This window comes from Streptococcus parasanguinis, assembly GCF_016648925.1.
Classification (GTDB): domain Bacteria; phylum Bacillota; class Bacilli; order Lactobacillales; family Streptococcaceae; genus Streptococcus.
Genome location: NZ_JACLQX010000001.1, coordinates 78,257 through 135,927 on the forward strand (window position 1 = coordinate 78,257; position 57,671 = coordinate 135,927).

Genomic DNA, 57,671 nt, shown 5'->3' on the forward strand with positions numbered 1-57,671 from the left:
CAAATCTGTCTTTACCCAATCCGTAAACGTATCATGGAGTAATTTTTGTGTACTTATTTCAGTTTCAGATCCCTTCATCAAAACTGTCACGTCATGGATCTGGGCGCGCGCATCATCTGAAGCAGTATAGGGGACTGCTTTTTGTTTTTCACCTTGACCATTGTTAGTAAGAACGAAGACCTGCTCCTCATTGTCATTTACATTATCATAGATGTGAGCGGTATGGCCTATATAATATTTTCCATTTTCAATAGTTTGCTTTTTCCCAATTTCTGATGGAACATATTCTAATAAAGCCACCTCCTTATGTAGATAATCTGAATCTATTGAATTATTGTCCATAATTTTTCCCTTCTAAAAGTTCGTCCAACTCTGTAGGTGTACTGGATGCCGCAACATGATATAATCCTGATTCCTTTTCTATTACTACCATATCAACAATCAACTTATCATCATTATTAATAACAATCTCAATATTAATCCCTTCCATTGGATTATATTTCAATTTATCTTTTAAAATCCTATAAGTCTTTATTTTCCCATTTGGAGTCAGTGCTTCCGGGTCCAGGTTTTTTAGATATTCTTCAATCGCTACTTTCATCTTCTTACTCTCTGCGATTTGAATCATTTCTTGTTTCTTGGCAGATTGTCCATTAAAAAAGCTACAGCCTCCTAAGCTCAGGCTAAATACTACCATTATCAACACAATTAATTTACTTTTTTTCATCTTCTTCCCATTTCTTTCTCTAGTTTTCTTAAAATTTATTATACAAAATTCCATCAACGTCTGAAATGTTACTTTTGTTAAAAAATGTTGCTAAATCGTTACAAGCACTAGCTATTGATGTAACATACCAACTTTGATTCAGAAATGTTTCTATTTTCCTATATTAGGGGTATTTACCTGAATGAGTTTATTTCCCAGTCTTTTCTGCTTTACTTAACAGATCACTTAATTTTGCTGAAATACCATAACTACCTGCTTCGAACTGTCCTGAATCTTCCATTTGAACAGTCGTATCGATCGTTAACTTTTTATCGCCATTGATAACGAGAGATACATTCATGCCTCCCATTGGATTGTATTCCAATTCACCTTTTATCAGGGTATAGGAGTGAATGACTCCTTCTGAAGAGAAAGCTTTAGGATCGATACTGATTAACAAGTGTTTTATCGCTCGCTCCATTTTCGTGCTTTCTGCAATCTGAATCATTTCCCTTCTCTCAGCAGCTTTATCCGTAAAAAGACTGCAACCTCCTAGAAACAAAGTCAGTAAGAATAGTAGTACAAATCCTTGTTTTTTATCAGTCATATTTCCCTCTCACTTATATTATTCGTAATGATTTTTAAAAAATGACCCAATTTTTAAGAATTTTTTCCAGATTCTAAAAAACACACCCTTACTGGGTGTGTCTCCTGTTAAATCATATATTCGACGCTATAAGTGGCATCGGATAAAATCCGTGAAAGGAATTGTTTGGTTCGCTCTTCCTTTGGACTGTTGAAGAATTCATGCGGTTCATTTTCTTCGATGATGTGTCCGCCATCCATAAAGATAACGTGGTTGGCTACATCACGCGCAAAGCCCATCTCATGGGTTACGACAACCATGGTCACTCCTTCTTGGGCCAATTGCTTCATGACATCTAAGACGTCACCGACCAACTCTGGGTCTAACGCTGAAGTCGGTTCATCCAGCAAGATCACGTCTGGTTTCACTGCGATGGCACGCGCGATTCCGATTCGTTGCTGCTGGCCCCCTGACAATTGAGAAGGATAGTAATCCTTGTAAGCGAGGAGACCAACTTTTTCAAGGGCTGATTCTGCCCGTTGGATGGCTTCTTCTTTTGGAATCTTCCGAGCTACAACCAGTCCTTCTAGGATATTTTCAAGCGCTGTTTTATTGGCAAAGAGATTGTAATGCTGGAAGACAAAGGCTGTCTTTTGCCGGATTTCTAGAATCTCTTTTTTGCTGAGTTTTGAGAGGTCATATTCTTTTCCACCTAAGGTTAGGTGGCCTGTATCTGCCTTTTCCAAGTGGTTGAGGCAGCGAAGGAAGGTTGTTTTTCCTGATCCAGACGGCCCCAAAATAACGACGACATCCCCTTGGTTGACCTTGAGATTAACATCTACCAGGACCTGGTGGTCCTTAAATTTTTTCGATACGTGTTCTACTTCTAACATCTTCTTATTTCTCCTTCTTCTATGCGAGTGTCAGGCGTTTTTCTAAGCGATTGAATCCCCACTGAATCACCCCACAAATGACAATATAAAGAATAAAAATCACTAGATAGGATTCAAAATATTGATAGCCATAAGAGGCTTCGACCTTGGCAATGGCGGTGATATCCTTGATCGTCATGACAAAGACAAGGGAGGTTCCTTTGACCAAGTTGATAACCAAGTTACACAAATTGGGCAGGGCTGAACGCAAGGCTTGTGGAAAAACAATGCGGATATAGGCTTGGCGATTGGTCAAACCAATGGCTTGCGCTGCTTCTAGCTGGCCCTTATCCACCGTCAGAATGGCTGACCGGAGAATTTCAGCAAGACTCCCTGTTGTCATCAAGCTAAAGATGATAAAGGCATAGTAAATGGGATTGATCTCAAAGACATTAAAGTGACTACCAATACTCTTAAAAAAGCTATTTAAGAGGCTGGGAAAGAGACTATAAAAGAAGAGAATCAAGAGAATCGGAGGTGTCGCGCGGATAAAGGCTAAGTAAATCACTGAGAAACTGCGAACACCTTTGACCTTATAAATCTGACCGAGTGCCAAAAAGAGGGCTGGAAGAAAACTCAAGAGAATCGATACGACCATGATCAGAAGGGTCACTGGAACACCACCCAAGGTGGCTAGAAATGCTTTACTAATAAAATTGAAATCCATAAGCTACCTTTCTGTTACACTGAGTCGTTTCTCAAGGAGTTGAGCGGAGAAGGAGATCACAAGGGCAATTCCCCAGTAGATCACTGCTACAGCTGTATACGTTTCGAGGGAATAATTCCCAAGATTGCGGCTGATCAAGTTGTTGCCTGCTCCCATGATATCGATAAAGCCAATGGTATAAGCCAAAGCGGCATCGCGCATAAGGTTCAAGATGGCAGTCGTCATATTTGGAAGAGCTACGCGAAAGGCTTGGGGAAGGACAATCCGCCAAATGGTTTGAGCTGGCGTCAAGCCGATACTCAAGCCTGCTTCCATCTGTCCTTTTGGAATGGCCAAATAGGCTGCCTTGAAGACCTCAGAGATCATAGCGGCAAAGAGAAGAAACATGGCAACAAGGACAAAGACAAACTTGGACCAGTGGTCAATGTCAATGCCCAACCACCAGTTCAAAAATTGGGGGAGTCCATAAAAGACCAAAAAGAGCAAGACAATCGGAGGGGTACAACGCAAAGTAAAGACATAACCTTTTGCAAGACCTGCTCCTACCTTATCTTCTGATACTTGTGCCCAGGTCAAAACCAAGCCAAATGCAGAACCGAAAACCGTCGTTAAAACCATCAAAGCTAGGGTCGCTGGTAGAGCTTGGACCAAGGTTGGAAGAAATGACCAAACCTTGGAAATGTCGTATGAGACCATGTTTCTTTTCCTTTCTGTATCCGTATAGAAATAAGGAAGCTGGGGCTATGCGCACCCAGTTCCATCTTATTTCTCTTTATCTACATAACTGAAGACATCTTCACCGAAATATTTTTTCGACAATTTAGCAAGTGTGCCATCTTTTTCCAATTCTTTGATAGCCTTGCTGTATGCTTCCGCAAATTTTTCGTTTTTCTTATCCTTATGGATCAATGGGTAAGTTGGAATTCCTTTGTAGGCAAACCAGCTAAGTTTGTCCGCGTATTGGTGGTAAGAACCATCTTTATCTGTGACAGCTTTTTCAAAGGAAAGTTTGATGTCAAAGAAGGCATCGTAACGTCCTTCAAGAACCCAAGCATAGGCATCTGCGACTTTGAAAGATTCCGCAGCTGTTAATTCGATTTGTTGGTCCTTATGCTTTTCATTGTATTCTTTAATAACATTCCACTGCGCATTTTGTGGTGAAATTGGAACCAATTTTCCTTTTTCTTTAGCAAAGTCATCGATGTTCTTGTATTTATTCGCATCTTCTTTCCGTACGGTAAATCCGATGATACTTGCTCCAATTGGTTCTTTTGGAATGATAAATTTCTTAGCACGTTCTTCGGTATACCAAGCTCCTTTGGTTCCGATATCGTATTTACCAGATTCTAGACCGATTAAGAGATCGTCATCACTTGTTCCAGTGTACTCAAACTTGTAGTCTGGTAGTTTTTCGTCAATGGCTTTGAGAACGGCTACTTCATAGCCATCTGATTCTCCTTTTTCATCAACGAAATCATACGGTACATAGTTTTGAGTGTGGGCTACTTTCAAGGTTGTTACCTTGTTCGTTCCTGTTGAGCCTTTGCTGTCGTTTGCATGGTTTAAGCTCCGTCCAAGAATGGTTGCACCTGCAATGGCAAGTACTGCTACTCCACCGATAATCCATGTTTTTTTACTCATACTCTGTTCTCCCTTTTCTATTTTCCTTATTCTGCTGCAGCTTCACGAACCCATTCGATTCGTTCTTCATCAATGTCACTTGGAATCGTACAATCGGCACCGATGACCAAACCTGTGGTTCCGGTTTCTGCGATGATGCGTTTGGTTTCTGCTTGGATCGCAGCCTTATCTCCTGTGTAAAGAAGACCATTTTTACCATTTTCAAAGCCACCAAGAACCGTGCGTCCACCGAAGATTTCGCATCCTTCTGCTAGGCTGATTCCTTCTGGTCCGACTGCCCAGTTAATGACTTGGGCTGGGTAGTCTGTGAAGAGATGGATATCATTGCGAGCTCCTTCGTAGCCACAGATATGAAGAATATTTACGCCACCGGCTTCATTGGCCGCCTCTAAGACATGGAGTTCACTCGGTGCAATAATGTTTTTATAGACTTCTTGTGTAACCCGCGCATCTTGGATACTTTGAACACTGAGGTAGATCCCGTCTGCTCCTGCTTCTTTAATAATTCGTTGGCTCAAACTTGCAATATCTTGGCCAATTGTATCCAATACTTTTTTAAGAGTTGCTGCATCTTGATCGATAAAGTTGGCGATCAAGTCATCTCCTCCTGAAACTTCTCCGACCAACCATTTGAAGTAGGTCACTGGAGCAAAGATATTGTAGATAGCCACAATGTCTTCTTCAAAACCGGCACGGATTTTTTTAACGAGCTCTACTTGCTCTGTGATCCATGGATGATCTGCTCCGAGTGGTTCAATCCCTGCTAAGTCAGAGATATTTTCAAGGCCTTTGTGAATGGCTGGATTTGGATAAGCAAAGTAACCATCACTCATGAGTTTGACAAAGTCTGGTTTGACCTTGTGAAGGAAGTTTTTATGGCCATTCAGGTTTTTTTCAATAATTTCCGGATTTGAAAATCCTTTCAACCATTCTTCTTCTGTTGTAAAATGATGCCAAAATCCAACTGGCACACGGTCAACCGCTTCTCCTTTAAAAGCTTTTAACACTAATTCTCTTTTTGATGACATGTTCTTACCTCGTTCTATTCTTTTCTTGTTTGTTATCTTATCACTTCGATAATTGTTTGACTAATATATATTTTTTATCAAGCTCTTCATCTTTTTTTATCACTGATCTTCAAGGAGTAGAATTCCTGCTAGGTCAGATGGGCGGATGAGGGAGAAACTATGAGCTGGAATCTTCTCCAGTCTTGCCATATCTGGATCTTTTTTTGCTTTCCCCTGACTGCTTGCTAGAGCTACTTTACTGAGCCCTAGAAGCAAAAACAAAACGGTTACCAGGATACACCATACATTGATCTTTTTCATCTCCCTCTCCTTTCTTCTTACAATACAGCCGCCTGACGCACCCAGTCTAAGCGTTCCAATTGGAAATCATCTGGCACGGTACAGTCTGCTCCAAGGATCAAACCACGGCTTCCAGCTTCAGCCACCAAGCGACGCGTTTCTTGCTCAATAGCTTCTCGTTCCCCTTGGTAGAGCAAACCTTTCTTGCCGTTGACAAAACCACCCAAAACGGCACGATCGCCGAAAAGTTTACGACCTGCGGCTAGGCTAAGGCCTTCATGATGGGTCGCCCAGTTAATGACTTGAGCTGGATAATCCTTGAAGAGCTCCACTTCATTGCTGGCCCCTTCAAAACCACAGATATGAAGGATATTGATGCCTCCAGCTTCATTGGCTGCTGCTAGGACAGCGATATTGCTCGGTTCAATGATCTTGCGGTATTCTTCATCTGTCACACGCTCATCTTGGACCTGCTGGGTTGAGAAGTAAATCCCTTCAATACCTGCTTCTTGGATCAAGCGGCGACTTAAAGTAGCGATGTCTCCTGCAATCACATCAAGGACATGAGCTAAAGTTTCTGGATCCTCCTTGATAAAGTCTGCAATCACTTGGTCTCCACGGGATTGGTCCGTACGGAACCAGCGTTTCAAATAAGAAATGGGCGAGAAGATATTGTAGAAAGAAGCAATCTCTTCATGGAAATGGGAACGAATCTCCTTGACCACTTCGATTTGTTTTTCAATCCAAGGATGATGCTCTCCAATCGGTTGAATATCCTTCAATTCTCGGATCGATTTGATCTCTCTCGAATAAAGAGCACTCGGATAGCGGAAGAAGCCATCGCTCATGATCTTGACAAAATCAGGTGAAATTTCTTCAACATAGTGTTGGTGTCCCTTAATACTTTTTTCTACTACAGCTGGATTGTCTAGCCCCAATTCTTTTTCTTCTTGGGTCACATAATGGAGCCAAAATCCTACAGGGATTCGCTCTACTGCTTCGCCTCGAATGGCACGAAGAACCAATTCTTTTTTACTCATACTGTACATCCTCCTCATCTTTTCTCCAAAAGAAAGATTGACTGCTTCCCTTCTGGAATTTGTAACCATGATATCACCTCGAAAAGTAGCTGACTAATATATTTTCCCTATCAAAGCCTTAAAATTTCTTTATTAAAAAAGGTATCAAAAAAGCGCAAGTCCTTGAAAATAGGGACTTGCGGGTATCTTTCTCTATTCTTTCATTTTAGAAGAAAAGGACCGCTTTGATCTTTTCTTGATCCGGTTATAACAGAAAACTATATCCCTTCTTTTAAAGGAAAAAATGGCATATGTTAAAGCAAAGAAACCTTTCATAACAGCATTTTTTCTCCTTTGTTCTTTTCACCGATTCCTAGACACCTTCTCCTCTTTCTTGTCAGGCAAGATTGAAAGGAGTATAATTTTTATAGAATAATTTTAAGGAGTGTACGGTTTATGAAAACAACAAAAACCACCTTTACCATCGTTTCTGCTCTTGCTTCTGTCATTTTACTGACGAGTTGTGGAAGCAACACCACTAAAACGCAAGAGACAAAAGCAAGCAGCACTAAAAATCAGGTGACGATGACCTATGATCAGCAGCGCTCACAAGAAAATACCATGTCTGTTCTCTGGTACCAAAAGGCAGCAGAAACCAAGGCTTTGTATTTACAAGGCTACAATGTCGCTACTGACCGTTTGAAAGAGATCCTTCAAACGCCTTCTGATAAACCTTATTCCATCGTCTTGGATTTGGACGAAACTGTTTTAGACAACAGCCCTTACCAAGTTCAAAACGTCAAAGATGGTACGGCCTTCAATCCTAAAGATTGGGATGTTTGGGTGAAAAAAGCAGCCGCAAAAGCGGTGCCAGGTGCTAAAGATTTCCTTCAATATGCGGATCAAAATGGGGTTCAAATCTACTACATTTCTGACCGTACAACCTCTCAAGTAGATGATACCATCAAGAATCTTGAAAAAGAAGGCATTCCTGTTCAAGGACGTGACCACCTCATGTTCTTAGAAGATGGTGTCAAATCAAAAGAAGGTCGTCGCCAATCTGTGCAAGAAAAGACCAATCTTGTCTTGCTCTTCGGGGACAATCTGGTTGACTTTGCAGACTTCTCTAAGACCTCTGAAGCTGATCGCGACAAGAAATTGGACGAATTGCAAAAAGAATTTGGTGAAAAATTCATCATCTTCCCAAATCCAATGTATGGATCATGGGAATCTGCTGTCTACCAAGGTAAAAAACTAGATGCCAAGGGACAAACAGAAGAACGCCTCAAAGCCTTGCAAGGTTTTGAAAAATAAAGCAAACATCCTCGCTAGGAAAAACCTAACGAGGATGTTTTTTTCTATATTAACAAATTTATTCAACTGTTACAGACTTAGCAAGGTTCCGTGGTTTGTCGATATCGAGTCCACGATGAAGGGTTGCAAAGTAGGCAATCAATTGAGTTGGCACCACCATTGAGATTGGAGAGAGGTAAGGGTGAACCGCTGTCAAGACCAAATCATCTGTCTCTTTCGCGACATTTTCTTCTGCAATGGTTAAAACATGAGCCCCACGTGCTGCTACTTCTTGGATGTTCCCACGTGTGTGGCTGGCTAGGACTGGGTCAGACAAGAGGGCAATGACCGGTGTACCCTCTTCGATCAAAGCAATGGTACCATGTTTCAACTCACCCGCTGCGAAGCCTTCACATTGGATGTAAGAAATTTCTTTTAGTTTCAGACTAGCTTCCATGGCAACATAGTAATCTTGGCCACGGCCGATATAGAAAGCATTGCGGGTTGTTTCCAACAAGCCACGGACTTTTTCATCGATCACTTCTTTTTCTGAAAGGGTTGATTCGATCGATTGGGCAACGATAGACAATTCGTGCACCAAATCAAAGGCTTTGGCCTTTTCATTGCCATTGGCTTCCCCAACAGCTTTTGCAAGAAAGGCAAGGGCTGCGATTTGAGCCGTATAAGCCTTGGTGGAAGCGACCGCAATTTCAGGACCCGCATGGAGCAACATAGTCATGTCTGCTTCACGTGAAAGAGTAGATCCTGGAACATTGGTTACTGTCAAGCTTGGAATGCCCATTTCATTTGCTTTGACCAATACCTGGCGACTATCCGCTGTTTCACCAGATTGGCTGATAAAGATGAAGAGTGGTTTCTTGCTGAGAAGTGGCATACCGTAGCCCCACTCAGAGGAAATACCGAGTTCTACTGGAGTATCCGTCAACTCTTCTAACATTTTTTTAGACGCAAATCCAGCATGGTAAGAGGTACCAGCCGCAAGGATATAGATACGGTCTGCTTCTTGAACCGCTTTGATGATAGCTGGCTCTACCACTACTTGACCTGCCTCATCTGTGTAAGCTTGGATGAGTTTACGCATTACAGTTGGTTGCTCATCGATTTCCTTGAGCATGTAGTATGGATAAGTTCCCTTACCGATATCTGATAAGTCAAGTTCAGCCGTGTAGCTAGCGCGCTCACGACGATTTCCATCGTAGTCTTGGACTTCAACGCTGTCTGCTTTGACGATGACCAACTCTTTGTCATGGATTTCCATATATTGGTTGGTCTCACGAATCATGGCCATGGCATCTGAGCAGACCATATTGTAACCATCCCCAAGACCAATCAAGAGTGGTGATTTATTTTTTGCCACATAGATGGTGCTTGGATCTTCTGCGTCCATCAAAGCAAAGGCATAGGCCCCACGGATGATGTGGAGGGCTTTTTTGAAGGCTTCAAGCGTAGACAAGCCATCTTCTTCAGCGAATTTTCCGATCAAGTGGGCGGCGATTTCTGTATCTGTTTGCCCCTTGAAATGGTGACCGGCTAGGTATTCTTCCTTGATTTCAAGGTAGTTTTCAATGACACCATTGTGTACCAAAACAAAGCGACCTGTCTCCGAACGGTGTGGGTGGGCATTATCCTCAGTTGGTTTTCCGTGAGTTGCCCAACGAGTATGTCCGATCCCAGCTGTTCCTTCAACACCTTCTGCCTTAGACGACAATTCTGCAATGCGGCCAACTGCCTTTACCAATTGGCTCTTGCCTTCACTAGCCAGAAAAACACCCGCAGAGTCATAACCTCGGTATTCGAGCTTTTCAAGTCCTTGAATCAAAATATCAGTAGCATTTGTATTTCCTACAACACCAACGATTCCGCACATAGTCTTTACGATATAGCCTTGCTATACTTTCCCCTTTACTTAGTCAAACGACCCATGGTCGATTTCTCAGTTACTTTGAAATTGGTCTAGTCTAATTTACCAAAAAAGTAACCAGCGGAGTCAGTATACAATGCTTCTTCCAGTTTGTCAACTAGGAAATATAAGAAAATTGGTCTAGTTAAGAAAGGGTTAAGAAAAGAGGCTGGGACAAAAGTCCTAGCCTCTCAATTGACTTTGGATTATCGAGCAAGACGCAGTGGTTGAGTGGACTCTACTACGCTGATTTCATCAGCTTTTACAGCCCTACTCAACTGTGCGGAGGTGGGACGACGAAATCGAATTCTAACGAATGACCGATTTCTGTCCCACTCTCTGTTTTTCTATTCTTCAAATCCATTCTGCTGGCTCAATTCACGGAACCAATGGCCGGATTTTTTGAGGGTGCGTTTTTGACTTTCGAGATCCAACTCAACTAAACCATAGCGGTTCTTGTAGCCATTGAGCCAAGACCAGCAGTCAATAAAGGTCCAGATCAAATAGCCTTTACAATTGGCACCATCTTGAATAGCCCGATGGAGCTCACGAAGATGGTCTTTGACAAAGTCAATCCGGTAGTCGTCTTGGATCACGCCATCCTTGCGGAATTTTTCCTCTCCTTCAACCCCCATTCCATTTTCTGTCAGGATCCACTCGATATTGCCATAGTTTTCCTTGATATTTTGGGCAATGTCATACAAACCTTGCTCATAGATTTCCCAACCTCGGTGGGGATTGATCTTGCGTCCTGGCATGACATAGGGTTCATAAAATTGTTCAAAGAGTAAGGGAGATGCTGGATTTGGAGCATAACGAGGAGCTGCTACACGGAGTGGCTGGTAATAGTTAACCCCTAGGTAATCCACCGTATTTTCCTCGATCAAGCGCAATTCAAAGGGATCATAATCCGGTAAGAGATCACGCTCCCGTAGGATCTCCACTAATTCTTCAGGATAATGACCAAGAACAGATGGATCTAAAAAAGATTTGGCTTGAAAGAGCTCGGCAATACGCGCAGCTTTCACATCTTCTGGATGCTGGCTCCGAGGATAGGCTGGTGTCAAATTGAGCACAATCCCGATACGGTAATTAGGATTCACCTCATGACAGGCCTTGACCGCTAGTGAGCTTGCTAACTGGGTGTGGTAGGCTACTTTTACAGCTGCTGCTGCGTCTACCTTATGAGGAAAATGGGCATCATAAAAATAACCAAATTCTACAGGGACAATAGGTTCATTAAAGGTGATCCACTGATCGACCAGATCTCCATAGGTCTTGAAACAAAAACGCGCATATTCCTGGTAAGCATAGGCGGTTTCTTTATTTTCCCAACCATCCCCTTGCTCTTGAAGAGCCATCGGTAAATCAAAATGATAGAGGTTGACCAAGAGGTGAATCCCTTTTTCTTTAATCTTTTCAAAGACACGGCGGTAGAAATCAACACCTGCTTGATTGATTTCCCCTCGTCCTTCTGGGAAAATACGTGACCACTGGATAGAGGTTCGAAAGGCAGTGTGGCCGGTTTCTAACAAGAGGTCCAGATCTTCTTCCCAGTGTTCATAAAAAGTCGATGTTTTCTCTGGTCCTTGCCCTTGATAAAAGCGGTTGGGCTCGATCCTATACCAGTAATCCCAGAGATTGTCTCCCTTTCCATCCTGGGCTAGACGCCCTTCTGTTTGAGGGCCCGAGGTCGAACTCCCCCATAAAAAATCCTTTGGAAATTGATACATGTCCTAATCCTCCTCATTCTACTAGCTCTATTGTAGCGCATCCTCCTCCAAAACCTAGTCACAATTTACAGTCTTTCTTACGCAGATTAAAGAAAAAGCCCCTTAGGAAAAATTCCTAAGGAAGCTGGTCCTCTTTACAATTGAGTCACGACATATTCAAAGAGCTTGCGATCTGCTGGGCTCTTGTCAAAACGCAATTCCGGATGCCACTGAACGCCGAGGAAACGACTCTCATCTGTGGATTGAACGGCTTCTATGATGTCATCTTTAGGATCCCGCGCGATCACTTCTAAACCATCTGCCAAGTCTTTAATACTTTGATGATGGAAAGAATTGATGCGACTGGTCTTACCATAGATCTCTTGCAGGATCGTCTGATCCTTGGTCACCAACTCTTGGCTGGTGTACTGACCTGGATTGTCCTGCCAGTGGTGTTCAATGTCTTGATACAGAGTTCCCCCTAGAGCGACATTATAGAGCTGGGTCCCACGGCAGACGGTAAAGATCGCTTTTTTAGCCGCACGCGCTTCTTCAATCAAAGCCAACTCAAAGAGATCGCGTTTCAAGAGGTAGTCATCACTGTCGATGGTGATTTCTTCTCCGTAAAACTTGGGCAAGACATTTTGTCCACCGGTAATGATGAGCTTATCAATCATCGATATGTAGTCTTTGGCCAAGGCTGCATCTCCAATCGGCAAGATCAAGGGAATCCCTCCTGCTTCTTTGACCGCTTCGACAAAACCAGTCGCCGCATAACTCATGTTCGCGTCTGGATCATCCGGGAAGGGTCTTTCATTTCCTGTAATTCCAATCACTGGTCTTATTTTCATACTTGTTTCCATATACTTTCATTCGTTTTCAAGGCTTATTGTAACACAATTTTAAGCTAGACTCAATGGAGAGTTTTTGAAGAGAAGGTCTCTCCCTCTATAACAAAAGCTTGCTGAAAGGGGTTAAAATTGCTTTCTATCAAAAAATCCTCAAGTGCGAAGACTTGAGAATTGTTTGTTAATTTTTAATAAACCCTTCTTTTACCAAAAAGTCACGCGCCACTTGAGCAGCAGACTTGCCTTCTACTCCGACTTGGTAGTTCATCTGGCTCATTTGCTCTGCTGTGATTTTACCAGCTAACTGATTGAGAACAGCTTCCAATTCAGGGTGTTTCTTAAGAAGAGCTTCTTTCATGAGGGGAGCCCCTTGATAAGGTGGGAAGAGTTGCTTGTCATCTTCAAGGACCACCAGGTCATAACGAGCCAGCTCGGCATCTGTTGAGTAGGCATCCGTTATTTGAATATCCCCAGACTGGATCGCCTGGTAGCGAAGGGCTGGCTCCATGGTGGAGACTTGTAAGTTGAGACCATAGATCTTCTGCAAGCCTTTGTTTCCGTCCTCTCGGTCGTTAAACTCAAGCGTAAAGCCTGCCCTGAGTTGTCCTTCCACCTTTTTCAAATCTGAAATAGTCTTGAGTCCATACTCTTGGGCAATCTTTTTAGGGACTGCAACAGCATAGGTATTTTGATAAGCCATAGGTTTGAGCAAGGCCAGGTCGTCTTGTCGTTTGATCCCATCTCGGGCAGCTTTGTAGACTGTTTCTGGATCATGGTCGACTTGCGGGGCCGGCTTGAGGAGACTTTCGGTCACGGTCCCTGTAAACTCTGGATAGATAGCAATATCCCCTTTTTTCAGAGCTTCATAGAGGAAAGTGGTCTTGCCAAAATTTGGTTTAACAGTCACTGTCATATCTGTGTTTTCTTCGATCATAATCTTGTACATATTGGCTAGAATTTCCGGTTCAGGACCCAACTTCCCAGCAATGACCAGGTTTTCTTTTTCCGGTTTGGGAAGAAGACTTGGTGTATAGCTAGCTCCCAATCCCAGGATCATGACCGCAAAGGCCGCAAAGATGGTCCGCAACTTGGCCTTTTCCATCCATTTGAGAAGAATGTTAAAGGCGATGGCTAAGAAGGCAGAAGATAGGGCACCGATCAAAATCAGACTGGCATTATTGCGGTCAATCCCTAGGAGGATAAAGGAACCGAGTCCCCCAGCTCCAATCAAGGCAGCTAGGGTAGCTGTCCCAATAATCATCACGGCTGCCGTGCGAATCCCAGACATAATGACGGGCATGGCCAAGGGAATCTCGAACTTCTTGAGTCGCTCCCACTTGGTCATCCCAAAGGCGATTCCTGCTTCTTCAAGGCTTGGATCAATCCCCTGTAAACCGGTGATGGTATTTTGAAGGATGGGGAAAATGGCATAGATGACAAGAGCTGTTAAGGCCGGAAGCGTTCCGATTCCCATGATGGGTATGAAGAGGCCGAGAAGGGCCATGGAAGGAATGGTCTGGAAGATCCCAGCTAGCTGTAAAACCCAGTTGCTTGTTCTTTTGTGGATACTCAAATAAATAGCTAGAGGAACAGCCAGAAAAATCGCAAGGAGCAAGGTCAGTAATGACAGTTGCAAATGTTGCCCCAGTGCAGCGAGCCAGTCCCCAAAGCGTTCTTGAAAGGTTGCAAGTAGTTTAGACATGGTGAGCACCTCCAAATAGATCTGCAACAAAGTCGTTGGCTGGCTGGTCTAAAATGGACTCAGAATCCGCCACTTGTACAATCTCTCCTTCTTGCAGTACTGCAATCCGGTCGCCTAATTTCAAAGCCTCGTCTGTGTCATGGGTCACAAAAATAGTGATCATGCCGAATTCTTTATGCAATTCTTTTGTAAGAGCCTGCAACTGCTTGCGAGAGATGGCATCCAAGGCTGAAAAAGGTTCGTCCATCAATAGAATCTTTGGTTCCCCAATGATAGCCCGCACAATACCAATCCGCTGTTGCTCACCACCAGATAACTCGCTTGGTAAACGATGAGCATAATCTGCAGCAGGTAGCCCCACCTTGGCCAAGAGTTCTTCTGTTTTAGAAGCAATTTGTTCTTTAGTCCAGCCCTTCATCTCAGGAATGAGAGCGATATTTTCCGCAACTGTCAAATTAGGAAATAGAGCAATGGCTTGAAGCACATAACCAGTAGACAGACGTAATTCACGTTCATCATAGTCCTTGATGCGTTTTCCATCCATATAGATATTGCCATCAGTTGGCTCCAAAAGACGGTTAATCATCTTGATCATGGTGGTCTTTCCAGATCCTGAAGGACCTACTAGCACCATAAATTCTCCATTTTCAATACGGAGATTGACATCTTTTAAAATGTCCTTATCCGTGTAGCGCAAGGCTACATGTTTATATTCAATCATATTCTTCCTCAATAAGTTTTCTGTCTCTAAGAGTATCCAATAGGCTACTTGCCGGATGCCCTAGGACTTTTTCGATATCTGTTGAAACCCCAGCTTGTTCCCCAGCTTTAATCGCTGTATAAGTGCTGACCCAGGCATCGTACTCCCAAGTTTGTGCTGGCCATTTTTTCCGTGACTCATAAGCTTCTTCTACTGTTTCATCCACATACGCGATGGCGTCACCAGTCTCTTTTGAGAGAAGCGCTACGATTTCTTCCATGGAAAGATCCTCTGGCCCTGTCAGATTCAAGGTTTGATTTTCCCACTCCTTAGGATTTAAAAGAATTTCTGCTGCAACCCTAGATGTGTCCTTACGGGCAACAGCTGACACAAGACCATTGCCTGCCGGACCACGAATCTCTCCATTTTCAAGCGCCATATCAATCAGGAAGTCCAAGTAAAAATTATCTCTCAAAAAAGTGTAGGTGAACCCTAACTCCTTGATATAGGCTTCCGTCTGGGCATGATCTCGAGACAAGGTGAAAGTTGCCTTCTCATCTGCCCCATAAAAGGAGGTATAGACGATATGCTCTACCCCTGCTAGCTTTGCAGCATCTAAAAAGTCCTTGTGTTCCTTGACACGCTCTGGATTTTCCCGAGCAGAAACCATCAACAAGATATCAATACCCTTTAAGGCCTCAACCACCTCTGGTGTATTGGCATACACTATTTTACGAATTTCCGCTGACGCATAGATTTTTGCACGCTCTGGGCTTCGTGCTAGATGAACTGGAGCGATTCCTTTCTTATCTACAAGATTAGCCACATAAGAACCTAATTTCCCTGTTACCCCTGTAATACCAATCATAACTGTTACTTCCTTTCCCTAGATGTCATTCTCTTTAGCTTTTAGATTTGTGATAATCCGCTCTTGATAGGCCTCAAATTCTCGGATTTCTTGATCCGAAAATCCTTGATAGAAAATCTCTCCCAGTTCTTTGCTGACACGGTCTCCGATTTCCTTTTGTGCCCAACCGAGGTCTGTCAAAGAAATATATTTTTTCCTTTTATCCTGCGTACAAGGTTGAATCGTAACCAAGCCTTGTTCTTCCAATTTTTTAACCATGCTGGTCAAGGTGTTATTAGCTAATCCAGTCGCAAGAGCGATATCGGTCGCAGTAGCGCACCCCAACTCTTGCTTCCACAAAATCGTTAAAATTTTCCCCTGTTCACTTCGGTATTGGGCATCTGGTTCCTTGCTCAGCAGTTTTTGAAAGATACGCCCATTTAACAAGCGTATTTGTAAAGCTTGGTAGCCCCCTTGCATCTTGTCCATTTCGTCTCCTTTTTATTTCTATATCGAAATATCACAGCCATTGTATCACTGTTCGTTACATCTGTCAACTGCTTCGATATGGAACCAATAATTTTATCTAAATTCACCTTAAAAAGCCTTTCTATCCCTTCAAACTAGTTTTTTCTCCCTCTTTCTAGCAAGTGTAACAAATGTTGGACTCGTTTTGCAACGACACCTGATTTTATAATGTGGTAATCTGTTAACGAAATTAAATCATACTAATGGAGAATTTGTTATGCATATACCAGATAATTACCTTAGTCCTGCAAGTTGTGCAGTTTTAGCGGTTGCTGCTGCTCCTGTTATTGTCTTGTCTGTCAAAAAAGTCAAGGTCCAATTAAAAGAAAACAAAGAGCTAGCTCCGATGCTTGGGATCGCTGCTTCTTTGTCCTTCTTATTGATGATGTTTAATGTTCCTGTTCCTGGTGGAACGACCGCTCACGCTGTCGGAGGAACCCTTCTTGCCATTCTCATAGGTCCCTATGCGGCTTCTCTAGCGCTGACGGTCGCCTTACTCCTACAGGCCTTCTTATTTGGAGATGGAGGCATTCTCGCTCTTGGGGCCAATATTTTCAACATGGCCATTGTGATGCCTTTTGTTGGCTATGCTATTTATAACTTGTTCCGCAAGCACCATCAGGAAACGCTTGGCGTTATTATCGGTTCTTTCCTTTCGATCAATGCTGCTGCCTTCTTAGCTGGTGTTGAATTGGGCTTGCAACCCCTCATCGCGTCAGAAGCTGGTCAGCCACTCTATAATCCTTATGGATTGAGTATCACGGTGCCTGCTATGTTGGGTGCTCACCTCCTTGTCGCAGGTTGGGTCGAAGTCTTCTTCACCGTTGTGATTTACCGTTTTGTCAAACAAGTCGCTCCTACAGAGTTGTACACACCAAGTACAGTCAATACAACTTCATTTGTTAAAAAAATTCGCTGGGTACTCCTTGCTTTGATCATCCTCAGCCCACTTGGACTTCTCGCAGATGGGACAGCCTTTGGTGAATGGTCTACTGAAGAATTGGGTAGCCTGCTTCATGGCAAAGTCCCAACAGGGATCAAAAATGGATTCTCTTTTGAAGCCTTGTTCAATGATTACACCATTCCTGGAACAAAAATTGCGATTGGCTATATTCTATCAGCCATTACAGCTGTTCTCATTTTCTATATCATCAGTAAAATCATTCGATCAATGAACGGAGAAAAGACTTCTCATGCGTAAACTCCCTGACTGGCTTCATCAAGAGCAAGCGATTCTTGAAGCATCCAAAAGCCATCACTATTTACAAATGAATCTTCAAACATTGCGCCACTTTCTTGGCAAAATGAAACAAACGACGCCCGCATTCAAGGCCAAAACTTCGTCTTGGATGCGGCTCGTTTCCTTCTTAATTTTAGCCATTCTCATTACGACTGCCCACCATCCCATCCAACTGTGGTTGATCGGCATCCTTTTGTTAATGCACATTGCCATGCTTCCTGGAGAGGTCCTACTCCACCTCTTTAAGGTCCTGTTCAAGGTGCTGTTGATTTCCACAATTGTGATTTTGCCTAGCATCTTATTTCAAGGATTTCAAAATGGAGGGCTTTTTTTGCTACGTGCAGGGATGATTGTCCTCAATATTTCTCTCTTTTTAGCCACTACCACAAGCATCCAACTGGTTGAGGCCCTAAGGCAGCTACATGTCCCCAAGACCTTTGTCCAGACCATTGATATTACGCTGAAATATAGTTATATTTTGGGAAAACACCTTCACCAACAAATTGAGTGCGTCCAACTCCGGACCGTTGGTCAAAAAGTGAACCTCCATCTCTTTGGCTCTCTTCTGGGTCTCTTGTATCTATCAACGAAGAACCATACCAAAGAGGTCTACGAGGCCATGTTACTGAGAGGATATGGTATGGATACAAAGCGCAAAGAAGCCTTCCACTGGAAGAAGGAAGACGTCTTTTTCCTATTGGAATTGGCGGTTCTCACGACCTTCACGACCTTACTTGGCTAGAAAGGAAGCCCTATGATTACCATTCAGGATGGAAATTACCACTATACCGAAGAAACTGGTGTCCACGATATTCAACTCCAGATTCAAAAAGGGGAAACCGTGGGCTTGATGGGCCCAAACGGAGCTGGAAAATCGACCCTCTTTAAAATTCTGGTTGGGCTCTTGCCCCTCTCGTCTGGTCAGTACCACTTCAAGGATTGGACCATTGACAAAGACTTCTTGAAAGATCCCCATCGTGCTGGGCAACTCTTCCAGCAGGTTGGACTCATTTTTCAAAACAGCGATACCCAATTGTTCAATACAAGCGTCTATGATGAACTGGCTTTTGGCCCACGTCAATTAGGCTTAGACGAGTCCGAAGTCGAACAACGCGTTAAGGATACGCTCGGTCTTCTAGAGATTGAACACCTAAGAGATCGCATTCCCTACCATCTTTCTGGTGGCGAAAAGAAGCTAGTCGCTATCGCCAGTGTACTCACCATGAATCCTAGTCTCTTGCTCTTTGACGAGCCCTTTAACGGCCTCTCCCCCAAATACCAGAAGCTGATTGTCGCCTTGTTGCAAGAACTCAAAACAGCAGGAAAAACGATTGTTATTTCCTCCCACCATTTCGAGCAAATCGCTCCGATTGTGGAACGGGTTCTGCTCTTTTCTGAAGAGCACACTATTACAGGAAGCTACAATCGAGCTGATTGGGAAAATCATCCAGATATTCAACAATCGTTTTCAACATGTTAAAAAGCCTCGGTAAGGTTCTTCCTACCGAAGCTTTTTTGATGAGAGAGATAAGGGTTAATGTCCTTTACGCTTCTCCCTTCGTTTTTGCTGTTTGCGTTCAAATTTCTCTTGTTTGAGCAATTGCTTTTGGACACTAGATTGATGTTTTGAAATCTTTTTCCTTTCCTCATACTGCAACTGCAATAGTTCTTTCGACTTGGAAGAAATTTTCTTCTTTACTTGTTTCTTCACAGCTCGCTGTAATCGTTTAGGATTCTTGATTTTTACATGTTGCTTAACTGTAGCTTCTGGACTAAAAGATAAATGAGTAAACTGAGTCTGTAAGATCTCTAAAATTTCATCATCTTTTGGCTCCTGACCAAATGTCACACGACAAACTTGATAAGTTTCTCGATACACTTGTTCGAACAAACCATGCCAAAATCCATCTTCAAAATAAACTGTCAATCCAATTGAAATTGTTTCCACGACAGCACCTCCTTAAATCTATCCCTAAGAATGGACAACCAAGGAGGAAGGTTACTGATAGGCTTGCCTACGTCTGGACTACCAACCAGAACTGTGTTTTTATCTTAGTTGGGACTATTATAGCATATTTATAATCTTATGTTATTGCTTCTTCAAATGCCTATCAAAAAAATGAATCGTAGCCAACCAAGAATCCTCACTCTCTTTCATCAATAAACGCCAATCTTTTCGATAGCGATGATTGGGTTGATAAGCCACTGTCAACATGTGACCTATTTCATGGTATTTTTTAAATGTAATGTGGTGGCCTTTATAATGTGAGACAATATTGGCTATTGCTGACGAGGCATCCCATATTTCATCAACAGTACTTCCGAGCAATAAGATTGGCGAAGAGAGTCTACTAATGTCTATCCTAGCAGAGCGATCTTTAGGGATAGGTTTTCTAAAAAGTTTGCTAAACAGATAATCTCTCAGTCGAAACTTTTGATAGGTAAGTTCCTTTTGCAAATACGTCCAAGAAGAAGTATGGGAGTTCCATTTCCCTTTTATCCCTTCATACACCACATCAGAGGGTGAATTTAGTACCAAACATTGAACGTCATTAAAAATGTTCTCCTCAGCTAAAACTAACTCTGCTCCCTTAGAACGTCCATAGATTCCAATTCTTTCACTATCTACTTGATGATGCTGACGTAGATAATCCTTTGCTTCCACAAGGCACTCTAAAGGAATACGTTCCAAATGTTTTGGCAACCCCTCTAAACCAAAGTAGGCAACTGCTAGGCAAATATAACCTCTAGAAGATAGAAGCTGAGCTATATTCTGTGCCTTTTCAATCCTTCCTTCACTACCGCTCACAATAATCAATGCTGGTGCTTTTATTGCCTTTTGATCATAAAAGAGTCTCCCTTGAAAATGTTTCCCGTAAATATCTTGATGACTAATTTGCAAACTCATGTAATGTCTTGTGAAAGTTCTCTCTGCGACGACAGTATTACCTTGTATAATTTTGATTTCCACAAAAAAGTGATCTAATAAGGGAATTTTAGAAAGAGAGTTTGGAAGTTTCTTTTTCCTATTGGTCAAGGGCTTAGCATTAAAGAATAACCCCATTGTTGCAATATCTTCATAAGAGCCAGAACAAGATGGAGTTTGTGAAATATCAATAATACCATTCTTATCTGATACAAAAGTCGCTGTTGATTTCCATAAAACATTATGAGCTAAAAGCATAGGAGCATTGATACAATAATAATCAGTTAGGTACATCTCGACTCGATATGTTTCTCTTGGTTTTAAGCCATTGATGACAATATTAAAAGATTCGTCTGCTAACTCAGACTCTGAGATCAGTTCAATTTGTATATTCATATCTTCCTCTTTTTTGTTAATGTGATTAACAATGTAGTTTTAAAATTACCGTGATTTTTACCACGGTAATTCTCGCCATACCTGTTCAACATCATCCATCAGTTTCATAACCATTTGAAGGTCCTCATCACTATAGTTTCTTAAAACTGAAAAAATGGCTTTTTCAATATGTTCTTGCTGCTCTTTATGGATGTTAAAAACTTCAACCCCTTTTTTGGATAATATCAGATATTTATTTTTTTCATTATCCTGTACAAATTCAAAAGTAACGAGGTCTTTCTTGGTTAAACGTCTAACACTCTGAGTAATAGCGCTCCTTGATACTTCAAGTAACTCAGATAATTTCACTAGATTCACAGGCTGATTCCGACCTATTAGATCAATCAAATGGACTTCATTAATAGTGATTGATTTATCAATACTATTCCTATGCTGATCCTTTTTCAACCGTTCAAAGTCTAAAATAAAGCTGTTAAAACGATTATTAAACTTATGCAGTTCTTTCTTATTCATAGCTTCCTTCTTTTTGTTAATGATATTAACAAAATATCGTTTTCTTGTCAAGAAGAGTCAAAAATCCTCCAGAACTTAGCTCTGAAGGACTTTTAAATTTATTTCGTTACGATATTTACAAGCTTGGTTGGCTCAAACAGTTTGGGAAACTGTTTGAGGTTGGAAATCAGCAAATAAATTGGTTATTTTACAACAATATTAACCAATTTATTTGGTACCGCAATCACTTTCACAATTTCTTTGCCATCAATCTCTGCTTTGACTTTGTCGTCAGCCAGAGCGACTTCTTGCAATTCTTCGCGAGAAAGGTCTTTTGCGACCATGAGTTTAGCACGGACTTTACCTTTGATTTGAACAACGATTTCGATTTCGTCTTCAACCAATTTGCTTTCGTCCCATGTTGGCCAAGCTACGTAAGAGATTGACTCACCTGTTGCTGCCACTGTTTGCCAGAGTTCTTCTGCCAAGTGAGGGGCAAATGGAGCAATCAATTGGATAAAGCCTTTGGCGTAATCCGCATAGAGTTTATCTTCCTTGTTAGCCGCGTTGACAAAGACCATGAGCTGGGCAATGGCTGTGTTGAATTTCATGGACTCGATTTGCTCTGTGACAGCTTTAACGGTTTCGTTATAAACCTTGTCAAGAGCACCATTGTTTTCTGCAACGATTTCTTTACTTGTGATCAAACGGTAAACACGGTCAAGGAATTTACGGCTTCCTTCCAATCCTTCTTCAGACCAAGCGATAGAAGCATCGAGTGGCCCCATGAACATTTCATAGACACGAAGGGTATCAGCACCGTATTGTTCCACCACATCGTCTGGGTTGACCACGTTCTTGAGGGATTTAGACATCTTAGCTGGTGCTTGCTCCAATTCTTCTCCTGTTTCCACATGGAAGAAGGAACCATCACGTTTTTCAACCTTGTCAGTCGCTACAAGAGCCCCACGGTGGTCACGGTAGCTGGTTCCCAAGATCATTCCTTGGTTAAAGAGTTTTTGGAACGGTTCTTTGGTTGGAACAACACCGATATCATAGAGGAATTTATGCCAGAAACGAGCGTAAAGCAAGTGAAGCACGGCGTGTTCTGCACCACCCACGTAGATATCTACTGGTAGCCATTGTTTGAGGAGGTCCTCATCAGCCAATTTCTCTGTGTTGTGTGGATCGATATAGCGGAGGTAGTACCAACTTGAACCGGCCCATTGTGGCATCGTATTGGTTTCACGACGACCTTTGACGCCATCTTCACGAGTCACTTCCAGCCAGTCGGTCAAGTTAGCTAGTGGGCTTTCCCCAGTACCTGAAGGGCGGATGTCCTTAGTTACTGGCAAGACAAGTGGGAGGTCACTTTCTGGAACAGCTGTTGAAGTGCCGTCTTCCCAATGAATGATTGGGATTGGTTCACCCCAGTAACGTTGACGGCTAAAGAGCCAGTCACGGAGACGGTAGGTAACTTTCTCTTGACCATAGCCTTTTTCTTCCAACCAAGCCACGATTTTAGCAATCGCTTCTTCTTTATTGAGGCCGTTCAAGAAATCTGAGTTGACGTGAAGTCCATCTTCTGTGTAAGCAGCTTCAGCTACATTTCCACCTTCCAGCACTTCTACGATTGGAAGGCCAAACTGTTTGGCAAATTCCCAGTCACGTTGGTCATGGGCAGGCACAGCCATAACAGCACCTGTTCCGTAACTAGAAAGAACATAGTCGGCAATCCAGATTGAAATTTCTTTGCCGTTTACAGGGTTGATAGCATAAGCACCAGTCCAAACTCCTGTTTTTTCCTTAGCAAGGTCTGTACGAGCCAAGTCTGACTTGAGGCTGGCTTGGTGTTTGTAGTCCGCTACAGCCTCAGCTTGTTCAGGTGTCGTGATGGCATCTACTAGTTCATGCTCAGGCGCCAAAACAGTGAAGGTCGCTCCGAAAAGGGTATCCGGACGTGTCGTAAAGACGGTGAATTCCTTGTCAGTTCCTTTCACCTTGAAAGTGACATTGGCACCAGTTGATTTACCAATCCAGTTGCGTTGCATGTCCTTGATAGACTCTGGCCAATCTAGATCATCCAAATCGTTGAGCAAGCGCTCTGCATAGGCCGTGATTTTAAGCATCCATTGGCGCATTGGTTTGCGAACAACTGGATAGCCCCCACGCTCAGATGTTCCATCTGGAAGAACTTCTTCGTTGGCGATAGCTGTACCCAATTCTTCCACCCAGTTTACTGGCACTTCCGCTTCATAAGCTAAGCCTTTTTCGTAAAGCTTAGTGAAAATCCATTGCGTCCACTTGTAGTAGTTCGGATCTGTCGTATTGACTTCACGGTCCCAGTCGTAAGAGAAGCCAAGCGCATTGATTTGGCGTTTGAAGTTGGCAATGTTTTCTGCTGTGAATTCCGCTGGGTCATTCCCTGTATCCATAGCGTATTGCTCTGCAGGCAAACCAAAGGCATCCCATCCCATTGGGTGAAGGACATTGTAGCCTTGCGCACGTTTGAAACGGCTAAGGATATCTGTTGCTGTGTAGCCTTCTGGATGTCCTACGTGTAGACCCGCTCCGGATGGGTAAGGGAACATGTCCAATGCATAAAACTTCGGTTTTGAAGCATCTGTTCCTGTCTTAAAAGTGTGATGGTCAGCCCAGTATTTTTGCCACTTAGGCTCGATTTCTTTATGATCGTAAAAACTCATAGCGTCTCTCCAATTTTCGTGATGCTCCTATTATACCATTTTTAGGGGATTTTTAAAGGATCAGATAAAGAAAAAGACAGGTCCCATACGGGACCTGTCCATCCTGTTTTCGCTAAGAAAAGTCTATTTCACATGCTTTTCAAGTTCTTTTTGCGCTTTTTTATTGGATTCTTCTTTTTCTTTCTTCCATTGTTCACGCGCTTTGTCGTAGTCTTTCGCCGCTACGACCTTGTCTTGAACTTCTAAATACTTATAGTTAAAGGTTTGACCCTTGTGGCCGGTCCAAGCAAAGGCTGCAGAGTATGGTACAGTCTTACGAACGACTGGAGAAGCTCCATCCGAATGAATCGGAATCAAGAGGGCACTATCGGTCAACCAAGCTTGAGCCGCAGCATATTTTTCATAACGCTTGTTGACATCTGTGTTTTCTTTTTGAGCGTCTTCAATTAATTGATTGTACTCATCAAAGCCAGCTGCTTTTGCCGCCGCATTATCCGTACCAGCATCGAATCCAAAGTAAGAATTGGCATTTTCACCAGATTTACCACTGGTGATGTCGATGTAAGAAGATGGGTCCGTATAGTCTGGTCCCCAGCCCAAGTTATTGTTTAGATCCCAGTCTTGTTGGGAAGCATTTTCAGCAAAGTAAGTCACTCGTTGAAGATCATCCTCAGAAACCATATTCAGATCGATGACAATATTTTCTGCTCCCAATGTAGATTCAATCGACTGTTTGAAGGATTGGGCTTGTTTGATTCCTTCCGTATAAGTCGAAGAAGTTGGAAGGTCTAAATGAATTGGGAATTCAACTCCTTGAGCCTGCAAGTCTGCCTTAGCTTTGGCAAACTCTTCTTTGGCCTTGCTTGGATTGTAGAGGGTGTCTTTTCCATCTGCGACAGAGACCCCTTTCCATTCATCCCCATAAGCTTCTAAGTCTTTTTCTACTGCATCACCAAATTGTTTGCCATCGATTTGGACAAAGTTTGGTGGCGTAAAGGTATTACGGATCACCTTATTGGCACCCGCTTCCCCGTTAGTTTGCGCTACATAAGCCTTGCGGTTGAAGGCAAACATAATGGCTTGACGGAAGTCCTTGTTCAAGATTGCTTTCTTGGTAGAGGCCTTTTGAGCATCCGTGGTCTTCTTTGTGATTTCATAGGCCTGACGGTCAATGTTGAAGGAAAGGTTATAGGTTGAGGAACCTTGGTCAGTATAGACGATGTCGTCCTTATGCTTCTTCTCTACACTCTTATAGTTGGAACCATTTGGGAAAACACGGGCAACTGTATAGTCACCGTTATCAAATCCACGGATCAGAGACTCGGAGTCTTGACCATCATAATAGGTCAGTTTGACTTTACTGATCTTGACATTTTCCGCATCCCAGTAGGTTGGATTTTTTTCTAATATCGCAGAAGATTTCGAAGTAATGGATTTGATCAAATAAGGTCCGCAGTAAAGGATACTAGACGGAGAAGTTCCTTGACCATAGTCATCCCCTTTAGATTTCAGGAATTCTTCATTGACTGGCATCAGGATCCCCATCGTAGTCTTGGAATTCCAGAAGCTTTCTGGTTGGCTCAAGGTATATTGAACGGTATAATCATCAATCGCTTTCACACCAACGGTTGAGAAATCAGATGTTTTCCCTGAAACATAGTCATCCAAGCCTTTGACAGATTTTTGGACCAAGTAAATCGCTTGTGATTTCTTATCTGCCGCGTGCTTGAGACCTGTCACAAAGTCTTGGGCCTTAACCTCTCCTCCATATTCTTCCCCTTCAGAAGTCATCCATTTGACCCCTTTGCGGAGTTTATAAGTATAGGTCAAGCCGTCTTTGGAAACAGTCCAGTCTTTAGCAAGTGATGGGATTAAGTTCCCATACTTGTCTACTTCCAATAATCCATCTACCGCATTTCCTGTAAACTCGGAAGTCGATTTTTTATTGGAAATCGAATAGTCGAGCGTATCTGGATCCTGGGTATAGACATAGCTATACGTCTGTCCGCCGGAGCTTCCAGATTTTCCACCTGAGCAAGCTACTAGGACACCAGCCGATAAAAGCAGAGCGCTGGTAGCTAAGAGTACCTTTCCTTTGTTCATATAATTCACCTCATTGTAAAAATGTTATATTCAATTTAAATTATAGCACTTTCCAGGGAAATGTAAACGCTTTTACTGCGAAATTCTTCTCTTTTTTCTTTTTCTAGAATTTTTTCCGTTTTAATCCCTAACCTGTATGATATAATGGAATTTATGAATAACGGGAGACATTTACACAAACGACTTAAACGCAGCCTCTTGTCCCTCCTTGTAGGAGTCTTGACATTAGGCCCTATTTCCACTGCCTTTGCGGATGACATCTACCAGCAAGAAGATGTCATGAAAATCGCAGCTGATGCTGGACTGGTATTGGACGATTTTTACAAGCCTAAAGCTGACATCGTCATCGACGCCAATACTGGAGCCATTTTGTACGGAGACAATATCGACACGGTCCGGGACTCCGGAAGCATGGCCAAACTCATGAGTGCCTATGTGGTCTTTCGGGCCCTTAAGGAAGGCAAGATCAAGTACGATACCGTGGTCACAGCAACAGAGGCAGACCAAGCCATCTCGGAAAACAATCTGTTAAGTAACTCACCTATTGTAGCTGGTGTAGACTACAAAGTATCTGAATTGATCAAGATGCTCTTTGTTCCTTCTTCTAGCGCAGCCGTGATTATGCTCGCCAACGCCGTCACTGACAATGATCCCGATAAGTTTTTGGACTTAATGAATCAGTACGCACAAGAAATGGGGATGAGCCATACCAAATGGCACAATCCAAATGGAGCGATGATCTCGGTGCTTCAGGGCTACTACAACCCTCAGCGCTACGATGTCAATGCGAATAACGAAATCACAGCGCGGGACATGTCTATTCTGGCTTATCACATCGTAAACGACCTGCCAGAAATGTTGGAATACACCAAGCAAGCTCACACTACGATCATGGAAGGAACCCCCTACGAGCAAAGCTACGATAACTACAATACTTCGCTCGAAGGTGGAAAATTCGCCCTTAAAGGAACAGATGGACTCAAAACTGGATCTAGCCCGACTGCTGACTACAACTACACCGCGACTACCAAGCGGGGGAAACAGCGGATTATCGAAGTCATTTTGGGGGTTGGGAACTATGATGTCGAGATCGCCGAAAGTTACCGCAATCAAATCGGGAATACCTTGGCTGAGAAAATGTTCGCAGACTACCAGTATAAAAAAGTCCTCTCTGCAGGGGAACATACCATCGACGGGAAGACCATTCAGCTGAAGCAAGACTTCTATGCGACTGTTAAGAAGGGAACGAAGCCAGCGCTAAAACTAGAAAATAACCGCCTAGTCGTCCAAAACGGCTTGCAACAGGTATCTCCAAGCATTAAACCGGGAGTGGCCGTCAGTGAGTCTAAAGCAACGACCTCTAGCAGTAAAAGCAAGGGACTCGATGTTATGTGGCTCTTCTGCTTCTTGCCTGCCGGAATTTTATACCTGATCTTTAAACAAACCGATCCAAAAAGAAGAAAATAGGAAAAGAACTCCCATTACCATAAGGTATGGGAGTTCTTGGTTTGTCGACAAAGCCATCTTAGGCCAAACCTTGAACGTAGGCATCTACTGCTACGATGGCTTGGGCAATATCAGAAGCCTTCACTTCAAATGGCATTTGATGGATGGTTTCTCCTTCGATGGTGGCCTGTTGGCCAACCTTGAGAAGATCTTCATAACTTGCAGTTTCAAGATGCATTTCTTTCAGAGTGGTTGGCATACCGATTTGTTGATAGAAACGAATGTATTTGTTCAATTCTTCCTTCGGACGGTTTTCCAAGAACAATTGAACCAAGGTTCCATAGGCTACTTTTTCACCATGAGTCAAATGGTGGATGTCCCCAGTAAGGGCAGTAAAGCCATTATGGATGGCATGGGCAGCTGCTAATCCCCCACTTTCAAATCCAATCCCACTGAGAAGGGTATTAGCTTCAATAATGTTTTCAAGAGCAGGGGTTACGACTTTGGCTTCACAAGCAGCCATGGCTTGAAGACCGTCTGCAAATAAGGTTTCTTCACAACGTTGTGCAATGGCGACACCCGCTAAGGTTTGTCGTTGACCCAACATGGTTTTTCCATTGGCTTGCATTACCGCACGCGCTTCGACCCAAGTCGCTAATCCATCTGCGATACCAGAAGCGAGCAAACGTTTTGGTGCTTGAGAGATGACTTTGCTATCCACCAAGACCAATTCTGGGTTTTTAGAATAGAAAATATAGCGAGCAAAGGCACCTTCATCCGTGTAGATAACTGACAAAGCGGAAACGGGAGCATCTGTAGAGGCAATGGTAGGAGCAATCACAACTGGTGATTTTAAAAGATCGGCAATAGCTTTCGCACTATCGATGGTCTTTCCTCCACCAAGTCCAATGACCAAATCACAGCCATTTTCTTCTGCCAAACTAACCACACGATTGATTTCGTTATCAGAAGCTTCTCCATTGAAGAAGACTGGCAAAACCGTGAGCCCATTTTGACCAAGGTATTCTTCAAAACGCTTCCCTACGATATCATAGACCACTGAATCACATAGCAAAACAGGGTGATTCCCTAATTCTGAAATAGATTGCGCATTTTCAAATAAGGCATTCTCACCTTGAATGTAACGTGACGGACTTGCAAAATTTCTCATAGTCTGCTCCTTTAAAATTTATTTAGTTCACACCTATAGTAGCATTTATTTCTATGAAATTCAAAGAATTATACAAGGCTCCACTCAATTAAATTTATCTGTTCAGGCAGCCATTGAAAACGCTTCATTATTATTTGATTATTTGATTTCTCTTATGATTTCTAATCCACTCAAAAATCCCCAAAGCTAGTTTCAGTAGGTTGAAACTTGACTTTGGGGATTTTTATTTTTTTCACGAGCGATCAAGAAAATCAATCGCTTAACTGAAGTTGAGACTACTTACTTTGATCAACGAAACGAGTATCGCGAAATTGAACTCGCCCTAAAAGCGTCGAGAAAAAGAGAGATTGCCTGGTGGGCATGGCCCACATGGTCAAGAAAATCAATCAATTGCTTAACTGAAGTCGAGACTACTTCCTTTGGAAAAAAGATAAATCAATTGGCATTCAGGGAATGCGGCATTGATTTCCTATTTTTCTGCAGGAAGTTTCGGTAAACCGAATCGTCTCTCCTATCTTAGTTTACCAAATAATCACACGATCCTCTGGTGCGCGCCACATGCCGTCGCCTTCTTTGACATCAAAGGTTTCAAAGAATTCGTCAAAGTTTGGTAATTGGACATTGGTGCGAAGTTTTCCTGGTGCATGGACATCGACACTTGCGAGGAGTTGCATGTACTCTGTCCGAGCTTTCATGCGCCAGATGCGAGCAAAGTTGGTGAAGAATTCTTCTGCTGAGAAATCTTCCTCTTTCTTAGCGGCTTCAAGGGCTGCAGCGATACCACCGAGGTCTGCTACGTTTTCAGAAACGGTCAATTTCCCGTTGATCTTGGCACCGTAAGAGTCTTGTCCTTCAAACTGATCGATGACTTTTTGAGTCCGAGCGGTAAAGGCTTCGTAATCTTCTGGCTTCCACCAGTCTTTCAAGCTACCGTGCTCATCAAAGGAAGCACCATTGGTGTCAAAGGCGTGGGAGATTTCATGGGCAATGACTGCACCGATTCCGCCGTAGTTGGCTGATGATGATTGGTGAAGGTCATAGAAAGGGGCTTGTAAAATCGCTGCTGGGAAGACGATTTGGTTCTGTTGCGGATCATAGTAGGCATTGACCAGGTGGGCTGGCATGTGCCATTCGCTTCGATCAACCGGTTGGTTCCACTTGCTCCAAGTATGGGCAATGGAAATTTCGTAAAGGGCTTGAGCATTTTCAACCAAGGTCTTGCTTTCGTCGATGATCTTTTTGGCGTATGTTTCTGGTAATTTTTCAGGGTAGCCGATATGTGGTGTGATGACATTGAGTTTGACAATGGCTTTTTCACGAGTTTCAGGAGCGAGCCAGTCTGCTTTTTCTAAGCGCTCCTTGTAGACGTCAATCATGGTCGCTACTTTATGCTCTACATCTGCTTTTGCTTCTGGTGAAAATTTTTCTCCCGCATACCAGAGTCCAAGCGCTTGGCTATATGGTACTTCTGCTAATGACAAGGCCGCCTTTTCTTTTGGACGAGGTTCTGGAACACCTGCAATCGTACGACTATATTCACCAGCCAAGACACGGATTTCTTCGGTCAAGAATAAAGTCCAATCTACGGCTGCACCGAGTTTCAATCTTGCATGAATAGTTTCCCAGTTGGCTGCTGAATAGAATGTTGGTGCGAATTCCTTCCAGAAACGCTCTTCTGGAACGATGATTTTATCCGGAGTTTGTCCGATCACTTCTGTAAAGAAAGTATCGAGTGGCAATTCTGGAACCAAGGCCTTGAAATCTGCCCACTCATAAGGATGGTAGAGTTTGTTGTACTCGGATCTTTCTTCATTTGACAAGATATATTTGGCCAATTCTGCATCCGACGCAATGACCTTATCCAGGATATCTTTGATTTCTGCCTCTGAGAATTCAAATTTAGGTAAGAGTTTTTCCATCATTTGGCGCCAGATAGCCAGCAATTCTGGTCCTTTTTCGTTGCCTTCTTCATAGTAGGTCGTATCTGGCAAGATATGAGCCGGCGCTTCTCCCCACAAGACATTCATTTGAGCATTCATATAGTCTGGTGACACGCTAAATGGCATGAGATTTGGTTTGCCAGCTAGTTCATAGGTACCCAACTTGCTGGTATAGTCTTCAAAAGAAGACAGAGCCTTAATTTCATTGATCAAAGGCATAGCTGGAGCGACACCGGCTGCTTCTCGCGCATCAAAATCTGCCACCATTTTGTGGTATTTGACGAAGTTTTGCAGAATGCTGTCTTCAGGCAGCTCTTCTCCCCGTTGCCATTTTCCAGTGATATCCAACATCAAGTTTTCGATATCTTGGATCAAGTCCATAAAACCACCAGTTGACGGTTTGTCATCAGGAATCACAGCTGTCTCAGCCCATTCCCCATTGACGTAATCATAAAAATCATCTTGTAAACGTACCATGATCTTCTCGCTTTCATTCTTTTCTAATAACCTTATCAAAAATAGGAACTTTTTTCAATGATTTCAAGAGATTTAAGTTGAATTATTTTAAAAATTAACTTGACTTAACTTTTTATTCGTGTATAATTATTTCAAAAATTAACTTGACTTAATTTTTTTATTCATGTATATTAATGGTAAAGGAGCAAAATCATGATTCAAATTGAACATCTCAGTGTTGCTTACCAGCAAACACTGGCCTTGGAGGATCTTTCCCTCACCATCCAGGGTCCAACCATCCTAGGCATTCTTGGCCCCAATGGGGCTGGAAAATCAACCCTAATCAAGGCCATGCTAGGACTTCTCCCTCATGCGGGAAAGGTCCTGCTCGATCAAAAAGATCTCGGCCAAGCTCTTCAACGAGTGGCCTACGTCGAACAGAAATCCGCTATTGATTTCCACTTCCCCATCACGGTGCGGGAGTGCATCTCACTGGGTCTTTATCCCCACCTTTCTATCTTCAAGAGAAAAAGCAAAGAAGATCTCCAAAAAGTGGAAAATGCCTTGAAACTTGTCAATCTTCTTGATCTAGCGGATCGCCAGATCGGCCAGCTTTCAGGAGGGCAATTCCAACGGGTGCTGATCGCCCGCTGCTTGGTCCAAGAAGCGGATGTCATTTTTTTGGATGAGCCCTTCGCAGGGATTGACTCTGTCAGCGAAGACATCATCATGCAGACCCTCCAGACCTTGAAACAAGAAGGCAAGACCATTCTGATCGTCCATCACGACCTCAGCAAGGTCCCAGCTTATTTCGACCAGGTCCTCCTCCTTCATCGTAAACTGATTGCATTTGGGAAAACAGAGGAAACCTTTACCAAAGAAAATCTGCATGCAGCCTATGGGCATGAACTCTTTATAGGAGGTGGCGTCGGATGATTACAGAATTTATCGATGGATTACAGCAATTCCACTTCTTACAGAATGCCCTGATCACAGCCATCGCCATCGGGATTGTCGCTGGAGCCGTTGGATGCTTCATTATTTTAAGAGGCATGTCTCTCATGGGAGACGCTATCTCACACGCAGTTCTTCCTGGTGTGGCTCTCTCCTTTATCCTAGGCATCAATTTCTTTATTGGCGCTATTGTCTTTGGCCTCCTGGCGTCCGTCCTTATCACCTATATCAAGAGCAACTCCATCATCAAGAGCGACACTGCAATTGGGATTACCTTTTCTTCTTTCCTCGCCTTAGGAGTCATCCTGATTGGAGTCGCTAAAAGTTCCACCGACCTTTTCCACATCCTCTTTGGGAATATCTTGGCCGTCCAAGACCGGGATATGTGGATAACCATCGGTGTTGGTGCTGCGGTCTTGCTGGTGATTGTCCTACTCTTTCGACCCTTACTGCTCACATCTTTTGATCCTGTTCTGGCTCAATCCATGGGCGTCCGGGTCAAGGTCTATCACTACCTCCTTATGGTGCTCTTGACCTTGGTTTCTGTCACTGCTATGCAGAGTGTCGGAACCATTCTCATCGTCGCCATGCTCATTACACCCGCTGCGACGGCCTATCTCTATACCAATAGTCTCTGGTCCATGATGCTCCTTTCATCCGGATTAGGTGCTCTTGCATCCATCCTGGGACTCTTTATTGGCTATAGCTTAAACATCGCCGTCGGGTCTTGTATTGTCCTCACTTCTGCTGTCTTCTTTCTCATCAGCTTCTTTATCGCTCCTAAGCAGAGAAAGAATAAGCACGCTCTTTCATCTCATTAAAGGAGAAACACATGAAAAAAACCGCTTCTATCCTCGCCCTCTTTGTGGCACTCTTATTTGGTCTGTTGGCCTGTAGCAAAGGCTCTTCTTCTGGAGCTTCTGATAAATTGAAAGTGGTCACCACCAACTCCATCCTTGCAGATATCACCAAAAATATAGCTGGGGATAAGATCGAGCTGCACAGTATCGTTCCTGTCGGCAAAGATCCTCACGAGTACGAACCGCTTCCAGAAGATGTCAAAAAGACTTCGCAAGCAGACCTCATCTTCTACAACGGGATCAACCTCGAAACCGGTGGCAATGCTTGGTTTACTAAATTGGTCAAAAATGCCAATAAAGTTGAAAACAAAGACTATTTCGCAGCTAGCGACGGAGTCGACGTCATCTACTTGGAAGGCCAAAACCAAGCTGGAAAAGAAGACCCTCACGCTTGGCTCAATCTCGAAAACGGGATCCTCTACGCTAAAAACATTGCCAAACAATTGATCGCAAAAGATCCCAAAAACAAGGACTTCTACGAAAAAAATCTAGCTGCCTATACTGAAAAACTCAGCAAGCTCGACCAAGAAGCCAAACAAAAATTCAACAATATCCCAGAAGAGAAGAAGATGATTGTAACCAGCGAAGGCTGCTTCAAATACTTCTCCAAAGCCTACGGCGTCCCATCCGCCTATATCTGGGAAATCAATACGGAAGAAGAAGGCACACCTGACCAAATCAAAACGCTGGTAGAAAAGCTCCGGCAAACCAAGGTGCCTGCCCTCTTTGTTGAATCTAGCGTCGATGAACGTCCTATGAAAACTGTGTCTAAAGATACCAATATCCCGATCTATGCAAAGATCTTCACTGATTCCATTGCCAAAGAGGGAGAAAAAGGTGATAGCTACTACAGCATGATGAAATGGAACTTAGACAAGATCGCAGAAGGTTTGAACAAATAAGATTCCAAACTGATTAGATTCTCAAACAAATCAGTGGCTCTTCCCCCTTCATTGATGTACAATGAAAAGAAAAAAGGAGTCTTTGCTATGACAACATTTTTAGGAAACCCTGTTACCTTTACCGGATCTCAACTTCAAGTTGGCGATACTGCTCATGACTTTTCATTGATCACTCCAGCTCTTGAGAAGAAATCTTTAGCTGATTTTGCTGGCAAGAAAAAAGTCCTCAGCATTATCCCATCCATCGACACAGGTATCTGTTCGATGCAAACACGTCACTTCAATCAAACCTTATCGGATATGGAAGACACTGTCGTCTTGACGGTCTCTGTCGACCTTCCTTTTGCTCAAGGTAAATGGTGCGCTGCTGAAGGGCTCGACAATGCCATCATGCTCTCAGACTACTACGACCATTCCTTCGGGAAAGCATACGGCCTCTTGATCAATGAATGGCACCTACTCGCACGCGCTGTCTTGGTCTTAGATGCGGATAACAAGGTTACTTACGTTGAATACCTAGACAATATCAACAGCGAACCAAATTACGACGCTGCAATCGAAGCCGTCAATGCGCTTGGATAAATGAAAAAAGAGGTCTGCGACCTCTTTTCCATTGCTATAAAATCCGATGAAGTCCATTCTGTAGGAGGACGCGCCAGCGTAAGCGAGGGATGCCTCTGAGGAAACTCCGCACGCGCTGTGCCACTTGTTGCTTGTAGCTCTTGCCTCCTTGTGCAAAGACTCCTTTTCGACTCCAGTAGCCTTCGACACTGCGATCATTTTTAGGGGCTAGATAGCGAACATCTTGCTGATAGAGGACATGCTTGCGAAAGGCTGGATCCCAAGCTTTGACGGGGTCAATATCTAAGTCCTTATGGGTCCGTCCCCTAGCCAGCCCGTAGTTAAAACTAGCCCCATTGACAATGCCATTTTCAGAAACTTCTACTGGATCGACTTCATTGAGAAAACGCCCGGCTTGATCGAGAATATACTCCGTATGGAAATTTAACAAGACCTTGAAATTGACTTGTTGGGAGGTCCCTGATGGATAATGAAGGTGACCATCTGGCCCTAGGGAGACCTTATTGTGAAGGCGAGCAGCCGCATAAGCATCCACCGTGACCGCTCTAGCCTCCTGTAGGTAAGCTTGTAAGGCCTCCTCGTCAGTCTGTCCAGCTCTGGCCTCATGCGTCCGAATCCACTGGGCTTGGTAACTTGAAAGTAGGTAGCGTAACTGGTGAACCTGGCGTTTCAAGAGCTGATCTCCCGACTGATCTGCTAAGGGATCCTTTTCAAAGGCGATTTGCACGACGTGTGAAAAAGCCTTCCAAAAGTCGGAACCTGGCGGACAATCTGGAGCCATCCTACTCAGAAGAAAGGCTGTTTCTTCACAAGTTCCGGACAGGTCACTTGGCATAAGAAGAATTTTCATGACTCCCCTCAGCAAGTCTTGGGCAGCCGTTTCCGTTAGATCTTTGATCTCTTGAAACCACATATTTTGAAACAGAGGACTGGCAAAGAAAAAGACAGACTGGTATTGTTCTTGGTAGGCTTGTGGATCTTTCAATCCCTGCAAGTGCTTCTCTAGATAGGCTAAACTACTCTCTCTCCAGCCTAATCTCACTAATTCCCGTCTGTTCATAGTGCCGTCCTTTCTATGCTTCTATACTACCATCTTTTGGAGCTTGAGACAATTCTCATTACTCCACTAGCGTTTTTGAGGAGATTTTTGATATACTAGAAGTGAGCGAAGAAAAGAGGAAAGCATGACACCAAACAAAGAAGATTACCTCAAGTGCATTTATGAAATTGGCACAGAAGTAGAAAAAATTAGCAACAAGGAAATCGCGAGTCGCATGCAGGTCTCTCCACCCGCTGTGACCGAGATGATTAAGCGCATGATCTCAGAGGGTCTCTTGGTGAAGGATAAGACCCATGGGTATCTACTAACGGATCTAGGATCGCAGTTGGTCTCTGATCTCTACCGCAAGCACCGCTTGATCGAAGTATTTCTTCTGGAAAAACTTGACTATACAACTGAAGAAGTCCATGAAGAGGCAGAAGTTCTCGAGCATACCGTTTCTGAACATTTCATTGACCAGCTGGATCACATGCTTGGAACTCCTAAGACCTGCCCTCACGGTGGGACAATTCCAAAGAAAGGCGAAAGGCTTGTCGAAGCCTACCAAGACCGTCTCAGCGAAGCGACCCAACCTGGTCTGTATATTCTGCAAAGGGTCCATGACACCTATGAATTGTTAAAATTCTTAGACCAGATCCATCTCCAGATTGGGGATACTATCGCGTTTCAACGATATGATGACTACACAGGCCTCTATCACTTAGTCATCCAAGGACAAGAAATTTCTATCAACCAAGTGATCGCCCAACAACTCTATATCGAAAAACATGCAGTCTAAACCGACTGCATGTTTTCTTACTTATGGATTTTTTGTATCTAACAAAATCGTCACTGGACCATCATTGATCAATTCAATCGCCATATCGGCCCCAAAGATCCCTCGTTTGACAGGGACTTCTTTTTCTAATTGATCATTAAAGGCATCATATAACTGACTGGCCATATCTGGCTTGGCAGCCCCTGTAAAAGCAGGACGGTTGCCTTTTTTGGTATCCGCAAAGAGGGTAAATTGAGAGATCGACAAGATTTCCCCTTGGACATCTTTGACCGAAAGATTCATCTTATCTTCCTCATCTGAGAAAATCCGCATCTGCGATACCTTGCGGACCGCATAATCCAAATCCTTCTGGTCATCCTCAGGCCCCACTCCCACTAGGAGCAACAAGCCTTGCTGGATCGCATTGTAGACTTGACCATCAATGGAAACTGAGGCACTCTTAACCCGTTGAATCACTAATTTCATTTTACTATCCTATTTTATAAATCTATTGGGCATTCACTACTAACCTTCAAAGAACATCAACTTCAGACAAAGCAGTGAGACGCAGGCAGACTAGCTGAAAAGCAACGGCTGTTCAGTTGCTTTTAGAGCAAGGCAGCAAGGCGAGCTAACCAACTAATAAAAGAATTCTGACCATGTTCTTACTTACTTCAAAGAAAATCGGCTCCAGACAAGGCAGTGAGACGCAGGCACACTATCTGAAAAGTAAAGGCTGTTCAGTTGCTTTTAGTGCAAGGCAGCGAGACGAAGACAGTACTTAAGTACGGCGAGACGAGCTAACCAAGCAATAAAAGAGTTCTGAGCAGCCGAATTAGCCGTTGGTACGCTTAACAGAGTACACCTCCGGCACACTCTTAATCTTATCCACAACTGTTGTCAACATAGACAAGTTTGGAATCCCAAAGGAAATGTGTATATTGGCAAATTTCATATCTTTGGTTGGTTGGGCATTAACAGTTGAGATCATCTTAGCTGTATTGGAGAGGACTTGGAGCACGTCGTTCAGAAGGCCTGCACGGTTGAGCCCGTAAATATCGATGTGAGCGATATAGTCCTTGGTCGTGTTGTTATCTTCCCACTCCACATCAATCAAGCGTTGCTCGTAGTTGTCTTGGGCACGTAGGTTCATACAGTCTCGACGATGAATCGCAACACCGCGCCCTTTGGTAATGTAGCCGACGATTTCATCACCTGGAACTGGGTTACAGCACTTTGCAATCCGAATCAAGAGCCCAGAAGCACCTTGGATGACCACGCCACCTTCGTGACGGACCTTGAGGGTGTCTTTTTTATTTTCAACCTTGACCTCGCCACCTTTGACTAGCTCTTCTGCTTCTGCGCGTGCCTTAGCCCGCTCTTCTTCTCGGCGTTCATCCTCCGTCAAGCGGTTAAAGATGGTAATAGCCCCAATCTCTCCAAAACCAATCGCCGCAAACAAGGCTTCTTCTGTCTTATAGCTTGATTTTTGTAGCACTTTGTCCATGTGCTTTTTGTCCATGAACTTATTGGCTACCAAGTCATGCTCGTGGAATTGGGCCATCAAGAGGTCACGGCCACGGTTAATAGACAATTCCTTATCTTGATTTTTAAAGAATTGACGGATCTTGTTGCGTGCCTTGCTAGTTTTAACAAGGGTCAACCAGTCACGACTCGGACCAAAGGAATTGGCATTGGTGATAATCTCCACCTGATCTCCCGTCCGAAGTTTGGTATTGAGGGGCACCATCCGGCCATTGACCTTAGCACCAATCGCTTTTTCCCCAACTTTGGTGTGGATTTCATAGGCAAAATCGATCGGTCCGGAATCTTTGGGAAGCGAGCGCACAGTTCCATCTGGAGTGAAGACGTAAATCTCTTCTGCCAGGATGTCTTCTTTTACATTTTCCACGAATTCCTTAGCATCGCCTGACTGGTCTTGGAGTTCCATCATCTCCTTGATCCAGTTCATCCCAATAGCAGATTCCTTACTGTTGACTTGACCTTTGATGCCTTTTTTGTAAGCCCAGTGAGCCGCAACCCCGTACTCAGCGACTTCATGCATTTCCTTGGTTCGGATCTGGAATTCAATCGGTCCTTTAGGGCCGTAGACAGTCGTATGGATGGACTGGTAGCCATTGGCCTTCCGGTTGGCAATATAGTCCTTAAAACGCCCCGGCATCGGCTTCCAGAGCTCATGGATGTAACCCAGCATGGCATAGACATCGCTTGGGGTATCCAGGATACAGCGGATAGCAATCAAGTCATAGATTTCATCAAAGCGTTTCTTCTTATCCTGCATTTTGCGATAGATCGAATAGATATGCTTTGGTCGACCATAAATTTTTCCATGCAGATGGCGTTCCCCAGCATAGGTCTCAATCTTGTGGACAACCTCTTCCACCAACTCTTCTCGCTCGCGACGTTTTTCCTTCATCATATGGGAAATCTTGTAGAATTCGACTTCATTCAGATAACGGAAGGACAAATCCTCAAGTTCCCATTTGACGCTGGAAATCCCGAGACGGTGGGCGAGTGGTGCATAGATCTCCATGGTCTCACGCGAAATGCGCTCTTGCTTATCCTTGCGCAAATGCTTGAGGGTACGCATATTATGCAAGCGGTCTGCCAATTTGACCAAAATGACACGGATATCTTGAGACATGGCCATGAGCATCTTGCGATGGTTTTCCGCCAACTGCTCTTCATGGGACTTGTACTTGACCTTCCCGAGCTTGGTCACCCCATCGACAATCACGCGCACATCATGACCAAATTCGCGCTCTAAATCATCTAAAGTCGCATCCGTATCTTCTACGACATCATGCAAAAAGCCACAGGCGACCGTCACAGCATCCAGTTTCAGCTTGGCAAGGATTCCTGCTACTTGAATTGGGTGGATGATATAAGGCTCGCCAGACTGACGGAATTGCCCATTATGGCAATCAACCGCATAGACCAAAGCCTTTTGCACAAAAGCAACATCTTCAGGTGATAAATATTTTTTTGTAAGGGCAACGACTTGGTCCCCTGTTAAATTCTCTTCTTTCGGCATGTATTTTCTCCAGTTTCTTGGATACTATTTTAACACTTTTAGAAGCAGATGGGAACCAATGAAGCTACTTTAATATACGGATACTTCTCGAAGATCATTCTGGGATCCACCTTGCTTTCATCATTCTTGTAAAAAAACTAACGAAGCGATTCCTTCACTTCGTTAGTTCATTAATTCTGTGACAACACTCACGGCGCTGAGAGCGTAGAGTGGAGCTGTTTCTGCTCGAAGTATGCGAGGCCCAAGTCCTGCAAGGACTGCTCCTTTAGCTGTAAAACTTTTAATTTCTGCAGGGGATAAACCGCCCTCTGGTCCAAAGATAAAGAGTAGTTTACATCCAGCTTCTAAGCCTGTCAGCGACTGAATCAGAGCGGCCGCCTCGCCTTCTTTAGCTGACTCTTCATAGGCCACCACGATCCGGTCAAACTGGTCGAACTGAGCCAGAAAGTCTGCCTTTTTCTCAAAAAGGGTAATGCTTGGGACCAGATTTCGCTTGCTTTGCTCGGCTGCTCCGAGGGCGATTTTTTCTAGTTTCTCGACCTTTTTACCCAATTTCTTGCCGTCCCACTTAGCAACGGACCAGTCTGCAGGGAAGGCCCAGATTTGGCTGGCACCGAGTTCCGTTACTTTCTGAGTGATGAACTCGAGCTTGTCTCCCTTGGGAAAGCCTGATGCGATGGTCACTTGGACTGGCAGTTCCACATTGTCAGCTAATTCCTCGATTAGCTCCAACTTACGGGCTTCTACATTTACCACGCGCGCCAAACGCTTGATCCCATCATCAAAGACCAAAGTCACCTCATCATCTTCTTTTAAGCGCATGACCTGAAACATGTGCTTGCTGGTCTCCTTGTCCTCTATGGTGACAGGTGAGCTAGCCAAACCTTTTACAAAATACTGCTGCATGCTAGCCTCCAATCACACCGGAGATATCCTTGGTCTTCTTGAAGACGCAGGCATTCCATTCCCCTTGGATCATGTGGGTTTCAAGGAAAAATCCAGCTGACTCAGCCGACTCACGTACCATGTCCCATTTGTCCTTGATAATTCCACTCATGATCAGGTAACCTTCGTCCTTGACCAAACGATAAGCATCATCTGTCAGATGGATAAGAATATCCGCCAAGATGTTGGCCACGATGACATCTGCCTCAATCTCCACGCCCTTGAGCAAATCACCTGGAGCTACATGGATGTTTTCCATGCCAGAATTGAGCTCAATATTTTCCTGAGCGACACGAACCGCCACATCATCCAGGTCATAGGCGAAGATTTCCTTGGCACCTAGAAGTGAGCTGGCGATAGAAAGGACACCTGAACCAGTCCCCACATCTAGCACTGTTTCGCCACCGCGAAGAACCTGCTCCAAGGCAAAGAGGCTCATCTTGGTTGTCGGGTGGGTTCCTGTTCCAAAGGCCATACCAGGATCCAGCTTGATAATCTTTTCTCCCGCTGTTGCCTCATAGTCTGTCCATGACGGCACGATGGTCAAGTCATGAGTGATACGAGCTGGTTCATAGTATTTCTTCCAGTTGTCTGCCCAGTCTTCCTCAGCCAAGGCAGTCGTGCCCATCTTGACCTCTCCTAGATCCATAAAGTCGGTCAATTCTGCCAGACGAGCCTGCAAATCCGCTTCAACCGTTGCTACATCAACCGTTTCCGGGTAGTAGGCCGTCACCACGATATCTTCCTGTTGCTCAACCTCTGGGAAAATTTCACCAAAACGATCCACATTCCCCACATAGTCCATGCTGTCTTCAATCGCAACACCCTGCGCTCCTAGCTCAATCAAGAGGTTGGAGACTAGCTCCTCGCCTTCACGCTTCACTGTAACTTTTAACTCTTGCCATGTTTCCATCTGATTCTCCTTAACACTCTATCAATTCTTCTAATTCTTTTAAGGTCTTGCCGTCCTTATTTTTCCAATCCGTTCGTCCATTCGTATTCATTCCTAGTACAAAAGCAGCTGCATAAGATGGGCTGGAGAACAGTTGTTTTTCTTGTAAAACACCATCTTTAATCACATTTGATTTGATTAATTCCTTACGCAATTCTTTTAGACTTGCTGGTATTGCGGGTGAATCAACCTCATCCACTTGACTGCCTTCTAAAACAACAAAACCTTCCGAAGTCTGTTCGCAGATAGCTTCAATCATTCGATTTGATTTCTTTGTTTTTCGCTTCAAATAGAGATGAGTTGAATTTTCATTAGAAACATTCTGATCTGTTTTCTTGGTCATAGGAACAAACACTCGGTACCCTAAGGTTCCTACAATCATCAAAGTATTTTCTACAACCTCATCCAACTCAGACTGCTTTTCTTCTGTTACATTCCCAGAATTGGGCTCATTCCCATTTTTGACAATAAAGCGCCCCGCGTCCTTTGCTAGTTGTGTAAATTTATTTTCCAAGTAACTAATTTCTGTGGGACCAAAGGAATTATTCTGCGTCGTCAAAATAATCACATCATTAAAATAATCTGCATGGTTATCACGAGTATGTTCCTGAACACGTAAAAGGACACCTTCACCATTTTTGCGATTCATCGCCTGCCCAATATAGGTAACATCCTTTTGCTTATTTTCATCACGACCAAATAAGAAATAAATGCCACTTTGCTTCATTTCGTCACGTGATTTTAAATCTGATAATTGAATGCGTGGAATTTTATAGATCACACCTGTCCAATTGGACAAGGTACATTTGATTATACCAGTAACTTCTCCATCCATGAGAAACATGTTGATATTTTTACTACGCTTCATCCTAATTTCTTCTCCACATAATCTCTCACTCGTTCTTGCAATTGGGGAACAACTCGATCTGACTTTAAAAACTCTTCAAAGCTCACTAACTTATAGCCCTGTCCCTCATCTCCAAAGTCAATGTGTTCAAACTCTTCTTTGGCTAGATTGCCAACTAGAAAAACGAACTGTTTTTTCTCATCCAAGAGGCCAGGATAGATCCCAGACCAGATCACTTCCTCTTTCGACAGTTGGATGTTCAATTCCTCATAAACCTCACGCGCCACACACTCAAAAGGACTTTCGTCCCCTTCGCGACCACCACCTGGCAAGTCCCACATATTAGGGTAAGGAATCGTTTCTTTATCATCGCGCAAGATGGTCAAAATTTGCCCCTCACAAATCAAAGCAATTTTACAACCCGTAAATTCGAATCGTGCTTCTAAGCAATCCTCAAGCATGAGCTTCCCCTCCTAATATCTCGGATAAGGATAAAAGGTGCTTTCTTCTAGGCCAACTTTGCCTTCTTCAAAAACTTCTTGGTTCCAGACGATCTCAAAGCTCTCTGCTTCTTCGTCTGCTAAGAAATCCATGAGCTCATCCAAGGCCAGCTCGGCTGTATCTCTAAGGAAAGTCGCAAAATAGGCTAGAAACTCACGAGACAAGCCTTTTTTAGGCTCATAAGGAATCGCTGTTAAATAGGCATCTTCCTCCACATGAGACTTGGCTGGATTGTAGAAGAGCACGGCTTCTTCAAAGAAGATATCCTCGTCAGATTCTTCGCCAGCTTCATCAACCAGTGCAACCCCGCCTGTGTTTTGCGCTTCCAAGAGAAAAGCCACTTCTACCGCATGGTTTTTCTTATCCCAATTGATCTCAAAATCAAAAGGAAAAACCTTGTCCATCTCCTCTTCTAAAACATCCAAAAATCCGTATTTAGACATAGCGTCCTCTTTCTAATTTCCCACTCTTAGAGCGGAATATGATACAATAGTTACTACAATCTTACCATAAAAACCGTCTCTTTGAAAGGAAACAAAGCTAGAAAGGAGAAGGAAATGCCCGACAATCTCGCACTCCGTATGCGACCACGAACGATCGATCAAGTCATCGGTCAACAGCACCTGGTTGGAGAAGGCAAAATCATTCGTCGCATGGTCGAGGCCAATCGTCTGTCCTCTATGATTCTCTATGGACCTCCGGGGATCGGAAAGACCAGTATTGCTTCTGCGATCGCAGGAACGACCAAGTATGCTTTTCGGACCTTTAATGCAACAGTTGACAGTAAAAAACGCCTACAAGAAATCGCAGAGGAGGCCAAATTTTCTGGTGGCTTGGTCCTGCTCTTGGACGAGATCCATCGCCTCGATAAAACTAAACAAGATTTTCTCCTGCCTTTGCTCGAAAGTGGTCTGGTCATCATGATCGGTGCAACGACTGAAAATCCCTTTTTCTCTGTCACACCCGCTATTCGTAGCCGCGTACAAATCTTTGAGCTGGAACCGTTGACGACGGAGGAGGTCAAGCAAGCTCTAAAAACGGCGCTGGACGATCCCGACCGTGGCTTTGATTTTCCAGTCGTGCTCGATGAGGACGCTTTGGATTTCATCGCTACCTCAACCAATGGAGATCTTCGCTCTGCCTTTAATTCTCTCGATCTGGCGGTGCTGTCGACCTCTGAAAATGCAGAAGGAATTCGCCATATTACGCTAGAGATCATGGAAAACAGTCTCCAGCGCAGCTACATCACCATGGACAAAGATGGAGACGGCCACTACGACGTGCTCTCTGCTCTGCAAAAATCTATCCGTGGTTCGGATGTCGATGCTAGTCTCCACTATGCAGCTCGTTTGATCGAAGCCGGAGATCTACCCAGCCTAGCTCGTCGCTTGACTGTCATCGCTTATGAGGATATCGGTCTGGCCAATCCAGATGCGCAGATTCATACCGTGACAGCGTTACAAGCAGCTGAGCGCATCGGCTTTCCTGAGGCCCGCATTCTCATCGCCAACATCGTCATCGATCTAGCCCTTTCGCCGAAATCCAACTCAGCCTACGTTGCCATGGACAAGGCGCTGGCTGATCTTAGAAGTTCTGGCAACCTTCCTATTCCTCGCCACCTCCGCGATGGTCATTATGCTGGAAGCAAGGAACTGGGAAATGCGCAAAACTATAAATACCCTCACAACTACCCTGGCAACTGGGTCAATCAGGACTACTTGCCAGACAAGCTCAAACACGCTTCCTACTTTATTCCCAATGAAAATGGCAAGTACGAGCGTGCTCTCGGAGCCACCAAGGAGAAGATTGATCAATTTAAGAAAAAGTGACATCGGTTTCAAAAAATTGAGATTTTTCCTTGAAATATTTTCAAAATGTGGTATCATATACATATAGAAACGCTGTGGTGTACGACTTCACACTTAAGTGTTGACCGACTATTTTTTGTATTATTAGGGAAACAAAAGACTTCTGGCAGTATGCAGGCCGTTTCACGCGGAAGCAGCTAAGTCAGAGCGAGTTGCCCACCTGCTTAATTGCGCGGGTTCAATACAAATCGTGAAGTATCGGCACCAATACAGCTTTTTATATTTGCCTCCTTAGCTCAGTTGGTAGAGCAGTAGACTCTTAATCTATGGGTCACAGGTTCGAGCCCTGTAGGGGGCATCTACATACAACAGGAAAAAGCCTTGATTTACAAGGCTTTTTTGTTTGTCTATAACTGATTTGCCCCATCATTTGCCCCACATTTTTTTATGAGCAATCTTTCCAGACATCTCTGACTACGAAAAACAAAAAAGCTATCCTACCTTTGCAAATTTAGATAAGATAGCAGAATATTTTAATGCAACTCCAACTCAACTTTTTGGAACAAGTAAGGAGATTGAATTAGAAAAGAGTGTTCTTGAATCGAATGAATACTCTGATAAAGTAAGTGAGATCTTAAAGGCTGTCAAATACATCGAACATTTTCTAGAAACTGATGGACAGTACTTAGAGGATTTACTTTACCTAACAAGAGGCAACCAACTATACACAGAAGATGGAGATGAGTTGTATATTGATCCAACTTCTCAGAAAAGAACATTTCATAACCAATATGAACCTGGTTTTATTGTAGCAAGAGATAAATCCCCACTAGAACTCTTAATTGAAAATAAGGACCTATTAGATTAAAAAAGCGAGGATATGTACTGATCCCAAAAGTTAGACAGAAAAAAATCTAACTTTTGGGATCAGTACATTTTCAACTCTCTTATTTATTTTCTTATCTCACATAATTACTTCACATGTCCAGGCTCATCAAATTCATTTTTTTCAATAACATATGCCACATTTGCATCCTTATTGATCAAAGAACATATATCTATTAAACTACAAAAGCTCTCTGACCGCAAAATTCCGTTAATTTACAACCTTATTCCTACTTTCTATTTTACTTTTCTGACAGATAAGATTATAATAAGGAGTATTTATTTTCGGAGGTTTTTATGTCATTTCTATCAAAAAATTGGGCAGGACTGTTAGTCTGTCTGATCATTTCTATCATCTCTTGGGTTTTAGGAGGCTTTCTGCCTGTTGTGGGAGCACCTGTTTTCGCCATTTTTATCGGAATGATTCTCTACCCCTTTCTCACTTCCTATAAACAACTGGATGCTGGATTGACTTACAGCTCTAAAAAATTACTTCAATACGCTGTTATCTTGCTCGGTTTCGGTCTCAATATTTCACAAGTTTTTGCAGTTGGGAAATCTTCTCTTCCCGTTATTCTTTCAACCATTTCTATCGCCTTGATTGTAGCTTATCTCTTCCAGAGATTTTTTGACTTAGATACAAAGCTAGCTACCTTGATTGGTGTTGGTTCCTCTATTTGTGGAGGTTCTGCTATTGCTGCTACAGCCCCTGTCATTCATGCTAAAGAAAAAGAGGTGGCTCAAGCCATCTCTGTCATCTTTTTCTTCAATGTCTTGGCAGCTCTTATCTTTCCAACTCTAGGTTCTTGGCTCCATCTCTCCAACGAAGGTTTTGCTCTCTTTGCGGGTACTGCGGTCAACGATACTTCCTCTGTAACAGCCACAGCTAGCGCCTGGGATAGTCTGTATCATACCAATACTCTAGAATCTGCAACCATTGTCAAACTGACTCGTACCTTAGCTATTATCCCTATTACTCTCTTCCTCTCCTATTGGCAAAGCCGTCAACAAGACAACAACCAAGGAGTAAAGCTTAAAAAAATCTTCCCCGTTTTCATTCTCTACTTCATCCTAGCTTCTCTGCTAACTACCGTCCTTACTTCTTTTGGTGTTAGCAATAGCTTCTTTTCACCTCTCAAACAGCTCTCCAAATTCCTCATCATCATGGCTATGAGTGCTATTGGTCTCAAAACTAACCTCGTTGCTATGATCAAATCCAGTGGAAAATCCATTCTTCTTGGAGCCCTTTGCTGGATCGCTATCATCCTGACTAGTCTTGGCATGCAATTACTCATCGATATTTTCTAAGAAAAAAGGGAGCCTAAAGGCTACCTCAGAACGTAGACAAACGTCATTTTTGGCGTTTGTCTTTTTGTATCTTCAAAGATATTTTGTCTTATCATCTACTATTCCATCCAAAAATCTGATTTAAAGCAAAATAAAAAGGGATATTCCCTATCCATTTCGATAATTTTTTCATTAATTTGTTTTTCCATTTTATCCTCCGATTAGTCTCGCACTGATATTTATTGATAACAACACTATATTTCTAGTATAGCATAATCATTAGATATTATAGGTTTTCAAACCAAATGAGAGTCATTCGTTTTTGCCCCACTTTTGCCCCATTTTTAAATCATGACATTGGAAATACCTAAAAGTACTTCCCTAAAATCACTTATATTTCAATATTTTTAATTACTCTCAATATGAAAATCCTTTCCAAATCCATGTAGGGGGCATCTAAATCAACAGGAAAAAGCCTTGATTTATAAGGCTTTTTTGCTTGTCTATAACTGATTTGCCCCATCATTTGCCCCACATTTTTTTATGAGCAATCTTTCCAGACATCTCTGATTACGAAAAACAAAAAAGCTATCCTACCTTTGCAAATTTGGATAAGATAGCAGAATATTTTAATGCAACTCCAACCCAACTATTTGGAACTAGTAAAGAGATTGAGTTAGAAAAGAGTGTTCTTGAATCTAATGAATACTCTGATAAAGTAAGTGAGATTTTAAAAGCTGTCAAATACATCGAAGATTTTCTAGAAACTGATGGACAGTACTTAGAGGATTTACTTTACTTAACAAGAGGCAACCAACTATACACAGAAGATGGAGATGAGTTGTATATTGATCCAACTTCTCAGAAAAGAACACTTCATAACCAATATGAACCTGGTTTTATTGAAGCAAGGGATAAATCTCCACTAGAACTCTTAATTGAAAATAAGGAATTGTTTGATAAATAGAAAAAGCGAGGATAACCTCGCTTCAGATTGAAGTTAAAATCTTTAGAAGACACTTTTATAAGGACTTTGTCTTCAATCTGTGAAAAGGAGTGAAAACTCCTTTTCTTTTTGTAAGTCAGACTGAAACTTCCAAATTGTTTATTTATTTTATTGACATTTTCTATAAAAATAAGTACAATAGTTTTATTAGCAAACTATACTATATAGGGGGTATTGAAATGAAATTTTCTAATCGTTTACTGCTATTCCTTGCAGGAGTTGTTTTTGTCCTTTTAGGACTTTTCCTATTTACAAACCCAGTAGCTAATCTTGTTGCTTACAGCTGGTGGATTTCATTTGGTTTACTGGTTTCTTCTATAGCAGCTATTTTAGGCTATTTCTCTGCACCAAAAGAGCTTCGCTCACCTGTTTATCTTTTCCAAGGATTTGTTAGTCTTCTCTTAGCTCTTTACCTCGTTGCTTATGGCTTTGTGACCCTGCCGGTCGTCATTCCGACCATTGTAGGAATTTGGTTAATTGTAGAAGCCATTATTGCTTTCTTTAAAGGCAATCGTCTAAGATTGATTTTCCCTATTATTGGTAGCAATATCATGTGGGTAGCCTTGCTTGAATTTTTACTAGGTCTAGTGATTCTGTTCAATCCAGTGGCTACAGGTGTCTTTGTCGTTTATGTCATTGCCTTTTCATTTTTAGTTACTGGCTTCACCTACATTATTGAGGCCTTTCGTAAATAGTCTAGTTGCTATTTCTATCGCATTCAAAAAAGCTGGGAAATCATATTCTCAGCTTTTTCGTCTCTTTAATTATCACTTTTTCGCATTCCATTCTACGTAGAAATTTGTTTTTCCATTTTATTCTCCAATTTGATCTCGCACTGACATTTATTTATAACAAAACTATATATCTAGAATAGCATAATCATTAGGTATTATAGGTTTTCAAACAAAATACGAGTCATTCGTTATTTTTGCCCCACTTTCGCCCCATTTTGAAATATTTACATTGAAAATACCTAAAAGTATTTCCCTAAAATCAGCTATATTTCAATATTTTTGTTTATTTTCAATATGAAAAGTTCTTACAAATTCATTCTCTTCCCAAGTAATAATATCTCCAAAGGCTGTTACGAACATCGGAAAAAGAAGTAAGGAACTATTCATAATAATAGCCGTAGCAAATCTTTGCATTTTTGTCTTATCTTTTTTAAGATAGTACTATTAAAAAAAGAAAAGGTGAAAATCATGGAAACATATACACTTGCAAATGGGGTTGCTATTCCTAAAATTGGTTTTGGAACTTGGCAAATTGCTGAAGGCGAAGAAGCCTATAACAGCGTTAGCTTCGCACTTAAGGCGGGTTACACACATATTGATACCGCACAAATTTACGGTAACGAGGTTTCCGTAGGTAAGGCGATTGCTGATAGTGATTTGGCACGTGAGGATATTTTCCTAACTACCAAACTTTGGAATGATAAGCACGATTACGAGTTGGCTAAGACTTCTATCGATGAGTCTCTCGAAAGACTTGGTGTGGATTATTTGGATCTTTTGCTTATCCATTGGCCTAATCCAAAGGCGCTTCGTGAGAATGATGCTTGGAAGGCTGGCAATGCGGGTGCATGGAAGGCTATGGAAGAAGCTTACAAAGAAGGTAAGGTGCGTGCTATCGGTGTGTCTAACTTTATGCAACATCACCTAGAAGCTCTTATTGAAACAGCTGAAATTGTTCCACATGTCAATCAAATCCTCTTGGCTCCAGGTTGTGACCAAGAAGACTTAGTTGCCTATTGCCAAGAGCGCGATATCCTTATTGAAGCCTATAGTCCACTAGGTACAGGTGGTATTTTTGGAAATGAAGATGTTGAAGCAGTGGCTGAACGTAACGGTAAATCTGTGGCACAAGTTGCTCTGCGTTGGAGCCTTCAAAAAGGTTTCTTGCCACTACCTAAGTCTGTGACACCTAAAAATATAAAAGCTAACTTGGATATCTTCGACTTCGACTTATCAGAGGAAGATATGGCAGTCTTGGATAAGATTCAAGGCATCAAAACTCAGGATGATCCTGACACAGTTAATTTTTAATAGGATTTTAAGCAACCCATCAGGGTTGCTTTTTAGTGTGTTCCACATCTTTAAAACCTCCTAATGCGAGGAGTGGAACAAAACCGAAACCTACAAGTAAATGACAAAAGAAGTCAAGATTTTGACAATTCGCGCCACATGAAATTATTTAAGCATATCCTTTTCTTTCATTACCATTTTCTGTTATAATGTATTGTATTTCTAAAGTAGAAAGGTATTAATATGACAACTCTTATTAAGCATAAACGTGTAGAATTTTCAGAACTTTTTTATGACTTAGTTTTTGTTTTTGCAATTTCAAAAGTAACTACTTTAATTGACCATCTTCATAACGGTATTTTGACTTGGAATTCTTTCCTTGATTTTTTCATTGCTACTTTGGTTCTCATCGATTCCTGGATGATTCAAACCGATTATACCAATCGCTATGGAAAGAACTCTTTATTTAACATAGTAATCATGTTTATCAAAATGGGAATTTTACTCTTTATAACCAATATGATTGGACCTGATTGGCAACAATATTTTCATTATCTCTGTTGGGCTATTGGTACATTAACCCTTACCTTATTTTTTCAATATTTGGTTGAATTTTTTAGAAAATCAACCGATGATGTTAATCGGGAAAATATCAAAGGTTTTCTATGGATAACAGGTCTAGGAAGTTTAGGAGTCTATCTAACAGCTCTTCTTCCTATTTACGTTGGAGTCTATATCCTTTATGCTAGTATTCTGCTAACATTTATTATGCCAAGTATCTTGCTTAATAAAGATAAGCATTACCAGGTAAATCTCCCCCATTTAATCGAGCGCATCTCCCTTCTTGTCATTATTATGTTTGGAGAGATGATTACGGAGCTAGCTAACTTCTTTACAATCGAGAATTTCTCGATTTATTCGGTTCTTTATTTCATTATTATGATTTCTCTGTTCTTGTTTTATTTTGGTCAATTCGACCATGCTATTGATGAAAAATCTAATCAAAAGGGGCTATTTCTAATTTACAGTCACTATCCTATTTTCATTGGACTTATGATGATGACTGTATCGATGGGCTTTCTTCAGAATCCTGAAGCTAATCGTCTCTTTGCAACCAGCTTCTCTTATATCGGATTTGGCCTCTTTCAAGCTGCTGTCCTAGTAAATGGACCCCATAACAAACACTATCTTCGCTATTCGAAAAGTTACTACTGTGTCCAAGCGACACTCTATCTGGCTGCCTTGATTCTCTCTTTAATCTTTGCTTCTAATCCTATAATAGTAGTGAGTATTACAACCATTTTAGCTCTAGCTATAGCCATTCATTTTATTTATTTTTATATGACACAGAATAAAAAATATTCCAAATCTAACTGGGGATTATTTTAATGAGTTTATAACATTAAAAAGCTTTGGGAACCAAGGCTTTTTTTTCATTAATTTGTTTTTCCATTTTATCCTCCGATTTGAACTCGCACTGACATTTATTTATAACAAAATTATATATCTAGAATAGCATAATCATTAGGTATTATAGGTTTTCAAACCAAATGTGAGTCATTCGTTTTTGCCCCACTTTTGCCCCATTTTTAAATCCTGACATTGAAAATACCTAAAAGTATTTCCCTAAAATTAGCTATATTTCAACATTTTTGTTTATTTTCAATATGAAAAGTTCTTACAAATTCATGCAGGGGGCATCTAAATCAACAGGAAAAAGCCTTGAAATCAAGGCTTTTTTGCTTGTCTTAAGAGTATTTAGCTCACTTTTTTAGATACTATAATGTAGCCTACGAAGTTAAATCATTCTGCACCATTGTTATTCCATTTAAAATAAAAACCACCTTTGAACCCTACCAAACAATTGACAGTTCTTCACCGAATCCGCTATGATAAGGGTACTTGAAATTCCGAGTTTTCATAGCATTTAAAATGTAAGGAGTCCAAAATGAAAATCTATTATTCAAAATATGTCGGATATGGCTTTTTGGCTTTTGCCTGTGCGCTCTTTATCCACTTAGCTTTTTTATCGCTCCTAGGTTTTGAGGGAATTCCCAAAGTCAGTTTCGTCACCCTCATTCAGATCCTTTTATTTCTAATTGCGATCTATGCAACCATTGCTGGGATCAAAAGACTGACTAGCCGTCAGATCGCTTTTGAACTGACTTCTGATGGGATCCATGCTTATCAGGGAGTGATCCTGACAAAAGATATCTTTATCCCCAAGGAAGATTTGGTGAGTGCAGCCTATAAAGTGGCTGACGTTAGTGACCCCGATCACCAAAATAGTAAGAGTTATTTTATCGAATTTCAGCTGAGGGAAAATACTGCACTAGAAAATCTCTCAAAATCTAATACGATCATTGACACAGAGCACCATACCGTAAAACTCTTCGTCAATTTTTGTAAATTTAAGGAAGAAGATTGGCAAAACCTATCCAAGTACTTGACGAACGAATACCATTTACAAATATTCGACTAACTTGATTGTAGCTATCAAATCAAAAAACGTTTACCTTGTTCAACCGATCTTATTAAACGTAAAAAATGAATTCATCTTTTTCTAGTGAAAGGGTTTTCTTCCCGGTGTGTAATATGATATAATAACCATATAAATGAAAAAGGAGTTTTTTTATGAAAAAAACAGGTAAAGTTTTAGGTTTGGGAATTTCACTATTAACTATCTCAACTTTAATGGCTTGTAGCTCTATTTCAAAACTACACTCGTCATCAAAAGAAGATAAAACAGAAGCTACTTCTAGCACTTCCGAAAAGAAAGGGATCATAGATAAAGCAAAAGAAAAATTGGGTGTTGACAAATTTGACCCTCAGGATACATCTGATCAAACAATCGAATCCATCAAAACCTATGAGGATTACTTGATAATGTATGAAAAGATTATACAAGATTATTTTGATCAATGTGAAGCTGTGTATAAGGAAAAAGGCCTAGGCGATGATGCTTCTTTTGAAGAACAGAAAAAATCTTTAACTCAATCAATGGAAGATCAGAAAAAACAATATGGTGCATTAAAGAACTCTCCAATTCAAGGAAAAGAGCATATTGTCCAATTTCTTAAAGAATACAGAGACTCTCTCAAAGAGTTGGTTGATCAATTAGCAGCTAGCTAAGCAAGAGAATCTTCTAATTTCCAAGGAAAACCGGTCCCTGGGGTCGGTTTTTTATGAACATTCATTTAAAACAAATTTGCTCTATAGGGGAGAAAAAAATGGATTATCAACTATTACCTCATGAATTTATGATAATGCACAGCGACCACGTTTGTTTTGGGAACTCAACCACTTTAACAGACGAATTGATTTTGACAAATCTAAATTTAGTCCATATTAAAAAAGGAATCTTTGGAGGAAAGAAAAGTCAACAATTGATTCCTATTAATCAAATCAAATTGTTCGAGGGAAAACCACAGGTTTCGGTCTGTAAAGTAAATGGATCAAAACGCTTAGAAATATACTACAATGGAGGCCAAGTCGTTTTTGGGTTCGATAACGCTAAAGATACCGACAAATGGGCTTCCAATTTAATTAAGCTTGTAACAGGAGATACAAGTAATTTTGATAAGTTAGGAGATAGTAGCCTGTTTGGAGTAGATGTTTTAGCTGAAACTCTAAAAGATACTTTTAACGTCTTTAAAACAGGATTAGGAATTAAAGAGAAAGAGCCTGAAAGAATCACCACAAAGTGTACTTTTTGCGGAGCTCCTTTGTCAGGATTAGCTAAACAAACAGTAAGATGCTCATATTGCGATATGGAACAAAATCTATAGGAGAGTAACAAATGGGATTTATTAAAGCAGTAACAGATTCAATTGGTGGTACATTTGCTGATCAGTGGAAAGAAATCATTACAGTTCAAGCTTTTGACGAACATACAGCAGTAAGCCCTGGTATTCTTCAGGAAAACAACAACGGTAGAGGGGTTAATAATAAGGGATCTGTAGGCGTTATCTCCAATGGTTCTAAAATTTTTGTCCCAGAGAATACAGCCGCTTTTATCTTTAGCCAATCCGGAATCGAGGAAATCATTACTAAACCAGGTGGATACGAATACCAAAATGGAGAAAATAGTATCTTTAATGGTGACGGAATAAAAAAATCACTTTTCGATAATGTAGTAAACCGTGTTGGTTTTGGTGGCCAGAGTGATCAACAAAAACAGATTTCTTTTGTAAATTTACGAGAGATCCGGGATATTAAATTCGGAACCCGCGGACCCGTTATGTATAACGATTTGTTTTATGGAGCTGACTTAGAAGTGCGAGCATTCGGTACATTCTCTATTCAAATTACAGATGCAGAACGATTTGTCCGCAACTTTCTTCCTGCAAATGTTAGTTATTATACGTTTGATAGCCTGCAAGCGAGGTCCCAAATTGTAACTGAATTTTTACAATCTTTTATTGTAGCTCTAAATTCTCTATCTACTACTTACCGAATTTCACAATTACCATCACAAGCAACAGTTCTAGCAAACCAAGTAGCTTGTGATAATCAATATGCTGGAACTTGGAAAGAACGTTTTGGTTTTGAAATTATAAAAGTAGCTATTGCAAATATCGAATTCTCACCTGAATCTAAGGAGTTAGTAAAACAATTTTCATCCAATAAGATGAACTTAAAAGCATATGATGATGTATCACAGAAATCATCTAATATTGCAGCCCAACAAAAGATCGCTTCGGGAATTGAACAGCATGGTCTCGGAGATGGCCCTGGAATGATCTTTGGAATGAATATAGCTCAACAATTAGATGACAGAGCAAGCAAGCCGACGATGACTTTTGACGAACAAATAGAGATGCTGACAAAGTTAAAATCACTTTTAGATGCAGGCATTCTATCTCAGGATGAATTTGACCAAAAGAAAAAAGAAATCATGGATTTATAATAAGAAAATGAGTAGGGGTAACTCCTACTCATTTTCTTATTTAACTGCTCTTAGTTCCTCATTTTTCCTTTGGGTACGAGCAGATAGAAAAATAGCAAATTCAATCCAAATACGGCAACAAAGAGCGCTATTTGGGTGGCATCAATCGTTTGTTTCTCAGTCAAATCTTGGATCAGCTTTGTATAATAATAGCCTGGGAATACCCGTTGTAGCTTGCCAACCAAGTCCATAAACCCTCCACTTGCGCCAAGCGTATCAAAGGGAATAATAGTCATGGCGGCTAAAATAATAACTGGAAAGCCAATGGTATCAATCGTCTTGGCATCTACCCTCACCCCAAGTACAAAGCCAATCACACTAAAGTAGATCCCCATCAAGGATAAGAGGAAAAATTGTACCAACAGGCTAGTCGTCACTGGAAAGTGAAAACCTAGAACAGCAACTACTAGCACTGCTAAAAAGATCAAGCTGTTCAGAATCAGTTGTACAATCGATTGATCCCATAAATAGTGCTTGACACTATAGCTTGTAAAGTGGGATTCAAAAGAATAAAAGCCGATATCTGAGGCGATTCGCTTACTAAAAGTTGCAAGGCTATTGCCAATGACCCCGATAAATACAGCAATGCCTAATAAAATACTTGGTGAAACCCCTTTTTGAAGCTGATAAAAGAAGATATACCAGCCTATGGGTAAAATAATGGTGAATAATACGAAGCGCTTATTTCGTAAAACTTGTTTTAATTGAATCTTTTTCATGCTTGTTCCCTTCCTTTATTCATCTCTTCTCGGAAATACTGCTCAATGGTTTGACCAGCCTGATGGATGTCCTCAACAGCCTTTGTTGCAGCAATTCGACCGTCTTTTAAAATCAGGACTTTTGTAAAAAAGGCATCAATTTGGTTAAAATCATGGGTCACCACAACAGATGTAAACTCTTGCTGCTCCAGCAATTTCCAAAAATTATCCACTGCCTCCAAGTCCATGCCTGTCGTCGGCTCATCTAAAAAAATCAACTTTGGATGATTCAAAATGGTTAACAATAAGGACAAGCGTCTCTTTTGACCACCAGAAAGACTTCCCACCATCTGCTCTCTTGATTCTCTCAATTCGACCATTTCTAAGAGTCCATTGATATCAGCCTGCTTCTGCTGATTCATCCGGCTTTTTAATTCGACGAATTCAGCAAGGGTTAGATCCTCGATGAGCAGATCCCCCTGAGGCATCATCCCAATTTCTCTTTGAAAATCAAGCGAAGTCTTTATCGTCCCCGAATCAGCCTGGAGCTGCCCTGCGATAATGTTGAACAGGGTGCTTTTACCTGCTCCATTATTTCCCAGCAAGGCAATTTTGTCTCCTTCTTCTATCGAAAAAGATACCCCCTTTAATACAGCTTTCTCCTTAAATGATTTTGTAATAGATGCTACCTGAAACATAGGATCCCTCTTTTCTTATTGATCTTGTGTCCATTATACGTCAAAGAGAAAGCCTTGGAGGCTCTCTGTCAGAATCTGTCAAAAAATCGTCGTGAATGGTCAAAAAAGAGGCTGGGACAAAAGTCCTAGCCTCTCAATTATTTTTGATTGTCGAGCAAGACGCAGTGGTTGAGTGGGCTCTACTACGCTGATTTCATTAGCTTTTACAGCCCTACTCAACTGTGCGGAGGTGGGACGACGAAATCGAATTCTAACGAATGACCGATTTCTGTCCCACTCTCTCTTCCATTATTCCTTCCAAAAGGTCAGGCTCTGAGTAAATCGGTAGTTTGAACTCTTGGTAGACACTGTCGTTTTGGGATACTTTTCCAGTAATTGTTGGATCTTGTACAAGCCAAGACCGCGGCCCTCTCCTTTACTCGAGTAGTCTTTTTCAAAAATTCTCGCTAACTCTATTTTTTCAGCTTTTGTACTATTTTCAACTATTAAGATGAGGGAGTTCGTATCCTGAAGCATGGCAAGAGTCAGCTGTGGGTCCTCTGATTCGAGACTCGCTTCGATAGCATTGTCACAAAGGATGGATAAGAAGGTGATGAAATCTAAAACCTCGATGAATAAATCACGAACTGGTTCATCGATCTCGACAGAGATCCCAATCCCTTTATTTTGAGCTTCCAATAATTTTGCGGACAGAACACTTTTTACAGCTGGATTTTCGATGTGACTGAGTTTGGCAATATCAAACTTACTATTGTAAAATTGCTGGCCACTCTCTCGAAGAACATTCTCATAGACTTCCCTGATCGCATTGAGGTCTTCGTGCTCAATACTTAATTTGAGACTGGTTAAAATATTCAGGTAATCATGACGAAAGGCACGAATCTCCCCATAGAGCATTTCGACGTGTTGGCTATAGGTGGCTAACTCCTGCAGTTGCCTATCTTTTTGTTCCAGAATTTCTTGTTTCAATCGTTCTTTGGATACCGCATTGAAATACAAGAGCATCACAAAAAACAAAATCAAATAAATACTATTTAACTGTTCCCGTAAAGCATCTGCATGAGGAATAGCATCCTCAAAAACCACCAGACCTACAACACTGACTAAATACACAAACATGGAAAGATCCATCGGGAGTAAGAAACGATTAAAATACTGCCGTTGAAACCCTACTTTTAAATCTGTAAAATCTAGTTTTAACAATTTAGTGATTCCTATATAAACAGGAAAGACCAGCAATTCAAGTAGAGCATCATACCAGCTGACAGATGCCTCATGAACAAGTACGATCCCTAACATTGGAAAGACATAAAAGGCTAAGAGACGCGCAATGAGACTCTCCATGACAACCGGGTAGAGCCCGTAAAAAATATTCAACAGGTGTCGTATGTTACGATTTCGGTAGAAACTATAGGCAATAAATACTAAGAAATAGCCAAAAAAGCCTACCGGTGGCACAAGGGTAAAGATAATTGCAAAGAAGAAGGGGCACAAAAAGAGCCAGCGCAAGGTGAACTCTTGTCTACTGATATGACGATAGATCAGCATGCTGACGAAGAACTTTAGGTAAAATATTAGAACATCTAACAGCAATTCTTTCTCCCTCTATTTTTTCAAA

The 57,671-nt window shown here is 42.1% G+C and carries 57 protein-coding genes, 1 tRNA gene and 1 other RNA gene (2 of these 59 running past the window's edge); 23 read left to right on the forward strand and 36 right to left on the reverse strand.

From position 1 onward, the window contains the following. The 10 genes from H7T97_RS00335 to H7T97_RS00380 all read right to left on the reverse strand — a co-directional run. On the reverse strand, positions 1-342 hold the start of the coding sequence (locus H7T97_RS00335; RefSeq protein WP_201088932.1) for a lipase family protein. It extends 1,254 nt beyond the left edge of the window; 342 of the gene's 1,596 nt are visible here — the first part of the coding sequence; it begins with the start codon at positions 340-342; its stop codon lies beyond the left edge, outside the window. After that, positions 332-727 carry a DUF1310 family protein gene (locus H7T97_RS00340; RefSeq protein ID WP_201088934.1) on the reverse strand — a complete coding sequence of 132 codons (396 nt, stop codon included), beginning with the start codon at positions 725-727 and terminating at the stop codon, positions 332-334. Before H7T97_RS00340 ends, H7T97_RS00335 begins: the two co-directional genes overlap by 11 nt. 187 nt (positions 728-914) lie before the next feature. Continuing rightward, positions 915-1,313, reverse strand: a complete 399-nt coding sequence (locus H7T97_RS00345) for a DUF1310 family protein (protein ID WP_201088936.1) — start codon at positions 1,311-1,313, stop codon at positions 915-917. A gap of 107 nt (positions 1,314-1,420) precedes the next feature. Beyond that, positions 1,421-2,185 (reverse strand): amino acid ABC transporter ATP-binding protein, encoded by a 765-nt coding sequence (locus H7T97_RS00350; RefSeq protein ID WP_003016067.1) that lies wholly within the window; start codon positions 2,183-2,185, stop codon positions 1,421-1,423. Between the two features lie 19 nt (positions 2,186-2,204). Next, entirely contained in the window at positions 2,205-2,891 is a 687-nt protein-coding gene (locus tag H7T97_RS00355) for an amino acid ABC transporter permease (protein ID WP_049491021.1), read from the reverse strand. Positions 2,892-2,894: 3 nt separating this feature from the next. After that, positions 2,895-3,587 (reverse strand): amino acid ABC transporter permease, encoded by a 693-nt coding sequence (locus tag H7T97_RS00360; protein ID WP_049491022.1) that lies wholly within the window; start codon positions 3,585-3,587, stop codon positions 2,895-2,897. Between the two features lie 66 nt (positions 3,588-3,653). Further along, positions 3,654-4,532 carry a transporter substrate-binding domain-containing protein gene (locus H7T97_RS00365; RefSeq protein ID WP_023919545.1) on the reverse strand — a complete coding sequence of 293 codons (879 nt, stop codon included), beginning with the start codon at positions 4,530-4,532 and terminating at the stop codon, positions 3,654-3,656. A 26-nt stretch (positions 4,533-4,558) separates the two neighbouring features. Continuing rightward, entirely contained in the window at positions 4,559-5,560 is a 1,002-nt protein-coding gene (locus tag H7T97_RS00370) for a uroporphyrinogen decarboxylase family protein (protein WP_070594766.1), read from the reverse strand. A 99-nt stretch (positions 5,561-5,659) separates the two neighbouring features. Next, on the reverse strand, positions 5,660-5,860 hold the full coding sequence (locus H7T97_RS00375; RefSeq protein WP_021154358.1) for a hypothetical protein: 201 nt from the start codon (positions 5,858-5,860) through the stop codon (positions 5,660-5,662). Positions 5,861-5,877: 17 nt separating this feature from the next. Next, positions 5,878-6,888 carry a uroporphyrinogen decarboxylase family protein gene (locus tag H7T97_RS00380; protein WP_375785842.1) on the reverse strand — a complete coding sequence of 337 codons (1,011 nt, stop codon included), beginning with the start codon at positions 6,886-6,888 and terminating at the stop codon, positions 5,878-5,880. A gap of 426 nt (positions 6,889-7,314) precedes the next feature. Here H7T97_RS00380 and H7T97_RS00385 point away from each other — a divergent pair, with 426 nt between their 5' ends. Then, a complete protein-coding gene (locus H7T97_RS00385; protein WP_201088940.1) occupies positions 7,315-8,172 on the forward strand; it encodes a 5'-nucleotidase, lipoprotein e(P4) family in 858 nt (285 codons plus the stop codon). A gap of 58 nt (positions 8,173-8,230) precedes the next feature. Here H7T97_RS00385 and glmS read toward each other — a convergent pair whose 3' ends face one another. The 7 genes from glmS to H7T97_RS00420 all read right to left on the reverse strand — a co-directional run bounded on the left by glmS (position 8,231) and on the right by H7T97_RS00420 (position 16,370). Next, positions 8,231-10,039 carry a glutamine--fructose-6-phosphate transaminase (isomerizing) gene (glmS, locus tag H7T97_RS00390; RefSeq protein ID WP_201088942.1) on the reverse strand — a complete coding sequence of 603 codons (1,809 nt, stop codon included), beginning with the start codon at positions 10,037-10,039 and terminating at the stop codon, positions 8,231-8,233. A gap of 380 nt (positions 10,040-10,419) precedes the next feature. Next, a complete protein-coding gene (locus tag H7T97_RS00395; RefSeq protein ID WP_201088943.1) occupies positions 10,420-11,805 on the reverse strand; it encodes a glycoside hydrolase family 1 protein in 1,386 nt (461 codons plus the stop codon). A gap of 134 nt (positions 11,806-11,939) precedes the next feature. Further along, a complete protein-coding gene (locus tag H7T97_RS00400; protein ID WP_201088945.1) occupies positions 11,940-12,635 on the reverse strand; it encodes a gamma-glutamyl-gamma-aminobutyrate hydrolase family protein in 696 nt (231 codons plus the stop codon). A gap of 178 nt (positions 12,636-12,813) precedes the next feature. Beyond that, positions 12,814-14,334, reverse strand: a complete 1,521-nt coding sequence (locus H7T97_RS00405; protein ID WP_201088947.1) for an ABC transporter permease/substrate-binding protein — start codon at positions 14,332-14,334, stop codon at positions 12,814-12,816. Then, positions 14,327-15,055, reverse strand: a complete 729-nt coding sequence (locus H7T97_RS00410; protein ID WP_201088949.1) for an ATP-binding cassette domain-containing protein — start codon at positions 15,053-15,055, stop codon at positions 14,327-14,329. Before H7T97_RS00410 ends, H7T97_RS00405 begins: the two co-directional genes overlap by 8 nt. Further along, positions 15,048-15,902, reverse strand: a complete 855-nt coding sequence (locus tag H7T97_RS00415; RefSeq protein WP_061591280.1) for an SDR family oxidoreductase — start codon at positions 15,900-15,902, stop codon at positions 15,048-15,050. The genes H7T97_RS00410 and H7T97_RS00415 overlap by 8 nt, the downstream gene beginning before the upstream one ends. 18 nt (positions 15,903-15,920) lie before the next feature. Beyond that, positions 15,921-16,370 (reverse strand): MarR family winged helix-turn-helix transcriptional regulator, encoded by a 450-nt coding sequence (locus H7T97_RS00420; protein ID WP_061591279.1) that lies wholly within the window; start codon positions 16,368-16,370, stop codon positions 15,921-15,923. A 256-nt stretch (positions 16,371-16,626) separates the two neighbouring features. Between H7T97_RS00420 and cbiM the strand changes: the two genes are divergently transcribed. From cbiM to H7T97_RS00435, 3 genes are read left to right on the forward strand one after another with little or no spacing between them, the layout of a single operon-like run. After that, positions 16,627-17,610, forward strand: coding sequence for a cobalt transporter CbiM (gene cbiM / locus H7T97_RS00425; RefSeq protein ID WP_061591278.1), 984 nt, complete (start codon positions 16,627-16,629; stop codon positions 17,608-17,610). After that, positions 17,603-18,391, forward strand: a complete 789-nt coding sequence (locus tag H7T97_RS00430; RefSeq protein WP_061591277.1) for an energy-coupling factor transporter transmembrane component T — start codon at positions 17,603-17,605, stop codon at positions 18,389-18,391. Before cbiM ends, H7T97_RS00430 begins: the two co-directional genes overlap by 8 nt. Before the next feature lie 12 nt (positions 18,392-18,403). Further along, positions 18,404-19,129, forward strand: coding sequence for an energy-coupling factor ABC transporter ATP-binding protein (locus tag H7T97_RS00435; protein ID WP_049474416.1), 726 nt, complete (start codon positions 18,404-18,406; stop codon positions 19,127-19,129). Between the two features lie 54 nt (positions 19,130-19,183). On the opposite strand, the gene H7T97_RS00440 is transcribed toward H7T97_RS00435, so the two are convergent. From H7T97_RS00440 to H7T97_RS00460, 5 genes are all read right to left on the reverse strand, one after another. After that, entirely contained in the window at positions 19,184-19,597 is a 414-nt protein-coding gene (locus H7T97_RS00440) for a YjdF family protein (protein ID WP_061591276.1), read from the reverse strand. 141 nt (positions 19,598-19,738) lie between these two features. Next, positions 19,739-20,971, reverse strand: a complete 1,233-nt coding sequence (locus H7T97_RS00445; RefSeq protein WP_061591275.1) for an acyl-CoA thioesterase/BAAT N-terminal domain-containing protein — start codon at positions 20,969-20,971, stop codon at positions 19,739-19,741. Positions 20,972-21,028: 57 nt separating this feature from the next. Continuing rightward, a complete protein-coding gene (locus H7T97_RS00450) occupies positions 21,029-21,484 on the reverse strand; it encodes a MarR family transcriptional regulator (protein ID WP_061591274.1) in 456 nt (151 codons plus the stop codon). Positions 21,485-21,666: 182 nt separating this feature from the next. Further along, a complete protein-coding gene (gene leuS, locus H7T97_RS00455; protein ID WP_155200303.1) occupies positions 21,667-24,168 on the reverse strand; it encodes a leucine--tRNA ligase in 2,502 nt (833 codons plus the stop codon). A 123-nt stretch (positions 24,169-24,291) separates the two neighbouring features. Then, a complete protein-coding gene (locus H7T97_RS00460; protein ID WP_061455725.1) occupies positions 24,292-26,271 on the reverse strand; it encodes a peptide ABC transporter substrate-binding protein in 1,980 nt (659 codons plus the stop codon). Positions 26,272-26,415: 144 nt separating this feature from the next. Here H7T97_RS00460 and H7T97_RS00465 point away from each other — a divergent pair, with 144 nt between their 5' ends. Next, entirely contained in the window at positions 26,416-27,738 is a 1,323-nt protein-coding gene (locus tag H7T97_RS00465) for a DUF1958 domain-containing protein (protein WP_201088951.1), read from the forward strand. 58 nt (positions 27,739-27,796) lie between these two features. Here H7T97_RS00465 and H7T97_RS00470 read toward each other — a convergent pair whose 3' ends face one another. Both H7T97_RS00470 and H7T97_RS00475 read right to left on the reverse strand, forming a co-directional pair. After that, positions 27,797-28,888: a glycerol dehydrogenase gene (locus tag H7T97_RS00470; RefSeq protein WP_061591484.1), complete on the reverse strand. Its 1,092-nt coding sequence runs from the start codon at positions 28,886-28,888 to the stop codon at positions 27,797-27,799. A 521-nt stretch (positions 28,889-29,409) separates the two neighbouring features. Then, positions 29,410-31,305, reverse strand: coding sequence for a M13 family metallopeptidase (locus H7T97_RS00475; RefSeq protein ID WP_155200304.1), 1,896 nt, complete (start codon positions 31,303-31,305; stop codon positions 29,410-29,412). A 192-nt stretch (positions 31,306-31,497) separates the two neighbouring features. Between H7T97_RS00475 and H7T97_RS00480 the strand changes: the two genes are divergently transcribed. From H7T97_RS00480 to tpx, 4 genes are all read left to right on the forward strand, one after another. Beyond that, on the forward strand, positions 31,498-32,220 hold the full coding sequence (locus H7T97_RS00480; RefSeq protein ID WP_049473923.1) for a metal ABC transporter ATP-binding protein: 723 nt from the start codon (positions 31,498-31,500) through the stop codon (positions 32,218-32,220). After that, entirely contained in the window at positions 32,217-33,059 is an 843-nt protein-coding gene (locus H7T97_RS00485) for a metal ABC transporter permease (protein ID WP_003004302.1), read from the forward strand. The genes H7T97_RS00480 and H7T97_RS00485 overlap by 4 nt, the downstream gene beginning before the upstream one ends. Before the next feature lie 11 nt (positions 33,060-33,070). After that, positions 33,071-34,000 (forward strand): metal ABC transporter substrate-binding lipoprotein/fibrin-binding adhesin FimA, encoded by a 930-nt coding sequence (gene fimA, locus H7T97_RS00490; protein WP_061455730.1) that lies wholly within the window; start codon positions 33,071-33,073, stop codon positions 33,998-34,000. A gap of 87 nt (positions 34,001-34,087) precedes the next feature. Further along, entirely contained in the window at positions 34,088-34,582 is a 495-nt protein-coding gene (tpx, locus tag H7T97_RS00495) for a thiol peroxidase (RefSeq protein ID WP_061455731.1), read from the forward strand. Between the two features lie 34 nt (positions 34,583-34,616). Here the strand turns inward: tpx and H7T97_RS00500 are convergent, their stop codons facing one another. Further along, positions 34,617-35,642 (reverse strand): DUF3114 domain-containing protein, encoded by a 1,026-nt coding sequence (locus tag H7T97_RS00500; RefSeq protein ID WP_061455732.1) that lies wholly within the window; start codon positions 35,640-35,642, stop codon positions 34,617-34,619. 124 nt (positions 35,643-35,766) lie between these two features. Here H7T97_RS00500 and H7T97_RS00505 point away from each other — a divergent pair, with 124 nt between their 5' ends. After that, positions 35,767-36,420 carry a metal-dependent transcriptional regulator gene (locus H7T97_RS00505; protein ID WP_155168078.1) on the forward strand — a complete coding sequence of 218 codons (654 nt, stop codon included), beginning with the start codon at positions 35,767-35,769 and terminating at the stop codon, positions 36,418-36,420. A 21-nt stretch (positions 36,421-36,441) separates the two neighbouring features. Here H7T97_RS00505 and dtd read toward each other — a convergent pair whose 3' ends face one another. The 7 genes from dtd to H7T97_RS00540 form a co-directional block, all read right to left on the reverse strand. Beyond that, positions 36,442-36,885 carry a D-aminoacyl-tRNA deacylase gene (gene dtd / locus H7T97_RS00510; protein WP_003004672.1) on the reverse strand — a complete coding sequence of 148 codons (444 nt, stop codon included), beginning with the start codon at positions 36,883-36,885 and terminating at the stop codon, positions 36,442-36,444. Between the two features lie 349 nt (positions 36,886-37,234). Next, complete coding sequence (locus H7T97_RS00515; protein ID WP_070465231.1) at positions 37,235-39,454, reverse strand: RelA/SpoT family protein; 2,220 nt, start codon at positions 39,452-39,454, stop codon at positions 37,235-37,237. Positions 39,455-39,616: 162 nt separating this feature from the next. Further along, positions 39,617-40,360 carry a 16S rRNA (uracil(1498)-N(3))-methyltransferase gene (locus H7T97_RS00520; RefSeq protein ID WP_003009896.1) on the reverse strand — a complete coding sequence of 248 codons (744 nt, stop codon included), beginning with the start codon at positions 40,358-40,360 and terminating at the stop codon, positions 39,617-39,619. Between the two features lies 1 nt (position 40,361). Then, positions 40,362-41,312, reverse strand: a complete 951-nt coding sequence (prmA, locus tag H7T97_RS00525; protein ID WP_201088953.1) for a 50S ribosomal protein L11 methyltransferase — start codon at positions 41,310-41,312, stop codon at positions 40,362-40,364. Between the two features lie 10 nt (positions 41,313-41,322). Continuing rightward, positions 41,323-42,219: a GIY-YIG nuclease family protein gene (locus H7T97_RS00530; RefSeq protein ID WP_195189936.1), complete on the reverse strand. Its 897-nt coding sequence runs from the start codon at positions 42,217-42,219 to the stop codon at positions 41,323-41,325. Beyond that, positions 42,216-42,659: an NUDIX hydrolase gene (locus tag H7T97_RS00535; RefSeq protein WP_201088955.1), complete on the reverse strand. Its 444-nt coding sequence runs from the start codon at positions 42,657-42,659 to the stop codon at positions 42,216-42,218. The genes H7T97_RS00530 and H7T97_RS00535 overlap by 4 nt, the downstream gene beginning before the upstream one ends. A gap of 12 nt (positions 42,660-42,671) precedes the next feature. Next, complete coding sequence (locus H7T97_RS00540; protein WP_003009881.1) at positions 42,672-43,142, reverse strand: DUF3013 family protein; 471 nt, start codon at positions 43,140-43,142, stop codon at positions 42,672-42,674. Between the two features lie 114 nt (positions 43,143-43,256). On the opposite strand from H7T97_RS00540, the gene H7T97_RS00545 reads away from it, so the two are divergent. The 13 genes from H7T97_RS00545 (at position 43,257) to H7T97_RS00605 (ending at position 54,618) form a co-directional block, all read left to right on the forward strand. Further along, positions 43,257-44,528: a replication-associated recombination protein A gene (locus H7T97_RS00545; protein WP_037608262.1), complete on the forward strand. Its 1,272-nt coding sequence runs from the start codon at positions 43,257-43,259 to the stop codon at positions 44,526-44,528. Between the two features lie 66 nt (positions 44,529-44,594). Beyond that, a non-coding RNA gene (ssrS, locus tag H7T97_RS00550) (6S RNA) lies at positions 44,595-44,787 on the forward strand. 5 nt (positions 44,788-44,792) lie between these two features. Continuing rightward, positions 44,793-44,865, forward strand: a tRNA-Lys gene (locus tag H7T97_RS00555). 96 nt (positions 44,866-44,961) lie between these two features. After that, a complete protein-coding gene (locus H7T97_RS00560; RefSeq protein WP_081103087.1) occupies positions 44,962-45,375 on the forward strand; it encodes a helix-turn-helix domain-containing protein in 414 nt (137 codons plus the stop codon). A gap of 314 nt (positions 45,376-45,689) precedes the next feature. Next, positions 45,690-46,700, forward strand: a complete 1,011-nt coding sequence (locus H7T97_RS00565) for a YeiH family protein (protein ID WP_155199190.1) — start codon at positions 45,690-45,692, stop codon at positions 46,698-46,700. 529 nt (positions 46,701-47,229) lie between these two features. Further along, a complete protein-coding gene (locus H7T97_RS00570; protein WP_225305933.1) occupies positions 47,230-47,646 on the forward strand; it encodes a helix-turn-helix domain-containing protein in 417 nt (138 codons plus the stop codon). Between the two features lie 218 nt (positions 47,647-47,864). Next, positions 47,865-48,380 carry an HdeD family acid-resistance protein gene (locus tag H7T97_RS00575; protein ID WP_003004261.1) on the forward strand — a complete coding sequence of 172 codons (516 nt, stop codon included), beginning with the start codon at positions 47,865-47,867 and terminating at the stop codon, positions 48,378-48,380. Positions 48,381-48,887: 507 nt separating this feature from the next. Then, positions 48,888-49,730, forward strand: a complete 843-nt coding sequence (locus H7T97_RS00580) for an aldo/keto reductase (RefSeq protein WP_201088957.1) — start codon at positions 48,888-48,890, stop codon at positions 49,728-49,730. Positions 49,731-49,952: 222 nt separating this feature from the next. After that, a complete protein-coding gene (locus H7T97_RS00585) occupies positions 49,953-51,098 on the forward strand; it encodes a low temperature requirement protein A (protein WP_201088959.1) in 1,146 nt (381 codons plus the stop codon). 559 nt (positions 51,099-51,657) lie between these two features. After that, the gene (locus H7T97_RS00590; RefSeq protein WP_201037030.1) at positions 51,658-52,191 is read left to right on the forward strand and encodes a hypothetical protein; all 534 of its coding nucleotides are present in this window, start codon (positions 51,658-51,660) and stop codon (positions 52,189-52,191) included. A 152-nt stretch (positions 52,192-52,343) separates the two neighbouring features. Further along, a complete protein-coding gene (locus H7T97_RS00595) occupies positions 52,344-52,841 on the forward strand; it encodes a hypothetical protein (RefSeq protein ID WP_118095969.1) in 498 nt (165 codons plus the stop codon). Positions 52,842-52,939: 98 nt separating this feature from the next. Further along, a complete protein-coding gene (locus H7T97_RS00600) occupies positions 52,940-53,497 on the forward strand; it encodes a C1 domain-containing protein (protein WP_118096050.1) in 558 nt (185 codons plus the stop codon). Positions 53,498-53,508: 11 nt separating this feature from the next. Continuing rightward, positions 53,509-54,618, forward strand: a complete 1,110-nt coding sequence (locus H7T97_RS00605; protein WP_118095970.1) for an SPFH domain-containing protein — start codon at positions 53,509-53,511, stop codon at positions 54,616-54,618. Positions 54,619-54,668: 50 nt separating this feature from the next. Here H7T97_RS00605 and H7T97_RS00610 read toward each other — a convergent pair whose 3' ends face one another. The 4 genes from H7T97_RS00610 to H7T97_RS00625 all read right to left on the reverse strand — a co-directional run. Further along, entirely contained in the window at positions 54,669-55,376 is a 708-nt protein-coding gene (locus H7T97_RS00610) for an ABC transporter (protein ID WP_201088961.1), read from the reverse strand. After that, positions 55,373-56,053: an ABC transporter ATP-binding protein gene (locus H7T97_RS00615; protein ID WP_201088963.1), complete on the reverse strand. Its 681-nt coding sequence runs from the start codon at positions 56,051-56,053 to the stop codon at positions 55,373-55,375. The genes H7T97_RS00610 and H7T97_RS00615 overlap by 4 nt, the downstream gene beginning before the upstream one ends. Positions 56,054-56,341: 288 nt before the next feature. Next, positions 56,342-57,646: a sensor histidine kinase gene (locus H7T97_RS00620; protein WP_152905782.1), complete on the reverse strand. Its 1,305-nt coding sequence runs from the start codon at positions 57,644-57,646 to the stop codon at positions 56,342-56,344. Positions 57,647-57,658: 12 nt separating this feature from the next. After that, positions 57,659-57,671, reverse strand: partial view of a response regulator transcription factor gene (locus tag H7T97_RS00625; RefSeq protein ID WP_049515783.1) — the 3' portion only. It continues 722 nt past the right edge of the window; the window shows 13 of its 735 coding nt (coding positions 723-735); its start codon lies off the right edge, out of view; its stop codon occupies positions 57,659-57,661.

Bases quoted from the DNA above. Each gene is read 5' to 3' on its own strand.
- H7T97_RS00340 (WP_201088934.1), bottom strand. From the start codon at position 727: ATGAAAAAAAGTAAATTAATTGTGTTGATAATGGTAGTATTTAGCCTG.
- H7T97_RS00345 (WP_201088936.1), bottom strand. From the start codon at position 1,313: ATGACTGATAAAAAACAAGGATTTGTACTACTATTCTTACTGACTTTG.
- H7T97_RS00350 (WP_003016067.1), bottom strand. From the start codon at position 2,185: ATGTTAGAAGTAGAACACGTATCGAAAAAATTTAAGGACCACCAGGTC.
- H7T97_RS00355 (WP_049491021.1), bottom strand. From the start codon at position 2,891: ATGGATTTCAATTTTATTAGTAAAGCATTTCTAGCCACCTTGGGTGGT.
- H7T97_RS00360 (WP_049491022.1), bottom strand. From the start codon at position 3,587: ATGGTCTCATACGACATTTCCAAGGTTTGGTCATTTCTTCCAACCTTG.
- H7T97_RS00365 (WP_023919545.1), bottom strand. From the start codon at position 4,532: ATGAGTAAAAAAACATGGATTATCGGTGGAGTAGCAGTACTTGCCATT.
- H7T97_RS00370 (WP_070594766.1), bottom strand. From the start codon at position 5,560: ATGTCATCAAAAAGAGAATTAGTGTTAAAAGCTTTTAAAGGAGAAGCG.
- H7T97_RS00375 (WP_021154358.1), bottom strand. From the start codon at position 5,860: ATGAAAAAGATCAATGTATGGTGTATCCTGGTAACCGTTTTGTTTTTG.
- H7T97_RS00380 (WP_375785842.1), bottom strand. From the start codon at position 6,888: ATGTACAGTATGAGTAAAAAAGAATTGGTTCTTCGTGCCATTCGAGGC.
- H7T97_RS00385 (WP_201088940.1), top strand. From the start codon at position 7,315: ATGAAAACAACAAAAACCACCTTTACCATCGTTTCTGCTCTTGCTTCT.
- glmS (WP_201088942.1), bottom strand. From the start codon at position 10,039: ATGTGCGGAATCGTTGGTGTTGTAGGAAATACAAATGCTACTGATATT.
- H7T97_RS00395 (WP_201088943.1), bottom strand. From the start codon at position 11,805: ATGTATCAATTTCCAAAGGATTTTTTATGGGGGAGTTCGACCTCGGGC.
- H7T97_RS00400 (WP_201088945.1), bottom strand. From the start codon at position 12,635: ATGAAAATAAGACCAGTGATTGGAATTACAGGAAATGAAAGACCCTTC.
- H7T97_RS00405 (WP_201088947.1), bottom strand. From the start codon at position 14,334: ATGTCTAAACTACTTGCAACCTTTCAAGAACGCTTTGGGGACTGGCTC.
- H7T97_RS00410 (WP_201088949.1), bottom strand. From the start codon at position 15,055: ATGATTGAATATAAACATGTAGCCTTGCGCTACACGGATAAGGACATT.
- H7T97_RS00415 (WP_061591280.1), bottom strand. From the start codon at position 15,902: ATGATTGGTATTACAGGGGTAACAGGGAAATTAGGTTCTTATGTGGCT.
- H7T97_RS00420 (WP_061591279.1), bottom strand. From the start codon at position 16,370: ATGGACAAGATGCAAGGGGGCTACCAAGCTTTACAAATACGCTTGTTA.
- cbiM (WP_061591278.1), top strand. From the start codon at position 16,627: ATGCATATACCAGATAATTACCTTAGTCCTGCAAGTTGTGCAGTTTTA.
- H7T97_RS00430 (WP_061591277.1), top strand. From the start codon at position 17,603: ATGCGTAAACTCCCTGACTGGCTTCATCAAGAGCAAGCGATTCTTGAA.
- H7T97_RS00435 (WP_049474416.1), top strand. From the start codon at position 18,404: ATGATTACCATTCAGGATGGAAATTACCACTATACCGAAGAAACTGGT.
- H7T97_RS00445 (WP_061591275.1), bottom strand. From the start codon at position 20,971: ATGAATATACAAATTGAACTGATCTCAGAGTCTGAGTTAGCAGACGAA.
- H7T97_RS00450 (WP_061591274.1), bottom strand. From the start codon at position 21,484: ATGAATAAGAAAGAACTGCATAAGTTTAATAATCGTTTTAACAGCTTT.
- leuS (WP_155200303.1), bottom strand. From the start codon at position 24,168: ATGAGTTTTTACGATCATAAAGAAATCGAGCCTAAGTGGCAAAAATAC.
- H7T97_RS00460 (WP_061455725.1), bottom strand. From the start codon at position 26,271: ATGAACAAAGGAAAGGTACTCTTAGCTACCAGCGCTCTGCTTTTATCG.
- H7T97_RS00465 (WP_201088951.1), top strand. From the start codon at position 26,416: ATGGAATTTATGAATAACGGGAGACATTTACACAAACGACTTAAACGC.
- H7T97_RS00470 (WP_061591484.1), bottom strand. From the start codon at position 28,888: ATGAGAAATTTTGCAAGTCCGTCACGTTACATTCAAGGTGAGAATGCC.
- H7T97_RS00475 (WP_155200304.1), bottom strand. From the start codon at position 31,305: ATGGTACGTTTACAAGATGATTTTTATGATTACGTCAATGGGGAATGG.
- H7T97_RS00480 (WP_049473923.1), top strand. From the start codon at position 31,498: ATGATTCAAATTGAACATCTCAGTGTTGCTTACCAGCAAACACTGGCC.
- H7T97_RS00485 (WP_003004302.1), top strand. From the start codon at position 32,217: ATGATTACAGAATTTATCGATGGATTACAGCAATTCCACTTCTTACAG.
- fimA (WP_061455730.1), top strand. From the start codon at position 33,071: ATGAAAAAAACCGCTTCTATCCTCGCCCTCTTTGTGGCACTCTTATTT.
- tpx (WP_061455731.1), top strand. From the start codon at position 34,088: ATGACAACATTTTTAGGAAACCCTGTTACCTTTACCGGATCTCAACTT.
- H7T97_RS00500 (WP_061455732.1), bottom strand. From the start codon at position 35,642: ATGAACAGACGGGAATTAGTGAGATTAGGCTGGAGAGAGAGTAGTTTA.
- H7T97_RS00505 (WP_155168078.1), top strand. From the start codon at position 35,767: ATGACACCAAACAAAGAAGATTACCTCAAGTGCATTTATGAAATTGGC.
- dtd (WP_003004672.1), bottom strand. From the start codon at position 36,885: ATGAAATTAGTGATTCAACGGGTTAAGAGTGCCTCAGTTTCCATTGAT.
- H7T97_RS00515 (WP_070465231.1), bottom strand. From the start codon at position 39,454: ATGCCGAAAGAAGAGAATTTAACAGGGGACCAAGTCGTTGCCCTTACA.
- H7T97_RS00520 (WP_003009896.1), bottom strand. From the start codon at position 40,360: ATGCAGCAGTATTTTGTAAAAGGTTTGGCTAGCTCACCTGTCACCATA.
- prmA (WP_201088953.1), bottom strand. From the start codon at position 41,312: ATGGAAACATGGCAAGAGTTAAAAGTTACAGTGAAGCGTGAAGGCGAG.
- H7T97_RS00530 (WP_195189936.1), bottom strand. From the start codon at position 42,219: ATGAAGCGTAGTAAAAATATCAACATGTTTCTCATGGATGGAGAAGTT.
- H7T97_RS00535 (WP_201088955.1), bottom strand. From the start codon at position 42,659: ATGCTTGAGGATTGCTTAGAAGCACGATTCGAATTTACGGGTTGTAAA.
- H7T97_RS00540 (WP_003009881.1), bottom strand. From the start codon at position 43,142: ATGTCTAAATACGGATTTTTGGATGTTTTAGAAGAGGAGATGGACAAG.
- H7T97_RS00545 (WP_037608262.1), top strand. From the start codon at position 43,257: ATGCCCGACAATCTCGCACTCCGTATGCGACCACGAACGATCGATCAA.
- H7T97_RS00565 (WP_155199190.1), top strand. From the start codon at position 45,690: ATGTCATTTCTATCAAAAAATTGGGCAGGACTGTTAGTCTGTCTGATC.
- H7T97_RS00575 (WP_003004261.1), top strand. From the start codon at position 47,865: ATGAAATTTTCTAATCGTTTACTGCTATTCCTTGCAGGAGTTGTTTTT.
- H7T97_RS00580 (WP_201088957.1), top strand. From the start codon at position 48,888: ATGGAAACATATACACTTGCAAATGGGGTTGCTATTCCTAAAATTGGT.
- H7T97_RS00585 (WP_201088959.1), top strand. From the start codon at position 49,953: ATGACAACTCTTATTAAGCATAAACGTGTAGAATTTTCAGAACTTTTT.
- H7T97_RS00590 (WP_201037030.1), top strand. From the start codon at position 51,658: ATGAAAATCTATTATTCAAAATATGTCGGATATGGCTTTTTGGCTTTT.
- H7T97_RS00595 (WP_118095969.1), top strand. From the start codon at position 52,344: ATGAAAAAAACAGGTAAAGTTTTAGGTTTGGGAATTTCACTATTAACT.
- H7T97_RS00600 (WP_118096050.1), top strand. From the start codon at position 52,940: ATGGATTATCAACTATTACCTCATGAATTTATGATAATGCACAGCGAC.
- H7T97_RS00605 (WP_118095970.1), top strand. From the start codon at position 53,509: ATGGGATTTATTAAAGCAGTAACAGATTCAATTGGTGGTACATTTGCT.
- H7T97_RS00610 (WP_201088961.1), bottom strand. From the start codon at position 55,376: ATGAAAAAGATTCAATTAAAACAAGTTTTACGAAATAAGCGCTTCGTA.
- H7T97_RS00615 (WP_201088963.1), bottom strand. From the start codon at position 56,053: ATGTTTCAGGTAGCATCTATTACAAAATCATTTAAGGAGAAAGCTGTA.